Source organism: Peribacillus sp. NPDC006672 (assembly GCF_050274955.1).
Taxonomy (GTDB): Bacteria; Bacillota; Bacilli; order Bacillales; family DSM-1321; genus Peribacillus.
The window spans coordinates 1-57,671 of sequence record NZ_JBNNOR010000012.1 but is presented as its reverse complement, the minus strand read 5'-3'; the positions used below and the strand labels follow the sequence as shown (position 1 = coordinate 57,671).

Here is a 57,671-nt window from a genome sequence, read left to right as displayed (position 1 = left end):
TCACCCTTTTTATTTTGCAGCCGTGTCATATACGGCATGAAAAATCCTTAAGATATCTATAACCTGACTTCAAGGTAACTCCGCACTATTCTAACCACTCATTAGTGAAAAATTATGATTTTATGCTAATCAAATCTATAATCATCGTAAAATATTCTCTAAATGTATAAGTCTCACAGTTCAACAATTTTCACACATGATGACAGGCTGTGAAATGTCCATATCCCGGAACTCCGGAACCTTTTCGGCGCAAAGCTCTGTTGCCATCGGACTACAATTAAGAGGGGAAAGGACTTTGTGCGATGGGCTTCTGTAACAACCTTTGTAAAAAACAATTCATCTCAAAAATTTTTCTATAACCTATGTGAACGGAAAAAATTGATCACCAAGAAAATGTTTCATTTTTAGGAAATTGTGGAAAAGTACCGATATAGGAGGGATAAGAAATGTTATCTAAAAAACCAGCGGCCAGAATGGTTAGCGCAGTTATTCTAACCAGTACTCTTTTTGGGGCAGGTGCATCGTTTTCAACAGAACCTGTTGCGGCTGCAACCACAATGAGTTCCACTTCTAGCATAGCTAAAGAACACGCTCTTACCACCTTACATGAAATCTACAACAAAGCCTTTTCAGGAGAAATGCCTTATACTGCCAAGGGTTTGAAAATTAGTGAAAACAACCAAAAAGAAGTATATGAGACATTTGGTTCCCCCCCTGAACCAGGTAAAACCGATGAAAATTTTGACTATTACCATGCAGAAATGGGGCACCCAGGATTTGCATTTGCCTATAACAATGACAAGACCATCTCACAAATCCGATATTTTGGGACAAATGTAGAACGGGATCATAATCTAGGAAGCATCACACCTAAAGTGTTAGGGAAACAACTCGGCAGCGCTGACGAAATACGCCATATTTCCAGTACGAATGAAATCAACTACATTTACAAGACAGGAAATTATGAACTGCAATTCATTGTCGGTGAAGATCAAACTGTAGATCATATCAATTTACTCGAAGCTAAATAATATTTGCAGCAAAATCGTTGCAGGCTGAAGAGAAAGAATATTTTCTCTTCAGCCTTTTTTGTTTCAAGCCCCCTTCTTTCACTTTCATCTTCCAACCCACTGTTACCATCCAAAATAAAGTCTTTTGCTGTTAATCCTTCAATGGAATCGAACCAATCATTCCATTTACAAAAACCATACTCCCACCAAACGGATTCTTAATATTTTCACAATAAAATTAGCTTGTTCTACGTTATTTCAATATATGGAGGGTGTCGGTATGATGATTAATAAATTCAGGACTTTCACAGTATCGGTTCTAAGCATAGCCATCCTTTTTCAAGGTCTTTCGGTCGCCATTGCTGCAAAAGAGGCAGAAGACAATCAGACAATCCGGGAAGCAGATGGATGAAGGGGGAATATCATGCACATACCACTCAATCCGATGATGCCGAGGGATCACAGAGTCTTGAAAGCTTGCTAAATAACGCATTTGATAAGTATGGCATGGATTGGATGGGAACTTCCGACCACTACGAAGACGGAGAACGAGGATAACCAAACACGTTTCTCAGAAATCAACAAACGTAACTATAAAGACCTTTGGTTCTATTCGAACCCAATTTTCATCAGCGTAGAGGACAGAAATCATGATAAACACTAATTTAAAAAAACTCATGCAATAGTTCCTAACAGTCCAAAAAGGCCCTCTTCCATTTAGCTAATAATCAATGTGGAAGAGGGTCTTTTTGTCCCCATAGAAAGGATATGAAATCCGTTCATTTCCTTTAAGTTCCTTCCTCGAATAATTAAGCGGTAACTATACTTCTTTCTTTTAGTATTATTTCACTCCGATCCGTCAAAATCCGTATAATTCACCAAGATTCATTAACACTAATCATATAAGTTATTTTCATTGACTTTTTTCCTTTTCTTGTTTAGTATCACATTGTATCAATCCCTATCAGATTACTAGGAGGTTTACCGAAATGAAAAAAATGGTTCCGCTTTTATCGCTATTGTTAGCTTTCACTTTTGCACTTACTGCATGTGGTTCAAATACAAAAAATGAGGCGAACGATAACGGCAATAAGTCTTCTTCACAAGAAAGTCCATATGATAAAGTCAAAAAAGATGGCGTATTAACCGTCGGAACAGAAGGTACATACCCTCCTTTCACATTCCACGATGATTCAGGAAAATTAACGGGGTTTGATGTTGAAATCTCTAAAGAAGTCGCAAAACGCCTTGGAGTGAAAGCTGATTTCAAGGAGACACAATGGGACGGCATGTTTGCAGGATTGGATGCTAAACGTTTTGATATGATCGCAAACCAAGTGGGCATCGATAAAGACCGTCAAAAGAAATATGATTTCTCTGATCCATATATTCAATCTGGAGTCGTATTACTTGTACACAAAGATAATTCGGATATTAAATCATTCGATGATTTGAAAGGCAAGACCTCTGCACAATCATTAACTAGTAACTACAATGACCTAGCGAAATCACATGGTGCTGAAGTTACCGGAATTGAAGGATTTTCTCAATCCGTACAGCTTATTGGTTCTAAACGTGTAGATGCGACAATCAATGACAAATTATCGTACCTTGATTATAAAAAACAACATCCGGATGCACCTATCAAAGTCGCTGATGAGGAAGAAAGCGGAGTTGCAAGTGGTTTAATGTTCAGAAAAGACAGCGGCAAACTAGTGGAAGAAGTAAACAAAGCACTTAAAGCAATGAAAGACGACGGCACGTACGCGAAAATCTCGGATAAATGGTTTGGTGAAGATGTTTCTCCTAAGTAATATTTTCGCCGACCCCGAGCGTATGAACCAGCTTGTTTCCATCGCTCAAACCTCCCTCTATCCCATGATAGAGGGAGCTATTCAATATACGATTCCACTAACATTGATCACATTCGTTCTCGGTCTTATTCTTGCTGTACTCACAGCATTGGCTAGATTATCTTCCATTAGAATTCTTCAAATAATTGCGCGTGTATATGTGTCAATCATCCGCGGGACACCTTTACTTGTGCAATTATTTATCATTTTCTATGGACTTCCAAATTTAGGTGTAACCATCAATCCTTTCATATCGGCTATTATAGGATTCTCTTTAAATGTAGGAGCATACGCTTCGGAAATTATCCGGGCAGCCATTTTATCCATACCAAAAGGGCAATGGGAAGCAGGCTATTCAATCGGGATGACATATACCCAAGCGTTAAAGCGCATCATTTTACCGCAAGCAGCGCGGGTATCCATCCCCCCATTATCCAATACGTTCATTAGCCTTTTAAAGGATACATCGCTTGCATCACTCATTCTTGTAACGGAATTATTCCGTAAAGCTCAAGAAATCGCTGCAAAAAACTATGAATTTCTACTACTTTACATCGAAGCAGCTGTATTATATTGGATTTTGTGTACCATTTTATCATTCATTCAAGGAAGTTTAGAAGACAGACTTAATCGTTATGTAGCAAAATAAGAACCGCAGTAGTTAAAGGGGATTTTAAAATGATCAACATTAAGAATCTTCATAAATCGTTTGGAGACCTTGAAGTATTAAAGGGCATCGATTTGGAAGTGGAGCAAGGGAAAGTCATTGTATTGATCGGTCCTTCGGGTTCAGGTAAAACAACCTTTCTTCGGTGTTTGAATCTCCTTGAGGTACCCACGGACGGGACGATTGAAATCGATGAAACGGTAATGGACTTCAAAAAACCCGTTAGAAAAAATTCGATTACTTCTTTTCGCAGTTTGACAGGGATGGTTTTCCAAAGCTATAACCTCTTCCCCCACAAAACCGCTTTGGAAAATGTGATGGAAGGCCCCATCATTGTAAAAAACATAGCCAAACATCAAGCGAAGGAAACGGCTGCTGCCCTGCTTACAAAAGTGGGCTTAGGTGAAAAAATCGATTTTTATCCATTTCAATTGTCCGGCGGACAGCAGCAACGAGTCGGAATTGCAAGGGCCCTGGCCATGGAGCCTAAGGTCATGCTATTCGATGAACCCACTTCCGCTTTGGATCCCGAACTAGTTGGAGACGTCCTGCAGGTCATGAAAGACCTGGCGAAAGATGAAGGCATGACAATGATTGTGGTAACCCATGAAATGCGTTTCGCCCGCGAGGTCGCCGATGAAGTCATTTTCATGGATGAAGGAAAAATAATGGAGCGGGGAGCACCCGAGCAGATTTTCACAAACCCTAAAGAAGCGCGTACACGTAAATTCCTCAATATGATTCAATAAAAAAACGGTGCTATTCAAGCACCGCTCGCGGCCAGCCCCCATTTTTAGAAATGGGGGCTTTTTGCCCATCATCAAATTAATGAGATACTTGGAACTGTTTAGTCTGTGTCCGTGCATGGTATACCTGAAAAAGAACCAAAGCAAAAACAGAAAGGATCGCGCCCGATATAAATGGTAAATCAATCGAAATCGAAAATAACCAACCGCCTATCGGAGGACCTGCAATCCTGCCGAACGAGTCGAAGGAAGATAGCAGTCCCGTGACACTGCCATGGCCCGTCATGGAACTTTTGGTAAGCAGTGCCGAAATTGCCGGCCGGATGAACCCATTACCCACTCCGAAAATCGTCAGGAAGACCGCCGATGTCCAGAACCCGGAAGAAAACAGGATGAGAATGAAACCAACTGCCGAGACGATGATTCCCATTCGGATGACCGCGCCTTCCCCATATTTCTTTGTCATCCTTCCCACTAATCCACCTTGAACGATCGCACTCCCAAACCCCATGATCATAAAGATGTAGCCTAATTGTACAAGACTTATATCAGCCTTTTTGGCTGCAAAATAGGCGAAAGTCGTTTCAAGTCCTGCCATTGAAAGGGTGACGATCATTTGCAGAAAGAACATGGTTTTAAGAGGACCTCTAAAGGCTTTCCACATGGACTCTTTATTTTTTGACTGTTGGGCCCTCTTCTCTACTGTATGTGATTCCTTCAGTACCGCAATCACTAAGAATAAAGTAATCAAAGAGGATATTCCCGCAATGTAAAACGGCAAGTTCAAACTTGATTTGGAGAATACCCCGCCAATCGCCGGTCCAAAGATGAATCCAAGCCCTGTGGCGGCCCCGATGATTCCCATCCCTTTTCCCCGATCTTCCGGCGTCGTGATGTCAGCCACATACGCCATTGCGGTTGGCATGTTTGCCGATGACAAAATCCCGCCAATGATTCTGGCTACAAATAATACCCATAGGGAATCTGCCGAAGCCTGGATGAAAAACGAAAGGGCCAGTCCAGCAATCCCGATAATCATGACAGGCTTACGTCCTATCCGATCAGATATACGTCCCCATATCGGGGCAAAAAATAATTGCATCAGTGAATAAACAGCCATTAAAAGGCCAAGCTCAGTAGGACTGCCGCCAACCTTTTCAGCAAGGAACGGAATGACGGGAATAATGATCCCAAATCCGACCATTACTAAAAACATCACTAAAAAAAGTACGGGTAACACCTTTTTTGTTTCCATTAAATTTTTCTCCTTTTGTTCTTCCACATTCGCTAATAACTTTTATAGAATGATTTGGGTCAAAGAATTCCTGAATCATATTACTTAGCATAATCTTCCTAGCAATACTTTAAACAGTTTATCACACAACCTTTACCAAATCAGTATGAAGCACGATCTTCTTTCTCTCCAAATGAAAGGAAACCTACTAAACTAAAAAAATCAGGCATCCGAGTCCTGATCTTGACAGTACATTTTCATTTTTTTAGTGAAACTTACTTGCTCTTATCCATATCGTTTTGAAAAAATTACGATCGGTTGCCAAAGACACCTCTTATTCGAGAAATATCTATCCCTTCCCCCTTATTTTTTCCTATGGGGTACACTATACTGTAGGATATGATTGAAGTTTGGGAGGTAGAAGAATGTCTGATGATCAGTGGATTTTAATTATTGACGATGAAGAAGATTTGGCACGTCTCATGGAGACAGTTTTACATAAAGAAGGTATTCCGAATATTGTTACGGCTGGGACAGTTGCGGATGGCTGGTCAAAGTTTCAGGAGATCAATCCTGCACTTGTGCTGTTAGATATTATGCTGCCAGATGGTGAAGGCTATGATTTATGCAAGCAAATTCGTGAAGTGTCGAATGTTCCCGTTTTATTTTTATCGGCAAAGGATGAGGAAATTGATAAGCTTTTAGGGTTGGCGATAGGCGGGGATGATTATATCACCAAACCATTCAGTCCGAAAGAAGTTGCATATCGAATAAAGGCACATTTGAGGCGTGCTGGCTTTTCAGACGCAAAAGCTGTTCCGAAAAATTTGCAAGTTGGTCCTTTTGAGCTTAGTGCAAATGAAAATGAAGTGAAAAAGGATGGCAAAACGATTGAGCTCACTGCTAAAGAAATCGGTCTGATGAGCTGTTTTATGCATCACCCGAATCAGATCTTAAGCAAGGAAACTTTGTTTGAACATGTGTGGGGCGATGATTTCTTTGGCTCTGACAATACAGTGATGGTACACATTCGCCGTTTACGCGAAAAAATTGAGGCAGATCCTTCAAAACCTTCATTTTTAATAACCGTTAAAGGGCTTGGTTATAAATTACAAACCAAGGGGTGAAACAAGATGAAGTGGAAATTGACACGGCGCTTTTTAGTGTCCGTTGTGGCAATAGTTGTAATCGTAGGGATAGTAAATACAATTTTACTCTTAAGCTTACTCTTTTATCGGACCGGGACTGAAGAAGCATCTGCAGAAAACTTTAGCAGAACATTTTCACAATATGTAGAACTAAAAGATAATAAACCAATGGTAAATGAAGAAGGACTGGTAAAACTGCAGGAGAATAACGCCTGGATACAATTTTTGAATAATAAGGGTGAGCAAGTGGCAGCCTTTTATACACCTCAAAAATTGCAAACCATGTATTCACCTGTTGAAATCGTCCAAATGTATAAGTATAAAGAAGTTGATGCAGAGACGACTGTTTTTGCAGGTACGGCCCATGATTTCAGCTATTTTGTAGGCGTTAAGGATCAGAAAATAGGTCGCTATGTCCTGACCTATGATTATGAAAAGGTTTTTAAAAACTTTAATGTCTTTCTTTTACTGTTTTTAATTGTGGATATCATTATTGCAATCGTCATTGGATTCTTATTTGGTAAAAGGTTAACGAGTCCGCTTAACATATTAATAGAAGGAATTCAACAGCTCCGGGAGAGGCGCTTTAAAAGGATGAGCATACCAAAAGGTGTTTATGAAGATGTGTTTCGCAATATGAATGAACTATCGGTAAAGTTAGATCAATATGAGAAAGAACGTGATCAACTCGACCAAATGCGTGAGGAATGGATTAGCAATGTTTCTCATGACATGAAGACACCACTCGCTTCAATCCATGGTTATACAGAATTGATGAAAGACAACGCCACTGATTTAACACCACAGGAATTGCATGAGTTTACATCCATTATTAATAGACAGTCCATTTATATGAAAGATTTGTTGGATGACCTAAATTTAACAATGCGTTTGCGCAATCAACGGCTCCCTTTGCAATTTGAAGATGTAGATATCGTTGGGTTTATACGAGAAATGACGATCGAGCTTTTAAATGATTCACAATTTGGTGATCGCCAGGTTGAATTCGAGGCAAATGTGGATAAGGCAACACATCAAGTGGATAAAAAATTACTGAAACGGGCAATATTTAACTTTATCTACAATGCACTCGTGCATAACGAGGAAAATGTCGTTGTTAAAATACAAATTGATGATATTCATCTACAATCAGAACTTCATACCCAAATTACCATTGCTGATAATGGCCGCGGTATTCCCCCTAAAGATATAGAACAGGTTTTTGAAAGATACTATCGAGGTACGAATACAGCCAGTGCACATGGGACTGGTTTAGGAATGGCTATTGCAAGAGATATTATTCTGGCTCATAATGGGAAACTTAATTTGACTAGCGTTGAAAATGAAGGAACCACCATTACTATACTTTTATAATTATTTTTCTTACAGAGAAAGGGCTGTCCTTCACATACAAGACAGCCCTTCTTTCCTATTTTATTTTTTTTGTGCCTTTTTCGGGATTTCCTCAAACTTCACTTCATCATATGACGAAACTTCATCGCCATTTTTCACGTACATTTTTAAGTAGGCATCTTTCCGAAGATTTTTTTGTGCCGTGAATTCAAGTGGTATTGTTTCACCATCAACATTTGTGGCGTCCAGTTTATAAGAATAGGAGGTCATCACTGTTCCATCATCCAGTTTGGTTTCATGCTCTTCCCCATCCTCTGTAATTTGTAAATAATAATTGCTGGCATTCATACGATTGAAGTCAATATTAGTAAGCGCGAAGACCCCTACTACTCCTAGCAAAAACAAAATACCAACTACCATTAGAAATTTTTTCATCTTTATCATCCTTCTGTTTTATTATTTTGTGTGATAATACGATTGTAGGAAGCTACCGTTAAGATATAATACAGCCCGTAGATAACCGTATAAGCAATCATCCAGATCAACACAGGTTTTGCTAGGTCCATCATCAATAAGCCCGAGAAGGCTTTTAAAGCGACTGCACTGTGTAATAACCCCACTGCCAGTGGCACGAAAAAGATTACGAATACTTGTGAGGCAATGGATTTCCGCATTTCTTTTGCGTTAACGCCCATTTTATGAAGCATATTGAATTGTGATTTATCTTCCTCGGCTTCAGTTAGAACTTTAAAGTAAATGATACTGCCTGTTGCAGCTAAAAAAACCAGACCGAGAAAACTTCCGATAAAGAGCAATGAGCCTACACCTTCGATGCTTGTTTGGAAATCTTTAGGGGCGCTAGAAAATAGCGCTTCTTCAGGTATTTGTTTTGCAATTTTTTCAGATAAATCCGTGGAAGCTTGATCCATTCCAATAACACGATAATTTAGGTGTTCCCCTTCTTTTTTCAATGCTTTAAAATGATCATTTGATACAACCACCGTAATGCCTGCTGTTCCGGCATTTAAAACTGTTTGTGTTTTATAGCTTTGGAATGTGATTGCCTTGCTGTTTTTTGTCGTAATGGTCTTGTCCTTGTATTTAGGTGAGAATCTTTTGTCATATCCAATATCTAAAATGACTGCATTGTCATCATTCACAAGCAGTGCTTCCTTGCCTTGTACTTCTGCTAATTCGTTATATGTTTTTTCGTCGATAACCGTGTAAATTCTTTTATCTGTGTCATCGAATGCTGATGCGTTGATTAATTCTTTCGTATTAAATGTGACAGATAGTGCTTCGATATTTTTATCGTACATTGTATCTGGTAATACAGCGGTGACTTGTTGATCGATTTTTTCATCCGTTTGCTGATACATAAAGGTATTCGGATCAACGGTCATAACTTGGTCATTTGCGTTGTAATAAAGACCATAAACCGCACCGCCAGCCGTTACCGTTGTAGCACTTAACACCGCAATTACGGTCAATGTACGTGCATTACCCCGAATGCGATATAGCAGTTGCGAGATCGTCATTAAATGAAGGCCTTTCCATAGCCATTTTTCATTTTTCTTAATCATGGCCAACACAAAGCCTGTCACGCTATGAAACAATAAAAATGTACCGACAATAACTGTTGTCAAAATAGTGAGTGCCGTCATTAAAAAGCCGACTTTTTCCCACACTTTAGAAGTAAAAAGGTCTTGCATCGCCAACCAATAACCAATGACAATCAGGGAAACTCCCAAAATGGCTACAACCATTGATGGCTTCGGAGCCGCTTCCCCTTTTTTCGATGCATGGAAGAGATCAATTAGTTTAAATTGATATATTAAACGATAGCCCTGGAATGATGTCACCAAGAAAATAATAAGAAATACGATAGAGGTGTTTAAAGCTGCAGATCCCGAAAATGTAAATGGTGCTACGACATCATAGCCCATTAAATAAATCAAAATCGTCATGAATCCTTTTGAACAAAGGAATCCTAGTAAAATCCCCACAACTAATGAAACCAAACCTAGCAATAGGTTTTCAAAGAAGAGCATAAAACCAATTTGACGATTACGTACGCCAAGCAATGCATATAATGCCACTTCTTTTTTACGTTTCTTCATAAAGAATGAATTTGAATAGGCAATAAAAATGGCAACGAAGAAAATCAGGATGACTGCTGCACCACTCATTAATGAACCTAATTTTTGTGATGAAGCCGTTTGTTCTGCAATCGTGTCGCTATATTTTAATGTTACAAATGTGAAGTATATGATAATGCTAAAAACCATGGATGCGATATATAAAAAATATTGGGAGAGGTTTCGTGCAATATTTTTTCTCGCTAGACTAAATAACGTCATCTACCTCACCTCCAATTGTTGCAAGGACATCCAAAATCTCTTGGAAGAAAGCTTTACGTGTTTGGCCACGACGATAAATTTCTGTTGAAAGCGTACCATCCTTGATGAAAATAATCCGCCGGCAGAAGCTTGCGGCATATGCATCATGTGTAACCAACATGATGGTGGAATTATTATTTTCATTCAATTCACTTAAGCTTTCCAGCAGGCCTGTCGCCGATTTTGAGTCAAGTGCGCCTGTTGGCTCATCTGCAAGGATCAATGCAGGCTCTGTCACAAGCGCCCTGGCTGCAGCTGTTCTTTGCTTTTGACCACCGGAGATTTGGTATGGATATTTAGCTAGTAAACCTTCAATCCCAAATACTTTAGCAATCCGATTCACTAAAGTAGTAATTTCTTTCGCTGGAATTTTCGCAATCGCCAGTGGCAATAATATATTTTCCTTCACAGTCAATGAATCGAGCAAATTGTAGTCTTGGAAGATAAAACCAAGGTTATCACGCCTGAAATCCGTTAATTCGGCTCCCGTCATATCATGAATGCTCGTATTATTCATATATATTTTCCCTTCTGTTGGCGAGTCAATAGTTGCTAACATATTAAGCAAAGTCGATTTCCCCGCTCCAGAAGGTCCCATGATACCTACAAACTCTCCTTCATGAATGTCAAAAGATATATTTTCTAACGCTGTGTAGGAAGCGCTTGATTTACCATAAGTTTTTTTTATATTTTCTACTTTTAATAATGGTTCCATGTGTTTCACCTCTTCAATATTGTTGATACTTATACTTTACATGCTCATCCTTACAGCATAATTATGCCAACCTTACAGCAAGCTTAAATCTATAAAAAAAAACGCCTTCTATTGAAAAGAAGACATTTTTTAGGAATTTTCATACACTGAATAATTCGAAATTAGAACATGGTTCTTTATCATTTAACTTTGCTTCAATAGCCTGCGTTCGATTACAAAATTCCCAAATGGGATGAATGAAACGATGAAGATCATCGCCATTTTTAAAAAGGACCATTTTGATTTAATGCTCACATAAAGCAGTAATAGCCCAAACACGACAAATAAGAAACCATGAATGCTGCCTAAAATGAATGTTGCTTCCCCAATATCCAATATGTACTTAATGGGCATACCAATAGCAAGCAATAGAACATATGAGATTCCCTCAATTATTGTAATAAACCGAAACCATCCAATAGCTGTAGAAAACATTCGCTCATCCCCTTATTAATTGTACACAAACGACACACAAGCAGACTTCCAGCTTCTTGATCCCAATCCAAAATCTGTTACTCCATCATATTATATTACTGGCAGATCCACTAATAAATAGTTCCAGGATTCGTTTGAACAGCAAAAGCCCAATCCAAGGATTGGGCCTGTTAACAACGTAAGGTTCAAATTTACTTAAAGGGATCTTAAACGCTCAATTCCGAAACCAATTCGCTCCCTCATCCATATGCACGAATGGAATATCCGTATCAATTACACCTTTGATTCGTTCTAAATCAACATCTTCCCCATCGAGCCATTTTGCAAAATCTATTGAAGTCGGCTCCTGGTTCCCTCCCAATGCAATCCAAGCTTTCATCTCCTTAGGTAAATAAGCGGATGTATGAATCGTTCCCGCCCAGCTGCTATATAAATCCGAGAAGACACCTTGGTTGGTATCATTAAACAATCTATAAGCATCGTAAGCAGATGAAAGTTTCCCTTCATGATCTTGTATGATCTCCAATCGGCGTTTCGAGTCGATAAGATGGTTACGATTTTCATTTTTCATGATTTCAAAGTGATTGGTACAGGCATTTGCCCTGCGCACCTCTACATTTCTCGGAGAGGTTTCCACAATATAGGTACTGCCACTTTTATCATAGACGACGTAAGTAAAAGAATGGCGATGCGGGATTTCCTTCAACATTGCGACCGCTTCCTGTACGTTCGCACACGATTCAACAATCAGTCTGCCAATCATGCAGCAAATGAAACCATCTCCTGGGTTCTTGCGATTCATGAAGTTGTAGCCTATCACCAACCCTTTTTCGTTCATTCCATCCATCCGACCAGTCCCTCGCTGACTAGGGCCGATGCTTGAATACCCTTGATCGGTTGGCTGGAATAAGACATAGCGTCCTTCATAGGTCTTTGGGTGGTAATCATAATTGCGAATCAGATAATCATCGCCTGTCATGATGGAGCAGCCCGACCGGACATAATCCAATCGGTATCCTCCGAACTCTTGCAGCACGCGGTCAATTGGCCATTTCAGCGCGTCTTGCAACCCCAGTAATTCTTCCCAAACTCCAGGGGCGAATTGTGTAATCGCCTTCTTGACCTCTTCTTCTTCAACCGTAAACCGAGGCTGCCTAATCTTCCACTGATCTTCACGATTTTTTACCGTTAGTGAATCTTTTAACTCATCCCCTTGCATGTATCCAAACTCATAATGTGTACCCCGAAATTGTATGACATCACTATATATTTGCTTCACGTCTTATCCCTCATTTATAGTAGTTCCTATTCAATTAAGAATACTTGAAGTATTGTTAAAAATAAAGAAGATAAGCTTTAAATTTCATGAAACATCTCCTACAAGATCCACTCATATTTTGTGCCTGGTATATCTAAAAGACTAGAAATTTTATCAATTAGCGATGATAACAGCATTGAATGGCTCACGAATTAAAACTTAATATCCAGGGGGCAAAATGGGGATTAGTAGATATAAAATTAGTTGTTTTTTCGGTTCAGCTTCAAAACCATTTGCATCTGCTATTTTCAGGGGTCAATACACGGCCATGATCAAGTAATTTAATCCTCATGCTTTTAGTAGTTTCAGTGAAATTTATCATCTTAAGCCATTCCTGTACAGGTTTTAGGGATACGAACGTTCCCTTGCCATGCCTTTTTTCCAATATCCCTCCACGAACCAGGATGGAAACAGCTTCCCGTACAGTGCTCCTGCTAACAGAATACATGTCCATGAGTTCCCTTTCACTTGGGATTTTATCCTTATAATAAGCTTCTAAAATCTGATCTTCCAAAATGGTTTTTAATTGAGCGTGTAATGGGATTGGATTTTCAAAGTCTAACTCCATAAAATCCCCTCCAAACAGACGATCTTTTAGTGAACAAAAAGCTCCCTTCATCGTTTGACAAAGGAAGCTTTATTCTATTTCCTGAAAAATAGAAGTAACTGGATTGAAACATGACTTAACTACTTAACTTCAAAAGAATCAACTATGCCAATAATCGCTGCATCGATTGGAGAATTTTTTTCATTCGTCAACTTTTGTGCAGGTAAGCCTTGTGTGATTATAACCGTTTCACCGACACCTGCTCCAATTCGATCCATGGCAATAACAATATTCCCCACTGATTCTTTCAACGAATTTAACGGCTGAACAATCAATAATTTAACATGTTCCATTCCTTTTTCTTTTTGAGTTGTCCAAACACTTCCTATAACTTTTCCTAAAAGCATCTTACACATCCTTTTTAACAAACAGGACATTTAGTTTATTAGCTTTAATCAAATCCTTTGCCAAAGGAGAAATGATGGTCCCCTTTTGAAGGTAAATGGTATCATTCGGGCTATAGGACTTTGCTTCAAACCAGTCAGTCGTAAGTAACTTTTTGGTGTAGGACAAATGATTACCTTTAGAATGATTTTCTTCCAATTGCTCCTGTTTATTTTGGCCATTCACTCCTAGCTCTTTACAAAGTTTTTTAATGATTACATCAGCTAAATCCTTTTGCGGTGATAACGTTATGCCAAGCTCAGTCATTTGCTTTATATACTCATCAAACCGTTTACGATATGGAGCTGTTAAAGAGATGGCTTTTAAACAACTACGATCCGATCGTTTAATTCCTGGTACATCTTCGCCAACTAATATGAATTTTTGCAACAGGCTCGCTGAGAAAATGATTTCTGACTTAATTGATCCTTTTAAACCAGTAGCCACCCTTGCCGCATTATCCAAATCAATTTCAGGAATAATGATTCCATCATACCCCTTTGGGAGCTCCATTGCCGATGGAGCATATTCATCAGCGGCAATCACTTTCCTAGCCCCGCTCGATTCAACCTGTTGCATGCCTATCCATGATGATGTTTCACCATCTAAAAATAAAATATCAAAGTCTATATTTGCATTTTTTAATTTAATAAACTGATCTGTAAATGGCTCATGTGCTGAGCTATCACAAAAGACAAATAAAACTTTTCCGTTATTTTCTTTTTCCCTCTGCACTTTAATAGATTGTAAAACTTCACGTACAACCGATTCTACCATTGAACGAATTTCGATCCTCCTCACCTCCCCTTTCGAGATAGGAATTCCCCATTTTTCCCAACAACTTTTAAATAGTCACCTGTTTTCAAACCTGCTGCATTTCCTTCATCTAGATCAATGTGGAAATCCAGTTTGTATCTCGGAGCTACTCGAACTATAACATCTAAGAAAATTATAGAGCGCTCGCCTATTGATTGAAGAAGTAAACCATCGCCATGCTTAACATCAAAATGTTGAGCATTCTCAGGTGACATATGCACATGACTCTTTGCTATAATCACTCCTTTATGGAGAGCTATACAGCCTTTTGGACCAATTAGAGTCAAGCCTGGCGTATCATCGATTGAACCTGATAACCGTATGGGCGGATGAATTCCCAATTGAAATCCATCCGTTTTAGATATTTCTACTTGAGTATCTTCCCTTACCGGTCCAAGGATTCGGACATTTAGGATCATCCCTTTTGGCCCCAGTAACGTGACTTGTTCCTTTGCAGCAAATTGTCCTGGTTGTGACAATTCTCGTATGGGAGTTAGTTCGTAATTATTTCCAAACAGTATTTCAACATCATGTGATGATAAGTGAATATGCCTATTTGAAACACCCACAGGAATCATTAAATGCATTTCCTTTTCATTTGACGCCAAGGAATGTTTAATATGGTGCTGATTTCCAATGACAATTTTTCTGTCTCTTAAGAAATCAGCCGCCGCAGGAGTTAGTTTATCGTCCCCAATAGGATATGGATTTGGAATCCCGGTTTTCAACATCCGCCTTAATTTGGATTCCGTTATAATTGCCATAAGCTACTGTTTATCCTTCCAACTTCGGAAGAATAAGTTCAATATCTGAATGAGGACGTGGAATGACATGAACGGAAATCAGTTCTCCTATATTTTCAGCTGCTACTGCTCCTGCGTCTACAGATGCTTTAACCGCTCCAACATCCCCCCGCACCATAACTGTTACTAGGCCTCCACCTGCATGTACTTTACCAATTAGTTTTACATTTGCAGCTTTTGACATGGCATCAGCCGCCTCTATTGCACCTACTAATCCTTTTGTCTCGATCATTCCTAATGCTCCCATTTCTACGCTCATTGTTTTTGCCTCCCTATTTATAAGTTATAATTTTAGTTCTTGCAGGACACTTTTCACTATATCCATAACTTCCGATCTTGAAATTGTTTTCTCACTACCTGATTCCTCTTTTCGGGCATGAACATAGTCTGATGATTGTTCATTAGGCATTTCACGAACCCCAAAAGCAATTCGTTTTATATTCAACAAATGCTCTGGACCGATGTTGTCCGATGATACATTGTTTCCATATGTTCCACAACCTAGTGTCATTGATGGTGTAATCCCTGTTGTAGCCCCAATTCCACCAAATGTTGTTCCGGAATTGACTACAACTCGAGATACTCTTTGTTCCAACCCTATCTTTTCAATAATTTGTTTGTTTTCAGAATGAATCCCAAGCGTATGCCCAAGTCCGCCTACCTTAAGCAATTCATTACAAACATGACTAGCTTCTTGCCAATCCTCAACAGTATAATAAGCTAAAATTGGGGATAACTTTTCTACTGAAAAAGGATAAGACTTTCCGATATTCGTTTCTTCTGCAATCAATACCTTAATCCCATCTGAAACGAAAATCCCTGCCATATTGGCTAATGTTTGTGGGGATTTGCCCACTATTCCAGGATTTAACCTCCCGTTGACCATGATGATTTCCTCTATTTTTTTCTTTTCATAATCATCCAGGAAATAAGCCCCTTCATTTTCCAACTCTTTTTTCACTTTTCTTTTTATACTTTTTTCTACAATGATCGCTTGTTCAGATGCACAGATGGTTCCATAATCAAATGTTTTACTTTGCACGATTTGTTTTACGGCTTTTTCTACATTAGCACTTGAATGAATAAAAACTGGAACATTTCCAGGTCCTACCCCAAATGCAGGTTTACCTGAACTGTAAGCAACTTTTACCATATCCGTACCACCAGTAGCTAAAATAAGATCCGTTAACTTATGATTAATTAACTCATGCGCCGAAGCAAAAGTCGGATTTGTAATGCTTGAAATGATTCCTTTTGGTGCATTTGCTTCCTCTGCAGCTTCTTGCAGAATTCTCACCGTTTCATTTGTACACTTTGCTGCAGTTGGATGTGGACTAAAAACGATGGCATTTCTGGACTTTAATGAGATAAGTGCTTTAAAGATGGCTGTTGAAGTAGGGTTAGTGGACGGGACAATCCCCGCTATTACGCCCACCGGTTCAGCTACTTCCCACACTTGTTTTTCTTCATTACGAGAAATGATCCCTACTGTCTTTTTATCTTTCATTGATTCAAATATATCTCTTGCGGAAAATAGATTTTTTGTCCGCTTATCCTCTATCTTTCCATACCCCGTTTCATCAACAGCCATCGCTGCAAGCCTTCCAGCTTCCTTTGCAGCAGCTTGAGCCATACTCTGAACAATTTGATCAACTTGGTCTTGAGTCATATTTTCAATTTTTTGCTGTGCTAACTTTGCTTGTTCAAGAAGCTGTCTTGCTTCTTGAATCGATTCAAGATCTTTATCCAACATCATCATTTATCCCCACCTTTCCCATTCTGAAGTGCATTTACATATTTTATTAATTCCTCTTTTTTCGCAGTTGTAATTTCTTGGGGAGATAGAGGGAAGCCACTTAAAGAATTGGCAAGCTTTCTTAACTCTTGGGTGCTCTTTTTATGAAGTTCTTTTACATTTTCATCACTAGCTATGGTACCTGGCTGTTCAACTCGCTGGATTGCTTTTTCACTTTTGACAGCTTTTTTTTCTTCTTCAAGCTTTGGAAAGAGCATTTTGATAACATGATCATCCGGTCGCGCTATCACACGTGAATAACGGAATATTCCGACTTTTCTAGCCGCTTCTTCTCCTACAATAACAGCCGATTGTACGGAAGAAACATCACCCACTATATAAATAGTAACAATCCCTGCATCTGCACCTTGATAGGTAGTGATTTTTACATCAGCAGCTTTCGAAGCGGCATCAGCAGCAGCAATCATTGCGGGAAAGCCAATAGTTTCGACCAGACCTAATGCGTAGGCATTTTTCACCAATCATTTTCACCTCTCCGCCTCTTTGTTTCCCGATTATAGGAAAACTCCTCATTTTGGTTGAAATAATATTTTATCTTTTGTAAAATGAGCGAACCTTATCTATAGAATTTAATCGCCATTAGCCAGGCGCAAATTAATTTTTGGAATTAATTGATCTAATTCCCCAATACTATCAATAACATAATGAGCACCAGCTTTTTTAAATCTTTCTGCCACTACTTCCAGTTTTTCCGCTAAAGTTTCTGGATCTAGAGCATTCACTTCTTCTTCCTTCAACCCTAATTCACTGCTGCCTCTTAATATGCCCACACTCCAAGAACCCGAGTTAACTCCTTCTTTAATATCGCTCACTGTATCTCCTACTTTGATAAAATGCTTCATAGGATAGACTCCTAAATTCATGGCATTTTGATAAATCATCCACGGAAACGGACGTCCAGCAGGCACATCATCCGGCGTTACTAACATATCTGGAGCGTAGCCCCTTTTTTTCGCTCCTGCTGCAACAACTTCCATCATTTCAGCTGTATATCCAGTGGTAGAACCAATCTTTATTCCTTTTCTTCTCAGACGTTCAACTAATTCAATAGCACCCGGTATTGGATTACAATAGTTAGGGAGTATCGAAAACAGCATAGGTTCAAAATCTGCATATAGAGCATCGACATCTTTATCTTCAGGCAAATTACCATACTTACTTTTCCATAATTCTGCGATTCGGTCCATATCGCACATTTGTCGAATATGATCCCACTTTAAGAGGCCCATTGGTGCTCGTGCTTCCTCATCTAACACTTCTATTCCTCTTTTTCTAAATACCTCTTTGAACACCTCTAGTGGTGCAAAGCAACCATAATCAACAGTTGTTCCTGCCCAGTCAAAAATAACCGCCTCAATTTGGGGAGAATGATTATTCAAAACGCCAACCTCCTTCTTCGACAACATCGTTGGTATTTCTCCTATTTAAGTGAATGGGAGTTTTATTGTCATTATTATTAAAAGATGTGGTTCCTATATCTCCATTTTTCTATCTTTTAAAATTGGCTCTATACGGTAGTTTCTTCTACACTCACATCAACAACTTCAATTTCTTCATGAACATGAATGCCTCTTTTCTTTAGTTCATCAAAAATCATTGTCGGTTCAAATGCATCTTCTGGAATTAACACCCCTGTTTGCTTCACCAAGCCTTTAGCGATAATCTCAGTAGCTATCGCCATTGGGATTCCTACATTTCGAGTATAAGCTCTTAGCTTTTCCCATCCCTCAACGGATCCATCACTAGATGGGTGCGTATGGTATAAAACATGACGCTTTTTAACACCATCTTTTATCCCGACTACTTCAACATGGAGGGAATACCCGTATAACTCAGTTTCTTGTCCTGCCTTTGACTGAAGCAAGTAATCACCAATAATATCCATAAGGCCTATTTCTTTTTCATTCACCACCACTTTAGGGTTTGCAATGATTCCGTAGTCATATAGCGAACGAACTAACTGCATATTTTGTTTAGGCCAAGTACCCCTGACTTCGATTAGTTGTACGCCCTTATATGAAAGCGCTTTAGCTAGTGTGCGTGTTTCAGAATGAGGAATAATATATTGAACGGTTTCACCATACGGCTCAGGCAGTTTGATGTTTCTGGGCCTTGCGAATGGAGCAACTTGCACAAACTCACCTTTTTCAAAAACGATTCTTCCAGGAAGGTCTGGATCGTACTCATAAGTTGTTGTTTCTGTAATTGATTTTGAGAAGGCGATCGGCCTAAAAGACCCGTGGCTTACTCTAATAGATTCAATTTCTTCCAATTGATTGGCAGCGTGCATGGCCATCATTTGAGTTACACCTGGCGTCATCCCAAAACCTGGAACTGCAGTTCTGTTGTTGCTTTTGAAAATTTCTGAAAATTCATCTTCTGCACCAAATCCATTTAAATTGATTCCATGACATCCCGCTTCTGCAATACATGCCGTAGAAATACCATTTAATGTAATGGCAGTGCCATCCATTACTATATCGTAGCCCCTCATCTGCTCAACTGTTTCATCATGATTCATTACATTTACTTTCACGAAGTTCACACGAGGGTCGTTTAGTTCGTTAACTAATTTTTCCCCTAAAGCTTCATTGAAATCACCAATTGTAATTTCATCAAAATCGGAATACTCGACTAGATCAAGAACAGCTTCTCTACAGATTCTTCCGGCTCCACCTAAACAGAATACTTTCATTAGCAACATCCTCTTTTTTAAAAATATTCACTCAATTTGAGTTACTTAAAGTTTACCATATCAATATTGTTTTGTCCTGTTTTTGCTTGTTTTTTATTTGTTTTTATTTGTTTATTTTGTTTTCACTTTGTTCAAATTCTCCCTTTATTTATTTCTTAATGATAAAGAACTTTTCAAGCAGCTTTGTAGAACACCAAAATAAAGGGTAAATAAATAAAAGCCAAGTTCTTTAATCTCAAGAACTGGCTTTCCATTTTATATAACTATTTTAAATTATTATTTTAACCTTCTTGCACATCCGTACCACTTGGTATTCTATGCTCAATTTTTCTCTTTTCTTGTGATTTTGCTTGTCGATGTTCAATGTTGTTACTAATTTTAGTTAAAATAAAAGTAATGAAGACAGACGCACATACAAGTCCATAAAAGCCAGCACCAATTCCAATACCTACACCTCCAGCAAAAAACACCATAGCGGCAGATGTTAACCCTTGTACCCTAAGTCCGTCCTTTAAAATAAGACCAGCCCCTAAAAAACCCAGGCCAGAAACAATTTGTGCAGAAAGCCTCATAGGATCCATTCTAATATTTATATTAGAATGGCTGAAGACGTCAACACTGTAAATCGAAACAAGAGTGATTAGAGTGCAAGAGACAGAAACATAAGTAAATGTTTTTAATCCAGCTGGTTTGTTTTTTGCACTCCTATCCCAACCGATAAACATTCCTAGCAGAGCACTGATTACTAGCCTCAAATACATTTCTAAGTTTTGCAAAATATGCTCTTCGTAAAATACCATAAAATAATCCATTTGCTGATCCCCCTTCATAGGCAAAAAGTTTCCCTATATTACTGAGAGGTTATCTTCTTATTATTTTTCATCTATAGTAGTGTCTGCAACCAACCATTTTACATTGTTTTCTCTCAGTGGTGTTTCCCAATCACTTGGATGTTGTCTGTCGGATATCACCATACTTATATCTTGAAGATCCGCCATTTTATAATGGGTGCGTTTTCCTACCTTGGAATGATCAATTAATAATATAGACTTTTCTGATTGCGCGATTAGTTTCTTTGCTACCATACCTTTTGAAAAGTCATAGCTAGTTATACCACTTTTTATAGAAAGACCATCTGCCGATATAAAAAACTTGTCAATGTAGAGCCCATCCAGCATCTGTAATGTGAAAGGCCCAGATACTCTATGATGAGAAGTGTTAATCTCTCCACCTAACATGATAATTTTTCCTGAAAAAATATTTTGATGGTTTAAATCAATGAGAACAGAGAGGGAATTAATAGAAGTGGTATAAATAGTCAAGTTTTTCTTTTTCCGCAGATTTTTTGCCAATTGCAATGGTGTGCTCCCATCATCAATGGCTATTACATCGTTGTCATTAATAAGATTAACTGCTATTTCTCCGATTCTTCTTTTTTCGTCAGAATGTATGACCTCTCTTTCATCAGTGGAAGGCTCCCCATTAAAAAATGAATTTTCAATAGCCCCACCATAGACTTTTTTCAACTTTTCTTCTTGATGTAATTCATCTAAGTATTTCCGAATGGTTTCAGTCGAAACCTTTAATATGCCTGAAAGATCCTTAACCGTAACTTTTCCGCTAACCTCTAATAATTCAAGAATTTTTCTCTTTCTTTCTTCCCCAGCTAATGACAAGACTTTCACCCCAAAATTAGTATTTCCATCATTGTTTCATAAGTTTGATTAAATTACTATTCTAACCGGGTTTTCCAATAATCGTTAAAAGGTAATCCAATCTATTAAAAAAGTATAAGAAACAATGATGGAAGATACAAGTATTCTAAGGAAGAACCTAGTTATTAAATGCAGGTTTCTGCCAATAGCTGCTTTGCTCAATCGCAAGTAATAATGCTTCCATATCACTTTGATGTACGTTTCCGATGTTACCAATTCTAAACGTATTTAAATTGGTGACTTTTCCTGGATAGATTACAAATCCTTTTTCCTTTAACCTATTGTAAAATTCAGTGAATTTAAATTCCTTATCTTGTGGATAGTAGAAAGGCGTAATAAATGGTGACTGTAATTCATCGGGAAGCAACGGTTTGAAATTAAGCTTTTTCATTCCTTCTACAAGGATCCTTTGGTTATTTCTATATCTTTCTGCTCTTCTCTTTATTCCACCTTCTTCAGCTAATTCTTTTAATGCTTGTGCAAATGCTCGAACTACATGAGTAGGAGAAGTGAATCGCCACTTACCATTATTATTTTCCATAGTTTCCCATTGATCATAAAGATCCAGTGATAGAGACCTTGCGTTTGACTTGCATTTTGCAAACTCTTCAATTTTGACGATGGCAAATCCAAAACCAGGTACACCCTCGATACACTTATTTGCACTACTAATGAGAAAATCAATGTTTAGTGTATCTATATCCATTTCAATGCCACCGAAGCTGCTCATCGCGTCTACAATAAATATCTTGTTATGTTTTTTGACAATTTCACTTACTTTTTCAATAGGGTTTAGCATACCGGTTGTTGTTTCACAATGAACAATAGCAACATGAGTTATATCTTGATCATTCTCCAATGTTTTATTTAACTCATTCAGGTCTGGATGTTTAACCTCCCCACTATCTAATACAATCGTATTAATTCCAAGGATACCCGATATTTTTGCTATCCTATTTCCATATGCTCCGTTGGCTAGCACTAATAATTTTCCACTCTTCGGAATTACAGTTCCAATTACGGATTCCACACTAAAAGTCCCACTACCCTGCATCAAAACAGCTGAGTACTTATCCTTTGAATTAGTTGCTAGTTGTACAATTGACTTCCTGATATCTTGAACAATATTATTATAATCATCATCCCAAGTACACCAATCCTTCATCATTGCTAATTTAACTGTTTCTGTTGTAGTTAATGGACCAGGAGTTAGTAATAAATATGGATTGTTTGTAATATCTTTAACATTCATTGTAATTCCACCTTTTCTAAGTTTTTTACTCTTGTAAATTTCCTACTTGTTTGAATCTATGAATAATCAATTAATAAAAAACAGACTTACTTCAATTCTTAATTATTTCGTCCGCTAAATACGGTTCTATATTGTTTGTAGATGCACTATTTTCACGTTCGCTCATCGTTTTCAGTAAGACTACACAAATTAGTGATAAAACACCAAGTAACATGAGGTAGATTGCAGCAGGAAGCCACGAACCATTAAACTTTGCAATAAGCCAAGTAGCAATTAATGGTGCTGTACCTCCGAAAAGGGCGGCACCTAGTTGATAGCCTACAGAAATTCCTGTATAACGAATTTCTGCTTTAAACATTTCAGAGAATAAAGTGCCCATAACAGAAGTAATGATAGACCAAAGACCATATCCGATCATTACCGCGACGGTTAGCAAAAGTATTGATTTCTTAGAGAGTAAAAGGAAGTATGGTATTGAGAAGATAATTACTCCTAACGTCCCACCTATAAATATACTTTTCCTTCCAATCCGGTCAGATAATTTACCAATAAGAGGAATCATAAAGAGAGAAATTAGTGTTCCAATCGTCACGGCATTTAATACCGGACTTTCCGGCATCTTTAATGTATTAGTTGCGTATGAGACCCCAAAAGTCGCAAACATATAGAAAGGAGCGGTCTCAATGGCTTTTGCACCTGTAATCAAAAGTACTTCTTTCCAATGGTGTTTTAGTGTATCAGCAATCGGAAGTTTAGACACTTTGCCTTCATCTTTTGCCTTTTGGAAATCTGGTGTCTCCTCTAAACCATTCCGTATCCATAAACCGATTAGGACTAGCGCCAAGCTTCCAACGAATGGTATACGCCACCCCCACGAAAGAAAAGCGGCATCTGGCAACAATCTCACCAGGGATATGGTAGCGGTGGCAAGGATCATTCCTACAGCTGCTCCCATCATCGGGATACTTCCTGCAAAACCACGTTTTTCTTTCTCTGTATATTCCACTGCAAGTAGGACTGCTCCTCCCCATTCACCTCCCACAGCGATTCCTTGAATCAACCTTAAAGTTACAAGCAAAAATGGTGCCCAAACCCCAATAGATTGGTAACCAGGTAATAAACCAATGAGGGCCGTACTTACACCCATGATTCCAAGGGTATATACCAATGACTTTTTTCTCCCAATTTTGTCTCCAATGTGGCTAAAAATAATACCTCCAAGTGGACGAAAGAAGTAAGGGATCCCAAAAGATGCTAATGCGATCAGTAAACCTACCGCTGGACTAAAATTCGGGAAGAACAGTTTGTTGAAAACTAATGCAGCCACAGTACCATACAACAAATAATCATAATATTCTATTGAACTACCAATCAAACTTGCAACCAAGGCTTTCCTTTTGGTCTTTTTCGAGTGAACTATTACCGACATAAAAACCCCCCTTTTTTGAAATTCCAAAGATTGAAAGCGTTTTCTAATGTGTAAAATAACATATCACATTTTCTGACAATTGTGAATATTTTTTCTATATTATTTTTTATTTAATTGGCACTGAGGTTTTTTTATGTTGGTTTTTATTTGTTTTCTGAAATATATGTTAAAAACTAAAATTTATAACTTTTTACTTATGAGGGGGATAAAGGAACGTTTATAGCTAGAATACATTTTACCCCAGTTTCCTTTTTGCGGTTGTAGGCCGTGGTCTGTTAAAAGTTTATTGACTGGAACCTATGTAATCCATAGGCAGTCAAGAGCCAATGAATGTTTTTTATAACAGAAAATGAGATTTCATTTAATTTGTACTAAATTAAAAGGAATAATCTTACTTAAAAAGGCTATTTACGAGCCTCAACCCTCTTCGTTCGAGAATGGACGCATGTTAAAAGCGCTGAAGAGCATTTCAGCGCTTTTTTAAATAAATACTTTTCTGGATGAAAACATAGGTAACCATCACTGTGAACTAAAAAACAACTTTCAATTGTTCCAATTCTTTTTTCAATTCTCAAAGTATTAATTTTAGTACTTTGTAACTTTATAAATAAATTCATTATAGCAACATAATAATTAGGTACGAATAAGATTTTTGATTTTTGAGAGATTTAGTGACATTTTGGAAAAACGATAGATTTATGAAGGAGACGGATCATAGAGATGAAATTACCGGCACTCCATTGGATTTATGTTGTATTTATTGAATTGATAATCGGATTTATGGTAAAACGTCGTATAAGACAAGGAATACCCGGTTATAAAATGGATAAAATTTAAATACATAAATAATGAGAATCCAATATAGTACTGGATTCTCAAATAGATTGAATTAGGTAAAATTATTGTAAATGGTTTTGTTGTTGTCCCATTTGGCCATATTGCTGATTGCTCATTTGTTGTTGACCTTGTTGTTGACCTTGTTGCTGACCTTGCTGTTGACCTTGCTGTTGACCCTGTTGACCCTGTTGACCCAATTGGTTAAATTGCTGTTGTGCTTGACCTACTACTTGATTGATTTGGTTAAGCGCTTGATTTGTTTGTGCATATTGAAGACATTGGTTTAAAGATTGGATTGCTTGTTGAATGGACTGTTGTAATTGTTGATCAGTTTGTTGCAGTTGGTTTTGTGCTTGGCTAGCAAATTGCTGGATTTGTTCCATTAATTGATTTTGTTGTTGATTTTGCTGTTGATTTTGTTGTCCTGTTTGTTGCCCTGAATTTTGCCCGCTATTTGATAGTGAATTTTGAAGGTGATTCAATTGAGTTCTAAAATCACTTAACTCTTGAGCAATTTCAATATCCACCGTTTTTTTAACTTCTGATTCAATCTTTTTTTTAGTATTATTATCCACAAAAAATCCCTCCGTATTGAAAATTAACCCTTAAAAAAAGGCCCTTTATTAAATTGTTCAATACATGTGGTAAATATCCATAAAGATTTAAAAACCTTATCAAAGGCCATTACCAATCCAGCATTTCAGTGTAATTGCATTACAAATAAAAAGAGGCCTCTGAAGGATTACCACATTTGGGTAGTACAATAATATAAATGTCGCATTTATAATCCATCCTCTTTATTATGCAGCAAACATTTTAGTGAAAGTAGCCTTATCTGCAGTTATCTTTTTAGACCTCTGGAATTTATATCACCCCGACTAGGCAGCTATCCCGAAGACCGAATCAAATATTCCAGGTGCAACCTTAGTCTTAGCCCCATTTTCCATCCACATCAAGCTTTTTTTGGACTGCTTATTAAGTACTGTTTTAGAGCTTTAATAAGTACCGATTTTGTTTTACTACCATTAAATCCATTACGTAACAAGACCTGATTTATAACGATTTTTACGTTTTTTTGAGGTGGACCTGACTGTGTCATCTCCCCTGTTCGAAGGTTTGGTATCCTCTTTATTATCAGATTGCACAAGGAAAAATACTCTGGCCAAATAATCAGGTTGAGGTTGCTTTCTGAACTAAGTATTTACATCATAAGTGAAAATAAAAGTAGATAAGCCTTTAAATTCATGAAACAACTCACCCCGCCATACCTCCCTCATAATCTGTAACTAGGCATATTATGAGGGGTGACGGATCATGGAGATGGAATTAACGGCACTCCATTGGATTTATGTTGTATTTATTGCATTGATAATTGGGTTTATGGTAAAACGTCGTGATACTACCCTCATCTGTATAATTGGAATTTTTCTTTTGGCTTTAGTGGCAACAGGCAGTTTAGCCTCATCCATAAGCGGGATATTCAACAGCTTCATTTTTGCAATCACGGAATTAATGCCCACGATATTAATCATTTCAATCATAGTCGCCATGAGCACGGTTTTAACGAAGTCCGGCATTAACGATGTCATGATTGCACCATTTGCGAAATTCATTAAAAATCCTACACTTGCCTTTTGGATTATCGGGATCGTCATGATGTTCATATCCTGTTTTTTCTGGCCCTCACCGGCCGTTGCCTTACTTGGGGCGGTCCTGCTTCCCGTTGCATTACGTGCTGGTTTACCTGCGTTAGGCGTAGCGATGGCGATGAACCTTTTTGGCCATGGAATAGCATTATCAGGGGATTTCATCATTCAAGCTGCACCTAAACTAACGGCGGATGCCGCTTCCATACCAGTCGGTGATGTCATCGCTGCAAGCATTCCTCTTGTCATAACAATGGGGGGCGTCACCACCATCTCTGCCTTTATCCTTTTAAAGCGGGATATGAAACTTGGAAGAATCAAGGCGGCGGATAATGAAGGGATCGTCCAAGATCAAACATTCAGTGAAGATCTGCTCACACTGGCACAAAAGAAGTTTTTTGCCGTCTTCATTCCGATTGCTTTTCTGTTAGATGTTGTGGCATTGTCGATTTTGAAGCTGCAAGGCGGTGATGCCACGGCGTTGGTTGGCGGTACAGCCGTTTTCATTTTGCTGATTTTATCCCTTGTCGCTCATAAACAACAAGGACTTGAAAAATCAACGGCCTATTTGATTCAGGGTTTTCAATTTGGCTTCAAAGTATTCGGACCCGTCATTCCAATCGCTGCATTCTTCTATTTAGGTGATTCTGGCTTCAATCAGATTATCGGTGCCTATTTACCAAAAACTTCTCTCGGCATCGTTAATGATCTCGGTGCTGCCTTAGCGGCTTCCGTTCCTTTAACGAAAGAAATAGCCGCCGTCACATTAACGGGCATCGGTGCCATCACCGGCTTGGATGGATCGGGCTTCTCAGGCATTTCTTTAGCGGGATCGGTTGCCAAACTATTTGGAACGGCAATCGGAAGCGGAACCGCCACATTGACCGCCCTTGGGCAAATAACCGCGATTTGGGTTGGCGGAGGCACCCTGATTCCATGGGCATTGATCCCAGCCGCTGCAATTTGTAACGTCAGTCCTTTTGAACTTGCACGCCGGAACCTGCTGCCGGTAACCATTGGTTTAGTAGTCACTACAATAGTCGCGATGTTTATCATTTAGCTTAATGTACTCCTGTGTTCCTAAACAGGGTAGATTGATTTTAAATAATTCTAAATCGATCGACATAGCGGATTGATTTATCGATAAATTACGATATCTTACTTGAAGGGTTAGTTTATAAAATGAGGGGCTATCAATATGAAACAAAAAAATCGCATACCCCTGCTAAGCTTAAAAATGCTTGATAAGCGGAAAAGCTTATGCTCAAAATGGATATGCAACTGCATCTATCGAAGACGTATCAACCTACTCTGACAGTTGTAAAGGAAACAAATATTTTCAGTTTATAAGCAATTTTCTCCCCCTCTTTCTATTGCTGGTTATTGCTTTCACAACCTTGCTTGTTTATAAAAAACGAAATCCCCTGCATGAATGAAACAGGGGATTTCGTTTTTTAGGTGGCAAGTCTAATATTAGGATTATCGGACAATACCCCCTAAATGAATAGGGTATAATCTTGGCAAACATATTAGCCTGATAATGCTGAAATACACCGAATTGAATATCATATTAAAAAAAATCATTCACTATGTTCCTTTAAAAATTGAATGGTTTTCCCAAAAGTTTGTTCAGCATGCGGGATGGTAAAATCAAATTGGTATTCATGACCTAAGTCCGTATTTGTTCCATCAAATAGAACACTTTCTATTTCCACTCCTTGTTTTTCAAGAACGTCTATAAGTTCTGCTGATTGTGGTGCTAGTGGATCCGCATCTCCAACTGTCAAAAAGGTCGGAGGGTAATATGGTGTTATATGTTTAACTGTAGACATCTCATTCAGTCTAGAGAAAGCTTTATAATCCTTTTTCCCTGTATATGCCCAAAACACCGAGTCGATCCCCTTCTTTATCACCGGAGAAGACTGAGTACCCATTTCGTCCATGTTATAAATCCCACAATATAAAAGTGCACCTTTTAACTGTGCTTTATCAATTGAAGGTTGAATATCCATTGACTTTGCCAGTGCTTCATTCGTTATTAACGCAACGGTTTGACTAGCGATTTGCGCACCAGCTGAGTCCCCCCCGATAAATAGAGTATCCATATCACCACCGTATTTAGCGATATTCTCCTGTAAAAACTTGAGGGCTTGGTTGGCTTGCAGAATTGGACCGGGATATTTTTGTCCTGGTGCAATCGCATAGTTTATATTGGCCACGACATATCCTTCATTGGCTAATGCCATACCATATTCTTTTGTTTGTTCCTTACTGCCTGATACAAAAGCACCTCCGTGTATCCACATGATAACGGGGAGTGGTTTATTCATATTTTTGGGATAATAAATATCTAAAATACTATTATCCATTCCATGCTTATCATAAGTTAAATCTTTTTCGACATGGACCTGTCCTTTAATTATTTCCATGTTTTTAGGAGATGCAAAAGAATCTGCTTCGAAAAGCTGCTTGATCATAAAGGTATTAAGTACCGGTGTGAATTTCCCTATTATTAATACAAGGATAATTGGAATGATCATGATAGAGATGGGAATCATCCATCGTTTTTTCTTATAAAATTTGGTCGTTGTTCTCAATTGCGTCAACCCTTCTTTATTTATTAAACATGAAAATCTGGATAGAGATCCATACTTCCAAAAAAAAATTTGAAACATTTGTTTCGCTTCATGTTCTTTATTTCAAATATAAATTTTTTGTACCGTTATGAGTCAATGTGTAATCATATCCCTTAACATACTGGCTGAGACTTTAGCTGCTCCAATTTGAGCCTTACATGATAATATACATGATTTTAATAAATAGTAACCAGCTTAAATCAAAGTTCCATTATAGCTTAGGTAGAAAAAAAGGACCCAAAAGTGACTGAAATCATTTCATCTTTAAAATCTGGATATAATCCATAATTCTAAAGTCATGATCCGAACACTTTTGGGTAATCTGAGTTCCCAAACACTTGCATATACCTAAATCAGAATTTCACAACGACTTCTTAGTAAATACTCTTGAATGATTTTTAATACAATATCTTGGTTTTGCTTTAAATAGAAATTATCTCCCTTTAAAATATGCAATCCTTCAATCACTCCATGATTAGCACATTTCCTCCCAAACTTATTCGTTATTGAATTTCTTTTTTGTAATCCATATGTTCGTTACTAATATCGTTAACACCGTCAACGCAAGTGCCGCTAATGCACCCCAAATCGCCTGTGTATTAACTGTGCCTAAAATCAGTACTTCCATGGCATGTTTACTCATGCTTGCTGGATTCACATTGTCTATAACCGGACTTAAACCAACAATGATTCTGCAGCCGAGGAGAAATACTATCGAAATTAATGCAATAATACCCTGACTATTAAAAATGGTACTGATCATCGTCGTGAATGAAACGATAAATAGAATCCACAGCAGATAGAATAACAAAGCTATTATTAAATCCACAAACTCAACACTCGTAAACAAAAAAACTACATACAGATATGAAACCAAGTATCCTAATGCCACACTGCAGGCAACAAATAGATAGTTGGAAATGATTTTTCCACTTATATAAGATACAACCGTCACGGGCCTTGTAAGAATGAAAGCCAGCATACCATTTGCTTTATCAGATTGTACGACTCCCATCAAGGAAACGATGATGATCATGACCCCCAGCTGATCAAATTGGGACCCTAATGTACTTGCAAGAACTTCGCCGCCTTTTTGGGCAGCCATGCTTGGATCAATCGTGATTCCTTGGCCCCCACCCAGTGCCTCTAATATTGAAGGTAAATAATAGCTTACAACTGGTTGAGTTATTCCTAAAAATAAAAATACAAGCGGCAGCCAAAGTACTTTAAATTCACGTACCATCTGAACAAATTCCTTTTTCGCTAAAACGGTAAAATTATTCATTTTTCCACCACCAATTTTAAGAATATCTCTTCCAATGTATCGTTATCTATTTCGAACCTTACAAGATCAACATTATGCTCAAGAGCACTCGCGAGTAACATGTTTTTGTTTGACTCAATATTTTCCACTTCTATCTTCAATTTATTTCCCATTACCTCTACACTTTTTACAAAGTTCAAGCTTTTAACGTTTTCAATCCATTTTTGACTTTTAGAGGTTATATCGACATTAATTTTATTTCCGCTATTCCTGTTTAATAATTCTGACATTGTTGTATCTTCGATTTTTTTACCACTCTTTATAATGACAAACCTCTTGCATATTTCTTCTGCATCGCTTAATATATGTGTCGATATTAAAATTGTCGTATCTTTCTTTATTTCTTTTATTATATTTAACACTTCTCTCCGGCCGATTGGATCTAATGCCGAAACTGGTTCATCCATGACAATCAATGCTGGTTTATGTAACAACGCTTGTGCAATTCCAAGCCTCTGTTTCATTCCGCCTGAAAAGGTTCTTACCTTTGAATTCTCTTCCCCGCTTAACCCTACTTTCGACATGATTTCTGGAATACTCCGTGTTAATTCTTCCTTCTTTATTCCTGATAGCTCCCCCATAAAAGTAAGGGTTTCTTTAGCAGTCATCCATTGAAAAAAGTTTGGGTATTGCGGTAAGTAGCCTATTTCCTTTTTCATTTTTGAAATTTTCTTACCATCAAGCAATACTTCTCCCATACTTGGATCTATAATATCTGCAATCACTTTTATCAGTGTCGATTTACCAGCCCCATTTGGCCCTATCAATCCAACACATTCCCCTGATTGCAGTTCCATTGAAAAATTATTGACCGCTGTTTTTTCTTTGAATTTTTTTGTAACATTTCTAATTTCTAATTTCATATCCTGTCACTGTCCTTTCTGCCAATAACGAAGTACAGAATTGGACCAATAGTATTTGCAAAAATAATGATGAGTGTCCACAATAAAACATTTTTCCTAGTCTTTCGATTTCTGTATAAATCAATCAATGCTATAAGGACTAAAATCAATCCAATAGCAATCACCGGTAAAATAATCGGCAGAATAGACATAAAATCAATATCTTTCAATTCGTTCCATCCATAATGCAATTGCATACCAACCACTCCTATAATTTAAAATAACTCCAAATAAGGTGTTATCATTATCAATAATGATAACACCTTATTTGGAGTATTGCACCAATTTTTCTTTTATAAATATTGTTTTAGTTTTTATTGTTATTTATAATGATAATATTATCATTATAAATAACAATAAAAATATAATGATATTTTTTACGCTTTTTCGCGTAAATCCTCTATGCTTTATTGCATGAAAAGATTAGCTTTTCACAATTGAAAATATTTAATAATGGCTTTTTATTTACTTCGAAAAAATATTTCGGTTCCAGATGTGTCATTTTCGTAAATGAAAAATGCAATATATGACGAAATAAACTTATTATTCATGACCTATAAGAAAAGAGAAGTGCTGAAACATCAAAATTGATTAACACTATCCAGTTATTAATTAAGGAGAATACGATGATTAATAAAGCTGAAATTTTAATGCACCCTGTAAGAATAAAGATTTCCCAAGCTTTAATGAGAAACAGGGAAAATGGTTTAACACCATTAGAAATGTTAAAAATCATTAAAGATGTACCACAAGCAACGTTATATAGACATATACAGGTTTTGTTGGATTCGGGGGTCATTCGCATTGTAAAAGAGAAAAAAGTGAGATCCGTTTCCGAAAAATACTATGTTTTAAATGAAGAAGAAGCGCGACTTAGCGGGGAAGAATGGAAAAAATCTTCAAATGAGAAAAAGCTGAACTTTTTGTCTTATTATCAATTATCCCTTATGACTCAATATCAGAACTATCTTACTAAATTAGAAGAAAGAGACTGCTCAGAAGATGGGTCAACCTTTTCACTTTTAGAACTAAAGCTTGATGATGAAAGTTTTATTAACTTTCAAAATGAATTGAACGATTTAATGTTAAAATACTACAATTCTACGAATCAAAGTGCTAAACAAGACTCTCCTATACGAACCATCGGGGTTACAATCATTCCAGAATCATAAACAAATGAAAAAAGGCTGTTCCAAAACCATGGTACCATGAATCATAAATAATATAGAAAAAAACGTTAAAAACATATCTATATATTCACAAGCAATGAGGTTCCATTCTCCTTTTTGGAACAGCCCCTTCATAATGGAAGAAACTCCAATAAAAAAAGTTTATCGCCAAGTTTTTATTATCTGCTTGGAGGATTATCAAAGTGAATATACCCGATGTCAGCTGCAAGAGGATCACTCATCAACTATCAAATTTTCCCCAAAGCTTCTTTAATACTGCCGTATACTTCGTCCCAAAGTTGTTTATCTTCAGAAAAAGCCATTGTTATCTTTTTAAAAACTTCTTTTTGTTCTGCCTCAAAACGTTCATCATCCTTAGCAGGCAGGTCAGATCTCAACTCCATTACGTACTCTTGTACCTTTGGTGCACGAGGTCCCCAAACAGCTTTTTCTTCACCATTCCTATCAATGAATATAAAAATGGGTATCGAACGCGCTGTTCCATTCGTTAAGTATTGATCCATCAGTTCAAGATTTTGATCTCGTAAAACCATGCGAGTTTCAATATTTGCCGCTTCAGATATATTCAGCAATATAGGAATATTCATCATCGCGTCCCCGCACCAGTCTTCAGTAATGACAATGGCTCGAAGTTCCTTCGTCTTTAACTCATCAAAAAAACCTTGGTCCTCTGCAGAAATGGAAAAAACCTCCTGAATCGATTGTAAGTTTTCTTTATGGACTTTCATCGAAGATACAAATTCTTTAGCAGGAATCCCCTTTTCAAACCATTCATTCAGTGTCGTCATACTATTTCTCCTAACTATTTTTAATTTAAAAGTACCATAAACCACCTATTATTTCATGGTTTCCATACTGAAAATTAAAATGACAAATTGGTAAATTAAAAACCATGTTTTTCTTTCCCGTGTAAAGGGAAAACTCTAAATACAATCAATAGCTTGGTAACTACCTATTTTTATATTCATTAAAACATTGTTTTTTAGTTTAGGAGATGAAATTTTGTGGAAGGTTTTCTTTTTGCGCTACTACCTGCTTTGACATGGGGGAGCTTAGTGCTTGTTTCCGAAAAACTCGGAGGCAACTCTTATAATCAAACGCTTGGCATTACAATCGGTTCATTACTGTTCGCCATCATGATGTCTTTCATCAATCCGCCGGAATGGAGCAGTCTAGTCTGGATTGTCGGCATCATTTCCGGGATAGGTTGGGCATTCGGGCAGTTATTTCAATTCAATAGCGTCAAGGAAATCGGGGTATCGAAAACCGTTCCAATCTCAACAGGACTGCAAATTCTAGGAAATGCATTTTTTGCGGTTATCATTTTCAGGGAATGGAATGACAGGATGACAGTCATCATCGGCATTGTTGCAATAATCTGTTTAATTACAGGTGTCTTGCTGACAAGCTATGGCGACGGTGAAAACAAAAAAGAAGGAAGCTTGAAAAAAGGGATTTTTTATCTTGCCATTTCAACGGTGGGTTATGTTACATATGTCATCGTTGTCAGATGGAATGAAGTTGACGGATGGTCAGCGATCCTGCCGCAAGCAATTGGCATGTTCCTAGCAGCCCTGCTGCTTTCCATCAAGTATAAGCCGTTTAATAAGTATGCTGGAAGAAATATTCTAACCGGAATGATGTGGGCAGTTGGAAATATCGGTCTCCTGCTCGCTAATCCAAAAGTGGGCGTAGCCATCGCTTTCTCATTTTCCCAAATGGGAATCGTCATATCCACTTTAGGCGGCATCTTTCTTTTAGGAGAGAAAAAATCCAAAAAGGAAATGGCTTTCGTCATCATTGGATGTGCACTCGTAATTGCCGGCGGAATCATGATCGGCTATACAAAAGAATAATTAGAGGAGCGATAATCATGTATGAAGATTTAGAAAAAAAAGTAGTCGTGATCACTGGTGCGGCAAAAGGGATAGGTAAAGCCATGGCCGAAAGGTTCGGTAAAGAAAAAGCACATGTAGTATTGAGTTATCACACTGAAAATGGCGACCATAAGGAAATCACCAAAACGATTGAAGCAGCAGGCGGAAAAGCCGCAGCCATTCAAGGTGACATTTCTAAGGAAGCTGATGTAAAGAAATTACTTTCATTTGCTATCGACACTTTCGGTACCATCGACATCATGATCAACAATGCAGGCATTGAAAATGAAGTCCCGAGCGAAAGGCTAACGCTTGAGGATTGGCAGAAAGTCATCGATGTAAACCTTACGGGGATGTTCCTCGCAAGCAGGGAAGCTATCAGTTATATGCTCGATCATGATATCAAGGGCAATATCATTAATATGTCTTCCGTTCATGACCGGATTCCATGGCCTCACTTTGTCCATTATGCAGCAAGTAAGGGCGGAGTGAAGATGATGACAGAAACCCTTGCACTTGAATATGCTCCTAAAGGGATACGCATAAATAACATTTCCCCCGGCGCAATCGACACACCCATTAATGCCGAGAAGTTCAATGACCCAAAAGCTAAACAAGAAGTAATCGACCTGATACCGATGGGATATATCGGTAAGCCTGAACAGATTGCCGCTTGTGCTGCCTGGCTAGCCTCAGCTGAATCAAGCTACGTAACGGGCATGACCTTATATGCTGATGGCGGAATGACCAATTATCCAGGATTTCAAGCAGGAAAAGGCTGATTTTGGTGCATCCAAAGGGAATTTCGAAAAGCTTTTTCAACCCCACTTTTTTAATGGCGGTATGCTTTGAGGGAATCTAAACGTATTGTATGGATCATAGGTCGTTTTCACTTCTCGAAGCCGTTTGAAATTTTCTCCATAGTACGCAGTTGGCCAATCTTTAATGAGGGCATCCGGCCAATTCACATAGTCACCAGTAGTATACGGAGACAAGGCGTACTTAAGTTCCTTGATCCAATGAATGTTTTGCCGCTCTTCTTCTGGATTAGTCCATGTAGCCAAATACTCCTGAGCGATTAAAGCATTCCGATAATAAAATGCCGTTTCCTTTGGTTCCGTACGGCCTGCCGCTCCTCCAAGGGATTGATGCCAAATGGCTGCATTTTCATTCGGGGCGTTTTCCAGAAAATGCTTCATCGTCAAGATTGCTCTCTTAGGAAAAGTTTTTTCAATGAAAGAACCTGACTTCTTACGATGGGCCGGTTGACTTCCACTCGGATCATCAAAGAATCGTACAGCTTCAATGTACGGGACTTCCTTAATCATGACATTTGTTGGTGAACCAGTTTTCGTCAAAGGTTTTAGAATCTGCTTTAACCTATATGACGTTCCAACAAATTCACCTTGAGCGATAATTTGGTTTACTTCCTTTGCCTTGAATTCAATTTCAGAAGTTAGACATTCATCAGCTTGAGGGGCCCAATCCTGCCAGGCATTAAACACCGCTTCGAAATCTTTCCACCCCCATGTGACGGAGAAAATTGATATCCTTGATACAGGGTATACCCTGAAAGTAAGAGAAGTGACTATGCCAAAGTTTCCCCCTCCACCCCCGCGACATGCCCAAAATAAATCACTATTAATTTTCCTATTTGCTTTAATGAGTTTGGCGCCCCTCTTTCCACACGCCCTTACCATTTCTATTTCAACCAGATTGTCACAAGTAAGTCCAAAACGCCTCGTTAACATACCTATACCACCACCAAGCGTAAGACCTACAAGACCAACACCGCTTTCGGTCCCAGCCGGAATCGTCGTGCCATACTTCCATAGCTTATTATATACTTGCCCTAACTCAGCTCCGGCTTCAATTTTTGCGATCATTTTTTCACGATTGACCTTAATCTTGTACATTTCACTAATATCAATGACTAGACCGCCATTCACTAATGAAAAGTTTTCATAACTATGCCTGCCGCTCCTAACCCGGAAAGGTGTATGATTTTCCCTGGCCCATTTCAGTGAATTCAACACATCATTGGTATTTTGACAAAACACAACGACCTTTGGGAATTTAGGAAAACTTAAGTTATTATTTACCCTGGCATGCTCATACTCGGCATCATTAGGTCTAACAATACGCCCGGTAAGCTTTGTTCTCTCCAAAATATAAACCCCTTTCTCAGATGATGTAGAGAATTATATATACTATGAAAACCTTTAGGAAGAGACACATGCTATAGGTGGAAGTGATTTCAATTAATCTAATTCATATTTTCACCTCAACCTTCGCACTAAAAAGTAGAATATAGTTTTTTACTTAACTCGCAAGTTTTCATTTTTCACTTGTGACTTTTCATGTTTTACTTGTGAATTCCAGCAAAGACTAAAAAAATCCCTAAAACAAAAAACCGTTCCAATCGCCAGCACTTTTTAATAAATAAAAAACATGGTCATAAAATAACCATGTTTTCTTTATACTCATATAGCTGTGTCTACACAAAAAAATATTTATTTCTATAAATCAAGTGCTTGCCCAGGGGCGCGGCTTATACTCTAAATGCTCCCCCATGGGCCAGTTACATAAATAAGATTATTTTAAATTCCACCTTCAGTATTCTTTTGAATTTGAAAAAATTAGGTGAATCAAGGTTCAAAAAACAAACATTTGTTTTTTAGAACATATGCTAAAACATTAGCCTATATGTGCAAAATAAACCGTTCATTTTTTACAAATTATATCTCAACAACATTTACATAGAATTTATGCACCAGTTAGGAAAATCTTATTTTCTAACAAAGGAAATACTTGAAATACTCCAGGCCTTTATTGAGAATTTCCCCTGCAATAACTGTTCTTTCCTCAAAAAAAGTCATGCACAAGTTGGGAAAAATGCCTGAGGGATGAAGATTTCTCTTTATCTCTCTTTGTTTTGTCCACAATTTATGCACGACTTTAATTAGTGTCAATTATATTTAAACTTATGGGAAACACACTCGACATAGCTAGAGTGATGAATGTAGATTAAACAAGATGATCTCCCAAAATCCTTATTATAGAAAAACTCGTATTACTCTCATCTTTTTATCGAATGGCACGTGAATTCTTAACTGGAAACCTCATCATCGGATTTAACATCCAATGGTATTCGTTTATCCATTTTCAGCATGTAATAACTTACTACGACCAATGCTAGGAAAACGATCCCGACAACCAAGGAAATCCTAGTACTGGGATTGATCCACATACCCACAAGCACCATCAGTAAAAAGGCAATTGTCGCATAGTTACTGTAAGGGGCCAACGGCATTTTGAACGGATGTTTTTCCATTTCAGCAGCATTTACCTTTCTGAATTTAAGCTCACTGATAAGTATGACAAACCATGGAATCATTCCGGGTAAAACACTCGCACTGTACACATAAAGGAATAATTCCGGCGGTGCAAGGTAATTCAGGACAACCCCAATGCCCAATCCTAATAGTACAGCGATCGTACAATATGCCGGCACTCCACTTTTAGAAACTTTTGCAAAGATTTTCGGAGCTTGGCCATTCAATGCAAGTGTATAAAGCATACGCCCTGCACTGAAGATCCCACTGTTGCATCCGGACATTGCCGCAGTGATTACGACAAAGTTAATGATGCCTGCCGCTGCTGTGATACCGACTTTAGCAAAGGTTGAAACGAATGGGCTTCCGATGTCATCTAGTTTATCCCAAGGATAAACCGTCACGATGACGAATATAGCTCCAATATAGAAAATTAAAATGCGCCATATGATTGTTTGGATCGCTTTTGTTACGGTCTTCGTTGGATTTTTCGCTTCTCCGGCCGTGATGCCGATAAGCTCAACGCCTTGATAGGAAGACACGACAAGGGAAAGCGCAAAGAAGAATCCTGTCCAGCCTCCCGTAAAGAAGCCGCCATTTGCCCAAAGATTCGATAATCCAATTGCATCTCCGCCATTCCCTATTCCAAAGAAAATAAGGCCAAGGCCGGCAATAATCATCAATATGATCGTTATTATTTTTATAAGTGCAAACCAAAATTCAAATTCCCCGAAAGATTTTACGGAAATGAGGTTGGCTGCCCCCAAGATGATCATGGCGACCACACCTGGAATCCAAGCTGGTAACTCCGGGAACCAATACTTCATATACATTCCAACGGCGATGATTTCGGACATCCCTACGATTACCCATTGAAACCAATTGCTCCAAGCAGTCATATAACCTGCCAAAGGATGTATATAGCTGCTAGCAAAGGAAGCAAAAGAACCCGTTGTCGGTTCTAAATATAGCATCTCCCCCATGGAACGCATAATGAAAAATATAAATATACCTGCGATGGCATAAGCAAGCATTACAGAAGGCCCTGTCCATTTAATCGTGCTCGCCGATCCCATGAATAACCCGACACCGATGGTTCCGCCCAAAGCTATCATCTGAATGTGACGTGCCTCCAGCCCTCTCTTTAATTCCTTGTTTGACATGATTAACTCCCCTAGATGCAATATTAGCAGCAATGCTCTTCCATCCTTACCGCCAATCGACTCTCTATTAATTATTGTGGTTTGAAATGACTTATCGTAATCATATAAATAACACTTTAATTTTGTTTTCTTATCTTATAATAGTAAATACTCCTTAAAAATACAAATGTATTTTTCAAGAAAACAGTTGTTAAATATATCTTGGCGATTTTTAAAATACCTTTATAAAAAAGTGAATCAGTATTTTATAATAGTGATTACAAAAAAAAAGAATAGAAAACAATCACTTCTGCTTTGAGCCCATTCAAAGTCCTTTCAAGTGAACGTTAAAAAGATTAGAACATTTCAATGTGTTATAAACCTCATAAGACCTGGCTAACTTTTAAAAAAATTTGTTGACCTTCCGAAAAATAGATGATAGAATTCCAATATTATTTTATAAGTATAATGAATGTTTCATAAGTGGAAGATCACCACAGACAGACATTTTTACACAACCGCATACAAGCAAGCGATGAATGCTATGGATGACACTATAGCAGGAGCAGCTTCTGGAGAGACTGTACAAGATGCAGCGCCGAAGGATTCACAATCTCAGGCAAAAGGACAGAAGAGTAACGAATGATAAATTGTTATTCTGAACCCTTTAAGAGATTGGTATTATCCAATCTCTTTTTTTATTGTCCACTTTGTGATTGGACTGAAACAACACTCGTGAAAACCATTGGAAAATGCAAGCTGGGTGAAAAAATCACGTCCCTCTCCAAGACCATGCAGGTTTGAAATCATTCACTACCAAGACTATAAAAGACGGGGGCGTACGAATTGGCTAAACAGGAATTAAAAAGAGATTTAAAAAATCGTCATGTACAACTTATTGCAATAGGAGGAACCATTGGTACCGGCTTATTTTTAGGATCCGGGAAAGCCATACAATTGGCAGGTCCATCCATCATCTTCTCCTATCTAATAATTGGAATTGCCTTGTTTTTTGTGATGAGGGCCCTAGGCGAATTGCTCTTATCCAATGCAGGGTATACGTCATTCACTGAATTCGCAACCGAATATGTCGGCCCATGGGCTGGCTTTGTGACTGGTTGGACATATTGGTTCTGTTGGATCATGACCGCAATGGCCGATATTATAGCTGTCGGTGTCTATATACAATACTGGTTCGATATCCCTCAATGGATTCCGGCTCTAATATGCCTTGTCATTCTGTTAGGTTTGAACCTATTGACCGTTAAGTTATTTGGCGAATTGGAATTCTGGTTTGCCATCATTAAAGTAATCACGATCATCGCCTTGATATTCGTAGGGATCATTCTTTTGGTCATCGGCTTCAATACCAATACCGGAACGGTTTCCCTAACGAACCTATGGACTCATGGAGGCATGTTCCCCAATGGCATTTCCGGATTCCTGCTGTCTTTACAGTTGGTCGTCTTCTCCTTTGTAGGTGTCGAATTGGTCGGGGTTTCAGCTGCAGAAACGGCAAACCCAAGAAAGAACATTCCGTCTGCCATCAATAAAATCCCTGTCCGGATTTTACTTTTCTATGTTGGTGCCATATTCGTCATTCTCTGCGTCAACCCTTGGACACAACTGGATGCCACGAGCAGCCCATTTGTAGAAGTCTTTGCGCTAATCGGCATTCCTGTCGCTGCAGGTATCATCAATTTCGTCGTTTTGACATCAGCTGCTTCTGCATGCAACAGCGGTTTATTTTCAACAAGCCGAATACTCTATACGTTAAGCAGGAATGGAGAAGCCCCTGCTAAACTGGAAAAATTAAATCAACAGGCTGTTCCAAGCAATGCCTTATTAACATCAACAATCGTTGTATCACTAGGAGCATTGTTAAGCAAACTGATACCGGAACAGGCATTTACCGTTGTGACAACCATCAGTGCCATCTGTTTCATATGGGTATGGAGCATCATCTTGATCTCCCATATCAAATATTCGAAAACACGGCCGGACCTAAGAGCCGAATCAACTTTCAGGGCTCCTTTTACACCCTTTATCAATTACGCCATTTTAGGATTATTCCTGTTCATCCTTATCGTTATGCTATTCGCTGAGGCTACACGGCTATCACTGCTCATGACGCCAATCTGGTTCATGGTCTTGGTGATACTATATAATTATCAGAAAAAAAGATAACAAAGGGATAAAGCCTTGAACTCTATAAGAATTCAAGGCTTTATCTTTTATCAGTCGGCGCTGTTGCTAAAAATATATCAAGTAACTGCATTAAATTTCATATAAAATAGTGTAAGCTTATATTTATAATCGGTCCTTTATCAAAGAAGGCACATCCGTAGTATGAATTTTCCATCCCAGTTTGGTTCACCCATCCATCAGTGGCACTGAAGTAAAACCCCCATTGTTGGACGTTTCACTTTATTTAAAACGGAGGGGTTTGTTTAATGAAGATTATATATATCCTTACTCTAGTTCCTTTTATAGGCATACTAGGATTTCTACCTTTTGTTAATAGAATAGAACCTTATGTATTAGGGATGCCTTTCAATATGTTCTGGATGGCTATGTGGGTAGTCCTCACCTCTGCCATCTTGGGCATCATGTATAAGCTGGATCCCCGGAATCGGGAAGGTGACCAGGAATGAATATTTCCCTCTTAATCATTTTAGCCTTTTTACTGCTATCGATATTTTTAGGCATTCGTTCTTCAAAAGGAAAAGATATGAACTTGGAACAATGGACGGTGGGCGGACGCGGTTTTGGTGCAATATTCGTCTTTCTGCTGATGGCTGGGGAAATCTATACGACCTTCTCCTTCCTTGGTGGCAGCGGCTGGGCTTATGGCAAGGGCGCACCCGCTCTATATGTTCTTATTTACATTACTTTGTCTTACGTATTATCCTATTGGCTCCTTCCGGAAATATGGAAATATGCCAAAGAAAATAAACTGATGTCCCAATCCGATTTTTTTGTAAGCAAATATAAGAGTCCCAGGTTAGGAATTTTGGCTGCGCTCGTCGGTGTAGTGTCGATGATTCCAGTGATCGTCGTGCAGTTGAAAGGACTGGGGATCATTGTCTCAGAGGCATCTTATGGTGCAATCTCAATGTCTGCGGCGGTTTGGATGGGGGCGATCGGCCTTACCATTTATGTAATGATTTCTGGTATACACGGTTCAGTTTGGACAGCAGTCATTAAAGATATCATGATGATCGCCATTATAGGATTCTTAGGAATTTATCTGCCCATTCATTACTTTGGTGGATTTCAGCCGATGTTCGAAGCAATTGATGCGGCCAAGCCTGGCTTTCTAAAGTTCCCTGAGCAGGGACTTAGCGTATCATGGTTCATCTCCACGGTAATATTGCTCGTATTCGGTTTCTATATGTGGCCCCAAGTTTTCAGCGCTGTTTATTCAGCTCGCAGCGGGAAGGTATTTCGAAAAAATGCCATCATCAGCCCTTTATATACGCTCATGCTGTTATTCGTATTTTTTGTAGGGTTTACAGCTATATTGAAAGTGCCTGGACTCGTTGGGGCAGATGCAGACCTCTCATTGCTGCGCCTTTCGATCGAGACCTTTGACCCATGGTTTATAGGTATAATCGGCGGAGCTGGGTTGCTGACCGCATTGGTGCCGGGATCCATGCTTTTGATGAGCGTCGCTACACTGCTCGCTAAAAACGTCTATAAGGAATTTGCACCTACAGTATCAGATCGCCACGTTGTAAGATTGGCAAAAATCCTTGTCCCAATCATTGCCCTTATAGCCGTCTACTTCACCTTAAACGGCGGCGAAACGATGTCAGCATTAATTCTCATGGGATACAGTCTCATCACACAGCTGTTCCCGTCCCTTCTATTTAGTCTGAAGAAGAAGAATCCGATCAATAAATATGGCGCAATCGCCGGCATCATCGCCGGATTGGCCATCGTAATCTGCATTACACTCAGTCATTCAACAATAGGGACCCTGTTTCCATCCTTGCCACAAGCAGCGAAAGATTTGAATGTAGGAATCATCGCCTTGGCAATCAATTTCATTGTGATGATAACGGTAAGTCTTGCCCTCAAGAATCATGCGGTTCAGTTGGAACCAAAATCCGTTAACGATATATGAAGAACTCATTGATGCTGATTGTTGGATTAAGAAACATTGGAAGAACATCGAAAGGGCTCAGTCAAAAGACTGAGCCTTTCTTATAATCGACTTCCAAAGTCATAATGTCCTTTTTCTTATGAGTGATTATAGAAAGTTAATAGCGGACAAAAATTAACTAATAAATACAACGAAAAAATACTCTTTTCAGGAGGTTCGGCCTTTTACTTGGGATTTGGAGCAAATACTCGTGAATTCCACGCTTTTACTCGTGAGTTTAGAGCAAATACTCGTGAATTCCACGCTTTTACTCGTGAGCTTGGAGCAAATACTCGTGAATTCCACGCTTTTACTCGTGAGTTTGGAGCAAATACTTGTGAATTCCACGCTTTTACTCGTGAGTTTGGAGCAAATACTCGTGAATTCCATGCCCGTTAAAATTCATTCCCTTTTTTCCCGTACCTTCAGTAATCCACTAAAGCCTTCCTTCCAACATTCAATGTTTTAACCCTTTCCTTATATTCCTGCAACTCTTGTTCCAGTTTTTGTTTTCTATTTACAATCATCCTCGAAACCTCTTTCGGGCTGGGCCCGCCTTGAATGCTTCTAATTTCCACAAAGTACTCAGGAGAGATTATTCTTTTCCATTCATCTTCTGCTATATTCACTGAAACGAATTCATTGATAATCTTGTTAACGTCTTGGGTGTCCCAATCATATAGCTCTTTCCCTTCACTTATCGATCGTTTTGCAATATGACTCGCTATGGAATGGGCTTTTCTAAATGATATCTCGTAATCTCTTGATAGGGTATCAGCTAATTCAGTAACCGTTATACTGGATTTCGCGGCCATTTTCTTTGTATGTTCTTCATTTACTTTTAAAGTTGATATGACTGCATACATTAGTTTCATGACACGGCCTGCATTCGAAAAAGCCCGATATAAATGCGGCTGTAAATCATCCTCCGTATCGACGATATCACCAAATGGTGTGTTGTGGATCATATTCATTGCAGCAAGTGCATCACCATACGCACTGCTTGCAATCGAACGGGAATGTTCAACTGATACTGGGTTTCTTTTTTGCGGCATGATGCTGCTAACTTGAACATAAGGATCTGCCACATGAAATGTACCAAACTCCCTTGTCACATGCTGCAAGAAATCTTGAATCCACCTTCCGGCATTAACCATGCACGTCATAATGGCAGTTGCGGTTTCCAATAAATAATCGGCCCCGCCTATCGAATCATAAGAATTTTCAACAACCGCCTCAAACCCAAGCAGTTCAGCGGTACGGTTACGGCTGATTGGAAAACCAGTAGTGGTTAACGCAGCCGCGCCCAGAGGGGATTGGTTCACCGTTTCATAGGCTGCCCATAACCGTCCAATATCCCTTTGAAGAACATCATAAATGGCTAAAAAGTAATGGCCTAAAGTAGTCGGCTGAGCCGGTTGGGTATGCGTGTAAGCAGTAATATAGGTTTCTGTATGTTTTTCAGCCTGCACCAAAAATGCCTCGCTCAATTGGTTTGCATACCCGATCAATTGGAGAAGATGACCTCTTATAACAAGCCGATACATCGCAACTCCCATATCATTACGGCTGCGGCCGATATGAATCTTTCCTGCAAGCTCATGACCGATTTCCTCGCCAATCTTTGCCTCCATCATGAAAAATAAGTCCTCGAATTGAGGTTGATAGGTCAGGAGAGTGAGATCTGTTTGAGCCACTTTCCGAATCCCCTCCAGCATCGTTTTCGCTTCTTCTTCTTTAATGATCTTTTGTTCCGAAAGCATGATCACGTGTGCGCGATGAATATCGAACATCACATGAAATAAGTAATCTCTTTGATCATTAAAAACAGGCATTAGAAGCTCTTCTGCATATGTTTTTCCGGGAAAAACACTGCCTTCATTTTTGATAAATTCTTCAAGCTTACTCATCTTTGAACCTCCGATTTATAAAGCTTTTTCCGCTTTGATTCCAAAAAACTTGTTCGAAATAAAAAGAACGATAACAATCAGCGTGATTTGAATCATCCCATAGGCAGCTGCCTGCCCCATATTGAACATCCGAAGCTGATTCATGATTTCAATAGATATGGGTCTGTTTGAAATCGTGTACAACAGGACTGAGGTTGGGAATTCGCCTACAGACTCTATAAAGGCTAATAATGTCCCTGATAAAACACCAGGCAAAATAATCGGTAAAATGACCTTTCTGAAGGTATAAAACCACTTTGCCCCCAAGTTTCTTGCTGCTTCCTCAATTGAGTCATCAAGCTGCTCCAGAACGGCGTTAGTTGAGCGGACAACAAGTGGAATATGTCTGATGAAATAGGCAAGGGGCAAAATCCAAAATGTTCCTACTAATATTTGACCGAAAGAAAAAACACTAGGTTCATTAAATGCGAATATCAAGTTCATCCCAATAACCGTTGCAGGCAAGGCCCACGGAATCATGACTAGGATATCAATAAAGCTTTTCCCAACGAATTTCCGTTTGACAAGAACATAGGACGCGATGACCCCAAACACCAAATTTGCAAGTGTGGCAATAACAGCCATTAGTAAACTATTTCGTAAAGGTTTAAAGATATTGGGGTCTTCAAACAACAGTCGGTAATTTTCCGCATTAAATACTGTCGGATACGTTTGAAACGTCCAGGTTCCATCCGGCACAAGTGAGAGCAATAGAATCGTAAAGTGCGGTAAAAGCAGAATAAGTACGCCGATGATACCCGTTACGACCATCACCCACTTCATAAATGGATTTTTCACTTCACTCCTGTGTGCCCCAATCCCTTTCGAAGCCATGCGGTAATCTTTCCTATTCTGATACCAACGCATGAATAATAGAAATGAAATTGAAACAATGGATAGAATCACGGATTGAGTAGCAGCAATTTCCATATCACCATTAATTTTCGAAAAATAAATTTGCAAGCTCAACACCCTGTACCCACCAGCTAATAGAAACGGGGCGCTGAAAGAAGCCATTGATATCATGAAAACAAGTAAAGAAGCGGCAACAATGGCAGGTGTCAATAATGGAAATGTCACCCTCCAAAATACCTTGAATTTATTCGCTCCTAAGTTATATGCAGCTTCTTCCAGGGACGGATCAATTTTATTGATTGCAGCGGAGACGGTCATATAAAAATATACATACATCGTATAGGCATGCACGATCAGGATTCCAGATACCCCGCCAATTTTAAATGGAACTTTATCGAGACCGAACATATCCTTGATAGCATTTGGAATTAATCCCGATTCTCCATATAAAAACATAAAGGCCATAACCCCCACCAATGATGGAAGAACAATCGGCAAAATCGCTGCTGATGAAAAGAAGCTTCTGCCTGGAAAGTCGTAACGGTTAAAAATGAATGCGAGCGGAATGCCAATCAAGGCACTGACCAATACACTCAATATGGATATATAAACAGAATTCCATAGAGCCTCTAAGTTCGTTTTTGATTCCTGTACGAAGAAGTCCTGATAATTCCCCAGGGATGTCGATCCGTCTTTTTGCAAACTTTCTATAAAGGTTCTCAATGATGGGTAGAGAACATAAGCCACGAGCACTAATACAACTGGTATTAGGAGCCAAATCGTCAATCTGGTATCACGGTTTTTAATCATGGAGCTTCACCGCTTATAACAGGGATAAGACGCAGCTGTTTCCCTGGAAGTTGGACATATACTTCCTTCCCTTGATAAAAGTATCCAAATTCATGAGTATTAAATACATCCACCCTTAATAAAACGTTTTGAACATCCACCATGACATTTACTACAGATCCAAAGAATTGGACGGAATTGATTTTACCTTTAAAGATATTCATTCCCTCTTCGGCCACATCCAGAATCCTGATTGCTTCAGGACGAATCGAAACAGCAAGGTCATTATCAGTCTGCAGAATAGAAATTCCTTCCCTAACTTGATTTTGTACATTGAATTTAATCGGTTGTTCACTGTTTTTTAGGGCTACCACTATATTATCTTGTTGAACTTTTTCGACTTGAACGGGCAATAGATTAATCTCACCAATAAAACTCGCCACGAAATCATTGGCCGGCTGATTATAAATTTCTGCCGGCGTCCCGACCTGGTGGCATACACCATAATTGAACACAGCGATCCGATCACTCATGGACAATGCCTCAGTTTGATCATGTGTGACATAAATGGTGGTAATCTTATAATCACGCTGCAGCCTTAAGATTTCTACCCTCATTTCATCACGAAGCTTGGCATCCAAATTGCTTAATGGTTCATCCAGCAGCAATATTTCCGGTTCAATAACCAGTGCCCTGGCAAGGGCAACACGCTGCTGCTGTCCTCCGCTTAACTGGCTCACTTGACGATTCGAGTAGCTTTCCAGCCTGACTTTGCGAAGTGCATCCAGCACTTTCCCCTTTAAATCGCTTGTAGAAACTTTTCTCACACGCAAACCAAATGCAACATTTTCAAAAACAGTCATGTGGGGAAAGAGGGCATAGTTTTGAAAAACCATGCCTGTATTCCTTTTCTCCGGAGGTACACGCGTCATATCTTTTTTGCCGAATCGGACGACACCTTTTGTTGGATAATAAAAACCGGCAACCATCCGAAGCGTCGTCGTTTTACCGCAGCCACTTGGACCAAGAAAGGTAAAAAACTCGCCTTCTTTGATTTCTAGATTTAAATGGTCAACAGCTATCGTTTTCCCGAAGGCTTTTTGGACATTCTCTATTTTTATTGACGCCATCCAACGACACTTCCTTATTCTTTAATTTCTTTATCCCCACTTTTTATATTTTCGTCCCAATATTTCATCCACTCGTCACCTTTTTCTTGGAATGCATTCCAATCAATATCCATCGCTTTAATTTCTGTATCCGTGATCCATTCAGGTAAATCCTTCACATCACTTCTGGTCGGAATCCTGTAAAATTCTTCCGCCAAAGTCTTTGCGGCTTCTGGTGAATTCACAAACTCATAAAACGCTTCAGCCGCTTTGGGATGTTTGGCACCTTCAACGATGGCAATTCCTTCTGTCAATACTGGCGTTCCGCTTTCAGGAATGACGAACTCAAACGGATAATTTTTATTTTCTCTCAGCATGACAACATCCGGCATTGCCCAAACGGAAAGCGAGGCCTCTCCTTTTGCCACCTTGTTATACATCATTTCCGGGTTGGCTGAATATTCCTTTGTGTTTTTGTCCAGCTTCTTTAACCAGTCATATCCTTCTTGGGGATCATTTGTATCCTTATACGTACGATAGATCATCGAAGAAAAAATTGTCCTCATCGTTCCGGAGGCTAACGGATAGCGGATGATGATTTCGTCTTTCCACTTCGGATCAAGCAACTCATCCCAATCTTTCGGTACTTCGGCTTTGGATAGTTCCTTGCTGTTATACATGATGACTTCCGGTGTCTGGCTCGTTCCCGTCCAATACCATTCCGGATCGCGGAATCCTTCATCAAGACTATCGGAATAGGTAGGCTTAAAAGCAGCTAGCAGCCCCTCATCCTTTGCTTGATTGAAGTTTGTGGAAGGTGCTCCCCACCAAACGTCTGCCTGCGGATTATTTTTCTCTGAGCGAACACGGTCAAGGATTTCCTGAGACCCCATGTCAAGCCACTCAACATCAATGTCATATTTATCTTCGAACTGCTTTTCGAATTTTGATAAGATATCTTTGCCATGTGGTGAATAAACGACGATTTTATCTTCCAACTCACCTTTTTCTCCCTTGGCACCGCCAGCATCCGAATTCGTTTTCGTATCTGTACCGTTACATCCTGAAATCAATAGTGCTGCCGATAAAGTCAGTACTGAAACAAGCGACTTTTTCCTATTTTTCATTAATAATCCCCCTCATCACGAAAATTCAAAATGCCATCATGTTCCCTTAAGAATAGGGAAACCGCTCCTAATACTCCTGCGTTTTCTCCCAGTTGTGAAATTTTCATTTCTACTAAACTTGGAAGATATCGATCAACGATCTCACGAATTCTAGGAAAAATGTATTCAGATGAATTTAATACACCACCTCCTAAAATGATCACATCTGGATTTAGCAAACTAGCAGCATTGACAATTCCGCAGGCTAAATGTTCGATTGCTTCATTAATGACGGCCATAGCTGTCATGTCCCCTCTTTTCGCGGATAAAAAAGCATCTTCCCCTGTCAGCTCGGAAGACTTGGCCTGTTCAAATAAAGAATGATGAGGATCTTTGAGTACAGCTCTGGTAAAATTACCGCCAATCGATTTTCCTCCTGCGACACTTTCCAAATAACCGTATCTATGGAAAATCGGCTTGAATTCACGCTTCATATCCTCTTTATCAGTCACCATATATCCCATCTCCCCAGCTGCACTGGAAGCCCCTCTGTATAACTGGTTATTCAAGATAATGCCGCTTCCTATACCAGTTCCAACCGCAATGAACAGCAAATTCCGCTTATTTTGTGCATTACCCAGCCACTGTTCACCGAGGGCCGCCGCGTTTACATCATTGTCGAGAAAAATAGGGAAATCAAAATACCGTTTCGCTTCGGCTATAAACGGGTATTGAACCCAGCCTAAACTCGGTGCCTCTATGACTAATCCGCTTGCCGTTTGCGTTATACCAGGAATCCCAACCCCCATCCCTAATATCCTGTCTTTCACAATCTGATTCTTTGCAATTAACCGGTCCGTTTCAATCGCCATTTGTTTAAGAAGACCTGATTGCAAATATGTGTTTGTTGAAAAACTAGTTTCAGCCAGGATTTTTCCACTTAAATCACATAAAACGATTTTCACTTTCGTCCCGCCAATATCGGTCCCAATGATATAGGCAGCCTTCTCATTGAAAAAGAGCTGGATAGGCCTCCTCCCACCTTGAGAAGAGGACTCTCCTATCCCTTTCTCAAATACCCATTTCTCCTGTATAAGTTCATCCACAGCCAAAGAAACAGTCGGTTTACTCAACTGAAGCTTAACGGCGATTTCCGCTCTTGAAATGGGTGAACATTCTTGAATGCATTGAATGATTCTTTTTTTATTTACGTATTTTTGATGACTGGGTGTTCTTTTAAAACTCATCACATCACGGCCTTACATCATTTAGTTAGTAATTCTTCCTAATTAAGTAAAAATATAACTTAAAAGAATTTAGCACACAAGCTATTTTTTATAATTTTTAAAATATTCCCACTTTAATAGTTACTTCGCATCATTTACATTTATAACCATTAATGATATTTATTAGATATGTTTTTTTCGCCTGGTTGGTTAGAAAATATTACTAACCTACATTAATTTCTTCACAAGAGTTTAGGTATTTTAGTTGAAGGAGGTTAAAAGAAAAATGAAAAAAGCTCTGGTATCTTTACTTTCTCTTTTGTTAGTTCTTGCATCATTGCCGCTCGGAGGCAGCGCTGCAAATATGGAGAAAGCCAACGTTGAGTTATGGAATGCAGTCAAGCCACTCGAGACGACCGTGACATTCTTAAACAGCGGTGCACATCCAGATGATGAACGAAGTGACTTTCTCGCTTATCTATCGAGAGGATTAGGTGTGAAGACATCCAGCCTGATTGCAAATCGGGGTGAAGGGGGACAAAATGAAATTGGGGATGAGCTGGACAATGCTCTTGGAATCATCCGTTCAAGGGAAATGATAGAAGCTGCAAAAATCACTGGGGTGAAGGCGTATCATCTAAGTGAAACAACCTCTGATCCCATTTATGATTTCGGCTTCTCTAAAACACCAGGAGAAACATTAGAAAAATGGGGAGAGGAACTCACATATGAACGGCTTATCCGCTTTATTCGAACGTACCAGCCTGATATATTGATGCCTTCCTTCCAAAATGATGATACCCAGCATGGACATCATCGAACAATGACAATCTTAAGTGAACGCGCCTTTAAGGATTCCGCTGATCCAACTGTTTTTCCTCAACAATTGAAACAAGGTCTATCTGTATGGCAAGTGAAAAAGTTATATTTACCTGTTTCCTCGGCAGATCAAGCAACCACTTCGATAGAAATCGGTAAATATGATCCAATATACGGTATGACTTACCCACAGCTTGGAGAACAATCCCGCTATCTGCATAAAAGCCAAGGCATGGGTTCTGATATCCCTGCAGCACCCCGTCAGGTCCATCTAGATTTGAAACAAAGTGCCGTTGATACAAAAAAACAGTCGGACCTTTTTGCAGGTGTACCTTATAATTTTACAGAATGGGCTGAAAAACTCCCTTACTCAGCTTCAAAATTAAAGGGTGAATTGAAATATTTACAACGAAATTTGGACGCCGTTATTGCGGCTTATCCAAATGATGAACGTGTTTTTTCAACATCCCAAACAGCTCTATCCAATGTTCGTTCAATTATTGCACAAGTCAAAAAAACAAATCTAAGCCCTTCCATTAGGAACGACTTGCTCCATAAGCTCTCATTAAAAGAAGATCAATTGCAAAACGTCAGTTATGTCTCTTCAGGACTCGAGGTTCAAGCTAAAGCTGCTTCAATGATTCTTACGAAAGGCCAAAATACGAACGTAACCGTAACCATGAAGAATAATGGGAAACAAACATTGAAAAAAGTCGCGGCTGCATTGAACGTGCCTAAAGGATGGAAGGTTAAAACAAAATCTAAAGATATCAATCTAAAACCAAATGAATCAGCAAAAATAACCTACAAGGTTAAAGTCCCAGAAGATGCAGCTTATTACCATGCTTATGATGAATCAACAATTACAACCAATATTTCTTATAAATACGGCAGCACCAAAACTGCCATAAAAGAATTGGATGGAACGATAGCTGTCCTTCCTGACGTTGGCCTTACCCTATCTCCTGAAGATATTGTGGTAAATACAGCAGATGTAAAAGAAGAAATACCAGTGACCGTAACCTTGAAAAATTATACAGAGGGAAAAACATCAGCAAAGGTCGCTTTGAAAATACCTAAAAATTGGGAAGTGCATCCTAAAAAAGCCACCGTATCATTTAATGAAAAATCAGAAGAAAAACAAGTGAAGTTCACCCTCACACCACCGAAGACAATTCAAAATGGGGAATATCAGGTTAAGGCAGTTGCCACTGTCAATGGAGAAACTTTTGATTCAACCATTCAGGAAATTTCCTATGACCATATCGGAACATTCTATTACCAATACCCAGCAGCCATCAACACCGTTGCATTTGAGCTTTTGATGCCGGCTTCATTAAAAGTGGGTTACATTGAAAGTGGATTTGATAAAGTGGCAGATTACTTAAGCAATGCAGGACTTAACATTACAAAGTTAACCGCAGCTGATTTAGCGGAAGGTGATTTGAGCCAATACGACACGATCGTTACAGGCATCCGTGCCTATCTATCCAGGGAAGATTTAAAGGTAAATAACGCTCGCTTACTTGAATATGTGGAAAAAGGCGGCCATCTCGTCGTTCAATACCATAAACCTGGTGATGGATGGGATGCCCTGAAAACTGCCCCATATCCACTTACCCTCGGGAATCCTTCCATTCGCTGGCGGGTAACAGATGAAAATGCCGCGGTAAACGTGTTGAAACCAGAATCAACGCTTTTTAACTATCCAAATAAAATAACATCGGACGACTGGAACAATTGGGTTCAAGAAAGAGGATTGTACTTCCCAATGAAATGGGATGAACGATTTGAAACGTTCATTTCCATGGCTGATCCAAATGAAGCACCATTTGATGGCGGAATCCTCATGGCAAAATACGGGAAAGGCACCTACCTTTACACAAACCTTGTCCTATACAGGCAAATTCAAGGCCAGGTTCCAGGCGGATATCGAATCATGACGAACCTGATTAGTTATGGTACCCAGTAAATAGGTAAGAAACCTATGCAAGTGTTGACTGCATAGGTTTCTTTCTCATATTGATGTTTGCCCGATTGAAGCTTTACAAGCTTTCCGATTGGATACTCAACTATTAAACCATACACTCCCCAAATCCTTAAAACAAGGCCACTTATTAATCCAATAATCACTCTTACTCTTTTATTAATTTCAAAGACCTCCAACCGTAAGTCCACTAAATAATAACTACTACAACCTCCTTCAAAAAATACCAGCTTTTTAAAGTAACATGCCGTTTAGCTCCATAATATAAAGGCTCTTCTGCAACCCCTTGCGTATTTCTTGGATGTGAAAAGGCATTTTCTAAGGGGGAATCACCTCTTTGGTTCGTGTTCCACTAAAGCACTATATTACTTCAAGTAATATTATTCATTGTGGTATTTTCACTTTAAAGGATTTAAACTCGACTGACTGTAAAGAATCTCCTTTAAAATCTAACTCTTTTGATTCACCATTTTCATCAAATTCCACTCCTCCTCCATCTGTCGGAAGCGCTAAATAAGGAGTGATTGTCAATTCTTGTACTTTTGAATCAATTGGATCAAACTTCTTATTACTCTTAAACACCATGCTATCTTTTAAACGGTTCCCGGTTACTCCACCAGAATGACTTATAATTTCATTTCCATCTTGATCAACCATCAGGAATTCTATATCGCCTGCCCGACTTAGTTCAAAATCCGTTCCTTCTTCAGAACTTTCATAAGATACGCTGATACCCGTTTCACTTAAAGATAATTCTGTAACAGTAATATTAATACCATCAACATTTTCAGAATGTTGAATAGGGATTTTATTAATATCTGTAATTTGTTTTATTGGAGTTGAGAAATACCAAGTTTCTCCGTTCTTTCCATGCAAAATTAAACCTAGGTCAAAAGCATTTGGCATATCTTCGGTTACAGTTATATCTTGAATTGCAGTCCGAATTGTTGGGGATTGAATATTTTCTCCGTATCCACCTGAAGAACCATTAGGTATTTTATTATTAATTGTAAAATCCATACCAGCCCCAAAATACAATTCTTCAAGTTCTTTTTCTGATTCTATTTTAAGACCAATCGTAATTTCATTTTGATCATATAAAATTTCATCAAGCGTAACGGATATGCCATTGATTGTTTGTGTCTCACCAATTTTACTTGTTAAACCCTTTTTTTGAGCTTGTTGTAACCCAATTAGATTAGAATCACCGAAAACAGAGCCAATAATAGGTATTTGAGACAAACTACTTGCTAAAGCTGGAGAATAGTAAGATGAGCCAACCAATATTCCAAAAACGGCTGCCACACTACCTAAAGCATATAATATCTTTCGTTTTCCATTTTTAACTTTATAACTATGCGTACTATTCATCTTGTTACTAATTTGTTCTTCAGCCTGAACAATACCTGCTTGAATAGCTGAACGTACTTGTTCTTTCGGGAAATCGTTTAACTGATTATGTGACTTTTCCATTTAATTTATAACTCCTTTCTAAATCAATCTTTAGCCTTTTCTTAGCTCTGCGTAAATAAGTTTTTATCGTCCCAACTGGTTTTTCCATGATCTCTGAAATCTCCTGAATTGGAAGGTCATGATAGTAAAATAAGATGATTGATGTTTGATAAGATGAATTAAGTTTGGATAATGCCTCATTCAAATGAAAAGATTCTATCTCGTTATCTTGCTTGTGATCTAATCTCTTTAACAGTTCATTTTCCTCATAAGGGATGATTTGTTCTCGCTTTTTTAATAACTTGTAGCACTCACGTATAAGAATTCTAAATAGCCAAGTTGAAAAATACTCTGGATTTTTTAATTCACCTATTGAAAGAAACGCTTTGCATGATGTTTCTTGGATGGCATCTAAAGCATCTTCTTTTTTTCCAACATAAGAAAGAGCTTTATAATATAGCATTTTTTCTTCTAAAAATAGCAATTCTTCGAAAGCAGTAACGTCCCCATTAATAGCTCTTTTCACAGTATGTATATCATGCTTCACTGTGGAATCCCTCCCTTCATTAATTAGAGTCATAAGGACATACAGAAAGTTTCAACTTCCTCATTTTTTCTAATTTATTTTCGATTCAATTACTTATAAAGTGAAATTTATATAGTTTTACAGTCAGACAAAGATACAGTTGAATAAGAACAGCACCGTAAACGACCGTTTTTGGTTTTGACAAATGAACTTCTTTAAAAATCTGTTACTTTATGTGTTAATCTGAACTTTTTTAAGTACTATTTGCACATGAAAGATCAACTGTAGGGATTGATCAAAAGATCCTCCTGAACCCCCATATTTAACGTAAATAAAAAGAATCCACTTTGAAAAAAGATGTTCAAATGGATTCCTTTCTAGCAGTATACAGTTTTTATAAAATTGATTATTTTTAGTGACCCTAAATGAACTAAAGCACCCGTTATTGAAGAAGGGTATCTTTCTCTATTTTGAAAGTATGATTTTATAAATTATCATACATGAGAACAGAAGATAAATCGCACATTCAAATCCTATTTTTATAAACAAAAAATAAGCCGCGATTTCTCGTAGCTTATCTTCTGAGGATTATTGTTGGAATTTCAGTGAATTCTCACCGAACATTTTTTTAACGTAGTTTTCCTCTTGTAAAAAGCCTTTCTTCCCTAATTTATCGCCTTCATATTTACCGTAAGGCTCGGATAGGAAACTTACTAGGCTTTCTGCATCTTTATCAACTTGGTCAAAATTACCTTCGGCCCATTTATCTAACATTTTTTCATATCCGTCAGTTTTAGTAAGACGACTGATTTCAATAGAGTCTAATTGATTTTTTAAGTATTGGATGTTGCCTTTAGTCATTTGAGCTCTATTAATAGAATAAGGATCAACACCTCTAGGAGCATCCAATTTTCCACCGAAATTAACTTTTTGAAGTGTCATTACTATCATTCTAGCGATAACATCTTCTTCGTTGTTAACTTTACCGATTTCTTTTTTAGCTTTTTGAAGTTCTTCACTGCTAAGTTTGTAATCAACTTCTGCAGTTTGAGTATTTTCAGCATCTGCTACAATTTTGCCGTTGGGTTCATCTTGAGCTTCTGCGATAGGGCTGTTATAAGATAGAGAAGCGTAAGTTCCAAAAGCTAATAATGCTGCGCCAAGTGTTCCATACATAATTTTCTTTTTCATAATAAATTCCTCCAGATTGTACCTTGATTATTCATGCTTCATTTTAATTATTTCCTATTATGGGCAAAGTTCACATTTACTATCATAACAGATACCTTAACTATTATCCTTGAATTGTTATTGTTCCATTTCCCAAGGGTTTTGATGACTCTTCTTTAGCTCACAGTACGAATACACTACGCTTCTTATACAAACCTGCCCTTTAGTTCAATAGGAAAACACTGTTAGTTAAAGAACGTTTATTTCTTATCTCTAATTTCTTCTAAAATTCCTATTACATGATTGTTTTGTTTTTTAATCTTTTTTCAATAATACTTGAAGAAAAAAATACAATAAGTATAAGAGCTATTCCAACAAATAATTCCATATTTCTCTTCCGATGAATTCAGTTTATGTTTAAGAGTATAACTTCTACTAACCTATATTTTCCAGAGGCATTATGCAACTATCCTGCCCCGTTAGTGCCATATCGAGTAGGGGGAAAATAAGTTTATTTTCGCCCCTCTCACAACACCGTACGTACGGTTCGCGTATACGGCGTTTCAATTTATATCACAGTGTGTACTTTTAGATAATGTTCTAAAGCAGAGGGGACTCCCCTCTGCTTTAGTCTTTTGTTTGAGATTGCTCTTTGGACGACTTTGGATGCTCCTATGAATCGGTAACCTTTTCGACAGTAGGTTAATCCTTTCGCTTCTTCCTCCGGAATTCCTAGTTGAATAAGCGATTTAATTTGTTTCTTCGCTACTTTCCATTGTTTCCATATGATGACCCTAATTCTAGAGCGAAGCTTTGTGTCTATTCGTTCCGTCGTTTTTTTCATGTTTGCCACTCTGAAGTAGTTTACCCATCCAACTATTACTTGGTTCAATTTCAATATTCGGTAGTCTAGTGGAACATTCCAATTTCGCTTTGTCAGTTGTCGAAGTTTCCTTTGAAACTTCTGTACAGAACTTGGATGAGGTTTCACTTTGTAGTTGTTGTTATTAGTGTCGTAATAATACCCAAATCCTAAGAATTTTAACTCTTTTGGACGTGAGATTTTACTCTTTACTACATTGACTTTCAGGCCTAATTTCTCTTCTATAAATCTCACGATTGTGCTCATTACTCGGTTCGCTGCCTTTTCACTTTTCACAAAGATAAGGGCATCATCAGCGTACCTCACGAACCTTAGTCCTCTTTTCTCCAG

At 38.5% G+C, this 57,671-nt stretch carries 53 protein-coding genes and 1 riboswitch; of the genes, 17 read left to right on the top strand and 36 right to left on the bottom strand.

Annotated elements, in window-relative coordinates; translation table 11 throughout:
• Positions 1 to 446: 446 nt before the first annotated feature.
• From ACQKKK_RS18875 to ACQKKK_RS18850, 6 genes are all read left to right on the top strand, one after another.
• Entirely contained in the window at positions 447 to 1,031 is a 585-nt protein-coding gene (locus ACQKKK_RS18875) for a YjgB family protein (protein WP_427618160.1), read from the top strand.
• 259 nt (positions 1,032 to 1,290) lie between these two features.
• Complete coding sequence (locus tag ACQKKK_RS18870; RefSeq protein WP_427618158.1) at positions 1,291 to 1,422, top strand: hypothetical protein; 132 nt, start codon at positions 1,291 to 1,293, stop codon at positions 1,420 to 1,422.
• Positions 1,419 to 1,568, top strand: coding sequence for a hypothetical protein (locus ACQKKK_RS18865; RefSeq protein ID WP_427618156.1), 150 nt, complete (start codon positions 1,419 to 1,421; stop codon positions 1,566 to 1,568). Before ACQKKK_RS18870 ends, ACQKKK_RS18865 begins: the two co-directional genes overlap by 4 nt.
• Before the next feature lie 431 nt (positions 1,569 to 1,999).
• Positions 2,000 to 2,824 carry a transporter substrate-binding domain-containing protein gene (locus ACQKKK_RS18860; protein ID WP_427618154.1) on the top strand — a complete coding sequence of 275 codons (825 nt, stop codon included), beginning with the start codon at positions 2,000 to 2,002 and terminating at the stop codon, positions 2,822 to 2,824.
• Entirely contained in the window at positions 2,808 to 3,512 is a 705-nt protein-coding gene (locus tag ACQKKK_RS18855; protein WP_427618274.1) for an amino acid ABC transporter permease, read from the top strand. Before ACQKKK_RS18860 ends, ACQKKK_RS18855 begins: the two co-directional genes overlap by 17 nt.
• Positions 3,513 to 3,541: 29 nt before the next feature.
• Entirely contained in the window at positions 3,542 to 4,279 is a 738-nt protein-coding gene (locus ACQKKK_RS18850) for an amino acid ABC transporter ATP-binding protein (RefSeq protein WP_427618152.1), read from the top strand.
• Positions 4,280 to 4,355: 76 nt separating this feature from the next.
• Here the strand turns inward: ACQKKK_RS18850 and ACQKKK_RS18845 are convergent, their stop codons facing one another.
• On the bottom strand, positions 4,356 to 5,531 hold the full coding sequence (locus ACQKKK_RS18845; RefSeq protein WP_427618150.1) for an MFS transporter: 1,176 nt from the start codon (positions 5,529 to 5,531) through the stop codon (positions 4,356 to 4,358).
• 404 nt (positions 5,532 to 5,935) lie between these two features.
• Between ACQKKK_RS18845 and ACQKKK_RS18840 the strand changes: the two genes are divergently transcribed.
• Positions 5,936 to 6,637 (top strand): response regulator transcription factor, encoded by a 702-nt coding sequence (locus tag ACQKKK_RS18840; protein WP_427618148.1) that lies wholly within the window; start codon positions 5,936 to 5,938, stop codon positions 6,635 to 6,637.
• Positions 6,638 to 6,643: 6 nt separating this feature from the next.
• Positions 6,644 to 8,032 carry a sensor histidine kinase gene (locus ACQKKK_RS18835; protein ID WP_427618146.1) on the top strand — a complete coding sequence of 463 codons (1,389 nt, stop codon included), beginning with the start codon at positions 6,644 to 6,646 and terminating at the stop codon, positions 8,030 to 8,032.
• Between the two features lie 60 nt (positions 8,033 to 8,092).
• Here the strand turns inward: ACQKKK_RS18835 and ACQKKK_RS18830 are convergent, their stop codons facing one another.
• The 19 genes from ACQKKK_RS18830 to ACQKKK_RS18740 form a co-directional block, all read right to left on the bottom strand.
• Positions 8,093 to 8,446, bottom strand: coding sequence for a YxeA family protein (locus ACQKKK_RS18830; RefSeq protein WP_427618144.1), 354 nt, complete (start codon positions 8,444 to 8,446; stop codon positions 8,093 to 8,095).
• A 5-nt stretch (positions 8,447 to 8,451) separates the two neighbouring features.
• Entirely contained in the window at positions 8,452 to 10,371 is a 1,920-nt protein-coding gene (locus tag ACQKKK_RS18825) for an ABC transporter permease (protein WP_427618142.1), read from the bottom strand.
• Positions 10,358 to 11,125, bottom strand: coding sequence for an ABC transporter ATP-binding protein (locus ACQKKK_RS18820; protein ID WP_427618140.1), 768 nt, complete (start codon positions 11,123 to 11,125; stop codon positions 10,358 to 10,360). The genes ACQKKK_RS18825 and ACQKKK_RS18820 overlap by 14 nt, the downstream gene beginning before the upstream one ends.
• A gap of 183 nt (positions 11,126 to 11,308) precedes the next feature.
• A complete protein-coding gene (locus ACQKKK_RS18815) occupies positions 11,309 to 11,599 on the bottom strand; it encodes a DUF3817 domain-containing protein (protein WP_427618138.1) in 291 nt (96 codons plus the stop codon).
• A gap of 214 nt (positions 11,600 to 11,813) precedes the next feature.
• Positions 11,814 to 12,878 carry a C45 family autoproteolytic acyltransferase/hydolase gene (locus ACQKKK_RS18810; RefSeq protein WP_427618137.1) on the bottom strand — a complete coding sequence of 355 codons (1,065 nt, stop codon included), beginning with the start codon at positions 12,876 to 12,878 and terminating at the stop codon, positions 11,814 to 11,816.
• A gap of 262 nt (positions 12,879 to 13,140) precedes the next feature.
• On the bottom strand, positions 13,141 to 13,485 hold the full coding sequence (locus ACQKKK_RS18805) for a GntR family transcriptional regulator (RefSeq protein ID WP_427618135.1): 345 nt from the start codon (positions 13,483 to 13,485) through the stop codon (positions 13,141 to 13,143).
• A gap of 119 nt (positions 13,486 to 13,604) precedes the next feature.
• Positions 13,605 to 13,871: a EutN/CcmL family microcompartment protein gene (locus ACQKKK_RS18800; protein ID WP_260287402.1), complete on the bottom strand. Its 267-nt coding sequence runs from the start codon at positions 13,869 to 13,871 to the stop codon at positions 13,605 to 13,607.
• A gap of 1 nt (position 13,872) precedes the next feature.
• On the bottom strand, positions 13,873 to 14,709 hold the full coding sequence (locus ACQKKK_RS18795; protein WP_427618134.1) for a hypothetical protein: 837 nt from the start codon (positions 14,707 to 14,709) through the stop codon (positions 13,873 to 13,875).
• Entirely contained in the window at positions 14,706 to 15,488 is a 783-nt protein-coding gene (pduL, locus tag ACQKKK_RS18790) for a phosphate propanoyltransferase (protein WP_427618132.1), read from the bottom strand. The genes ACQKKK_RS18795 and pduL overlap by 4 nt, the downstream gene beginning before the upstream one ends.
• Before the next feature lie 10 nt (positions 15,489 to 15,498).
• On the bottom strand, positions 15,499 to 15,786 hold the full coding sequence (locus tag ACQKKK_RS18785; protein WP_427618130.1) for a BMC domain-containing protein: 288 nt from the start codon (positions 15,784 to 15,786) through the stop codon (positions 15,499 to 15,501).
• Positions 15,787 to 15,810: 24 nt separating this feature from the next.
• The gene (locus ACQKKK_RS18780; protein ID WP_427618273.1) at positions 15,811 to 17,283 is read right to left on the bottom strand and encodes an acetaldehyde dehydrogenase (acetylating); all 1,473 of its coding nucleotides are present in this window, start codon (positions 17,281 to 17,283) and stop codon (positions 15,811 to 15,813) included.
• The gene (locus ACQKKK_RS18775; protein WP_427618128.1) at positions 17,283 to 17,801 is read right to left on the bottom strand and encodes a BMC domain-containing protein; all 519 of its coding nucleotides are present in this window, start codon (positions 17,799 to 17,801) and stop codon (positions 17,283 to 17,285) included. The genes ACQKKK_RS18780 and ACQKKK_RS18775 overlap by 1 nt, the downstream gene beginning before the upstream one ends.
• A gap of 111 nt (positions 17,802 to 17,912) precedes the next feature.
• Positions 17,913 to 18,722: a phosphonoacetaldehyde hydrolase gene (gene phnX / locus ACQKKK_RS18770; RefSeq protein ID WP_427618126.1), complete on the bottom strand. Its 810-nt coding sequence runs from the start codon at positions 18,720 to 18,722 to the stop codon at positions 17,913 to 17,915.
• A gap of 128 nt (positions 18,723 to 18,850) precedes the next feature.
• A complete protein-coding gene (locus ACQKKK_RS18765; RefSeq protein ID WP_427618124.1) occupies positions 18,851 to 20,038 on the bottom strand; it encodes a saccharopine dehydrogenase family protein in 1,188 nt (395 codons plus the stop codon).
• Positions 20,039 to 20,319: 281 nt separating this feature from the next.
• Positions 20,320 to 20,850, bottom strand: a complete 531-nt coding sequence (locus ACQKKK_RS18760) for an MgtC/SapB family protein (protein WP_427618122.1) — start codon at positions 20,848 to 20,850, stop codon at positions 20,320 to 20,322.
• Between the two features lie 60 nt (positions 20,851 to 20,910).
• Positions 20,911 to 21,714, bottom strand: a complete 804-nt coding sequence (locus ACQKKK_RS18755) for a DeoR/GlpR family DNA-binding transcription regulator (protein WP_260287411.1) — start codon at positions 21,712 to 21,714, stop codon at positions 20,911 to 20,913.
• Positions 21,715 to 21,871: 157 nt separating this feature from the next.
• Positions 21,872 to 22,990: a 2-aminoethylphosphonate--pyruvate transaminase gene (gene phnW, locus ACQKKK_RS18750; protein WP_427618271.1), complete on the bottom strand. Its 1,119-nt coding sequence runs from the start codon at positions 22,988 to 22,990 to the stop codon at positions 21,872 to 21,874.
• 106 nt (positions 22,991 to 23,096) lie between these two features.
• Positions 23,097 to 24,434: an MFS transporter gene (locus ACQKKK_RS18745; protein ID WP_427618120.1), complete on the bottom strand. Its 1,338-nt coding sequence runs from the start codon at positions 24,432 to 24,434 to the stop codon at positions 23,097 to 23,099.
• Positions 24,435 to 25,333: 899 nt separating this feature from the next.
• Positions 25,334 to 25,846, bottom strand: coding sequence for a hypothetical protein (locus ACQKKK_RS18740; protein ID WP_427618119.1), 513 nt, complete (start codon positions 25,844 to 25,846; stop codon positions 25,334 to 25,336).
• Between the two features lie 739 nt (positions 25,847 to 26,585).
• Here ACQKKK_RS18740 and ACQKKK_RS18735 point away from each other — a divergent pair.
• Positions 26,586 to 27,977 (top strand): hypothetical protein, encoded by a 1,392-nt coding sequence (locus tag ACQKKK_RS18735; RefSeq protein WP_427618117.1) that lies wholly within the window; start codon positions 26,586 to 26,588, stop codon positions 27,975 to 27,977.
• Between the two features lie 520 nt (positions 27,978 to 28,497).
• Here the strand turns inward: ACQKKK_RS18735 and ACQKKK_RS18730 are convergent.
• The 4 genes from ACQKKK_RS18730 to ACQKKK_RS18715 form a co-directional block, all read right to left on the bottom strand.
• The gene (locus ACQKKK_RS18730; RefSeq protein WP_427618115.1) at positions 28,498 to 29,514 is read right to left on the bottom strand and encodes an alpha/beta hydrolase; all 1,017 of its coding nucleotides are present in this window, start codon (positions 29,512 to 29,514) and stop codon (positions 28,498 to 28,500) included.
• A gap of 535 nt (positions 29,515 to 30,049) precedes the next feature.
• The gene (locus tag ACQKKK_RS18725; RefSeq protein ID WP_427618113.1) at positions 30,050 to 30,838 is read right to left on the bottom strand and encodes an ABC transporter permease; all 789 of its coding nucleotides are present in this window, start codon (positions 30,836 to 30,838) and stop codon (positions 30,050 to 30,052) included.
• On the bottom strand, positions 30,835 to 31,740 hold the full coding sequence (locus tag ACQKKK_RS18720) for an ATP-binding cassette domain-containing protein (protein ID WP_427618111.1): 906 nt from the start codon (positions 31,738 to 31,740) through the stop codon (positions 30,835 to 30,837). The genes ACQKKK_RS18725 and ACQKKK_RS18720 overlap by 4 nt, the downstream gene beginning before the upstream one ends.
• Positions 31,737 to 31,976 (bottom strand): PLD nuclease N-terminal domain-containing protein, encoded by a 240-nt coding sequence (locus tag ACQKKK_RS18715; protein WP_427618109.1) that lies wholly within the window; start codon positions 31,974 to 31,976, stop codon positions 31,737 to 31,739. Before ACQKKK_RS18715 ends, ACQKKK_RS18720 begins: the two co-directional genes overlap by 4 nt.
• Before the next feature lie 429 nt (positions 31,977 to 32,405).
• On the opposite strand from ACQKKK_RS18715, the gene ACQKKK_RS18710 reads away from it, so the two are divergent.
• Complete coding sequence (locus ACQKKK_RS18710) at positions 32,406 to 32,951, top strand: helix-turn-helix domain-containing protein (protein ID WP_427618107.1); 546 nt, start codon at positions 32,406 to 32,408, stop codon at positions 32,949 to 32,951.
• A gap of 245 nt (positions 32,952 to 33,196) precedes the next feature.
• On the opposite strand, the gene ACQKKK_RS18705 is transcribed toward ACQKKK_RS18710, so the two are convergent.
• Positions 33,197 to 33,757 carry a thioredoxin family protein gene (locus ACQKKK_RS18705; protein ID WP_427618105.1) on the bottom strand — a complete coding sequence of 187 codons (561 nt, stop codon included), beginning with the start codon at positions 33,755 to 33,757 and terminating at the stop codon, positions 33,197 to 33,199.
• A 216-nt stretch (positions 33,758 to 33,973) separates the two neighbouring features.
• On the opposite strand from ACQKKK_RS18705, the gene ACQKKK_RS18700 reads away from it, so the two are divergent.
• Both ACQKKK_RS18700 and ACQKKK_RS18695 read left to right on the top strand, forming a co-directional pair.
• Positions 33,974 to 34,825: a GRP family sugar transporter gene (locus ACQKKK_RS18700; RefSeq protein ID WP_427618103.1), complete on the top strand. Its 852-nt coding sequence runs from the start codon at positions 33,974 to 33,976 to the stop codon at positions 34,823 to 34,825.
• Positions 34,826 to 34,842: 17 nt separating this feature from the next.
• Positions 34,843 to 35,628, top strand: coding sequence for a glucose-1-dehydrogenase (locus ACQKKK_RS18695; protein ID WP_427618101.1), 786 nt, complete (start codon positions 34,843 to 34,845; stop codon positions 35,626 to 35,628).
• Positions 35,629 to 35,664: 36 nt separating this feature from the next.
• Here ACQKKK_RS18695 and ACQKKK_RS18690 read toward each other — a convergent pair whose 3' ends face one another.
• A complete protein-coding gene (locus ACQKKK_RS18690) occupies positions 35,665 to 37,014 on the bottom strand; it encodes an FAD-binding oxidoreductase (RefSeq protein WP_427618099.1) in 1,350 nt (449 codons plus the stop codon).
• 941 nt (positions 37,015 to 37,955) lie between these two features.
• Positions 37,956 to 39,344 carry an amino acid permease gene (locus tag ACQKKK_RS18685; protein WP_427618097.1) on the bottom strand — a complete coding sequence of 463 codons (1,389 nt, stop codon included), beginning with the start codon at positions 39,342 to 39,344 and terminating at the stop codon, positions 37,956 to 37,958.
• 541 nt (positions 39,345 to 39,885) lie between these two features.
• Positions 39,886 to 39,964, top strand: a riboswitch (glycine riboswitch).
• Between the two features lie 205 nt (positions 39,965 to 40,169).
• On the opposite strand from ACQKKK_RS18685, the gene ACQKKK_RS18680 reads away from it, so the two are divergent.
• The 4 genes from ACQKKK_RS18680 to ACQKKK_RS18665 all read left to right on the top strand — a co-directional run bounded on the left by ACQKKK_RS18680 (position 40,170) and on the right by ACQKKK_RS18665 (position 43,869).
• Positions 40,170 to 41,510, top strand: coding sequence for an amino acid permease (locus ACQKKK_RS18680; protein ID WP_427618095.1), 1,341 nt, complete (start codon positions 40,170 to 40,172; stop codon positions 41,508 to 41,510).
• Between the two features lie 266 nt (positions 41,511 to 41,776).
• On the top strand, positions 41,777 to 41,977 hold the full coding sequence (locus ACQKKK_RS18675) for a DUF3311 domain-containing protein (protein WP_125161884.1): 201 nt from the start codon (positions 41,777 to 41,779) through the stop codon (positions 41,975 to 41,977).
• Complete coding sequence (locus ACQKKK_RS18670) at positions 41,974 to 43,452, top strand: sodium:solute symporter family protein (protein ID WP_427618093.1); 1,479 nt, start codon at positions 41,974 to 41,976, stop codon at positions 43,450 to 43,452. Before ACQKKK_RS18675 ends, ACQKKK_RS18670 begins: the two co-directional genes overlap by 4 nt.
• A 207-nt stretch (positions 43,453 to 43,659) precedes the next feature.
• Positions 43,660 to 43,869, top strand: a complete 210-nt coding sequence (locus ACQKKK_RS18665; RefSeq protein ID WP_427618091.1) for a hypothetical protein — start codon at positions 43,660 to 43,662, stop codon at positions 43,867 to 43,869.
• A 26-nt stretch (positions 43,870 to 43,895) separates the two neighbouring features.
• Here the strand turns inward: ACQKKK_RS18665 and argH are convergent, their stop codons facing one another.
• The 5 genes from argH to ACQKKK_RS18640 are packed head-to-tail and all read right to left on the bottom strand — an operon-like array spanning position 43,896 to position 50,525.
• Positions 43,896 to 45,380: an argininosuccinate lyase gene (gene argH / locus ACQKKK_RS18660; protein WP_427618089.1), complete on the bottom strand. Its 1,485-nt coding sequence runs from the start codon at positions 45,378 to 45,380 to the stop codon at positions 43,896 to 43,898.
• A 15-nt stretch (positions 45,381 to 45,395) separates the two neighbouring features.
• On the bottom strand, positions 45,396 to 47,084 hold the full coding sequence (locus ACQKKK_RS18655) for an ABC transporter permease (protein WP_427618087.1): 1,689 nt from the start codon (positions 47,082 to 47,084) through the stop codon (positions 45,396 to 45,398).
• A complete protein-coding gene (locus tag ACQKKK_RS18650; protein ID WP_427618085.1) occupies positions 47,081 to 48,193 on the bottom strand; it encodes an ABC transporter ATP-binding protein in 1,113 nt (370 codons plus the stop codon). Before ACQKKK_RS18650 ends, ACQKKK_RS18655 begins: the two co-directional genes overlap by 4 nt.
• Before the next feature lie 14 nt (positions 48,194 to 48,207).
• Positions 48,208 to 49,299 (bottom strand): extracellular solute-binding protein, encoded by a 1,092-nt coding sequence (locus ACQKKK_RS18645; protein WP_427618083.1) that lies wholly within the window; start codon positions 49,297 to 49,299, stop codon positions 48,208 to 48,210.
• Complete coding sequence (locus ACQKKK_RS18640; RefSeq protein WP_427618081.1) at positions 49,299 to 50,525, bottom strand: ROK family transcriptional regulator; 1,227 nt, start codon at positions 50,523 to 50,525, stop codon at positions 49,299 to 49,301. Before ACQKKK_RS18640 ends, ACQKKK_RS18645 begins: the two co-directional genes overlap by 1 nt.
• 265 nt (positions 50,526 to 50,790) lie before the next feature.
• On the opposite strand from ACQKKK_RS18640, the gene ACQKKK_RS18635 reads away from it, so the two are divergent.
• Complete coding sequence (locus ACQKKK_RS18635) at positions 50,791 to 53,295, top strand: NEW3 domain-containing protein (RefSeq protein WP_427618079.1); 2,505 nt, start codon at positions 50,791 to 50,793, stop codon at positions 53,293 to 53,295.
• Between the two features lie 399 nt (positions 53,296 to 53,694).
• Here ACQKKK_RS18635 and ACQKKK_RS18630 read toward each other — a convergent pair whose 3' ends face one another.
• From ACQKKK_RS18630 to ACQKKK_RS18615, 4 genes are all read right to left on the bottom strand, one after another.
• On the bottom strand, positions 53,695 to 54,783 hold the full coding sequence (locus tag ACQKKK_RS18630; RefSeq protein ID WP_427618077.1) for a DUF4179 domain-containing protein: 1,089 nt from the start codon (positions 54,781 to 54,783) through the stop codon (positions 53,695 to 53,697).
• Entirely contained in the window at positions 54,767 to 55,309 is a 543-nt protein-coding gene (locus ACQKKK_RS18625; protein ID WP_427618075.1) for a sigma-70 family RNA polymerase sigma factor, read from the bottom strand. The genes ACQKKK_RS18630 and ACQKKK_RS18625 overlap by 17 nt, the downstream gene beginning before the upstream one ends.
• Before the next feature lie 567 nt (positions 55,310 to 55,876).
• Positions 55,877 to 56,479: a hypothetical protein gene (locus ACQKKK_RS18620; RefSeq protein WP_427618073.1), complete on the bottom strand. Its 603-nt coding sequence runs from the start codon at positions 56,477 to 56,479 to the stop codon at positions 55,877 to 55,879.
• A 547-nt stretch (positions 56,480 to 57,026) separates the two neighbouring features.
• Positions 57,027 to 57,671 (bottom strand): group II intron maturase-specific domain-containing protein (locus ACQKKK_RS18615; RefSeq protein WP_427618071.1); only part of this gene is annotated, 645 nt, incomplete at its 5' end.

What these genes read in the sequence shown, in the direction of transcription:
- ACQKKK_RS18670 (WP_427618093.1), top strand. Translation starts at nt 41,974, where the DNA reads ATGAATATTTCCCTCTTAATCATTTTAGCCTTTTTACTGCTATCGATA.
- ACQKKK_RS18805 (WP_427618135.1), bottom strand. Translation starts at nt 13,485, where the DNA reads ATGGAGTTAGACTTTGAAAATCCAATCCCATTACACGCTCAATTAAAA.
- argH (WP_427618089.1), bottom strand. Translation starts at nt 45,380, where the DNA reads ATGAGTAAGCTTGAAGAATTTATCAAAAATGAAGGCAGTGTTTTTCCC.
- ACQKKK_RS18620 (WP_427618073.1), bottom strand. Translation starts at nt 56,479, where the DNA reads ATGAAAAAGAAAATTATGTATGGAACACTTGGCGCAGCATTATTAGCT.
- ACQKKK_RS18815 (WP_427618138.1), bottom strand. Translation starts at nt 11,599, where the DNA reads ATGTTTTCTACAGCTATTGGATGGTTTCGGTTTATTACAATAATTGAG.
- ACQKKK_RS18780 (WP_427618273.1), bottom strand. Translation starts at nt 17,283, where the DNA reads ATGATGTTGGATAAAGATCTTGAATCGATTCAAGAAGCAAGACAGCTT.
- ACQKKK_RS18845 (WP_427618150.1), bottom strand. Translation starts at nt 5,531, where the DNA reads ATGGAAACAAAAAAGGTGTTACCCGTACTTTTTTTAGTGATGTTTTTA.
- ACQKKK_RS18655 (WP_427618087.1), bottom strand. Translation starts at nt 47,084, where the DNA reads ATGATTAAAAACCGTGATACCAGATTGACGATTTGGCTCCTAATACCA.
- ACQKKK_RS18760 (WP_427618122.1), bottom strand. Translation starts at nt 20,850, where the DNA reads ATGGATTATTTTATGGTATTTTACGAAGAGCATATTTTGCAAAACTTA.
- ACQKKK_RS18830 (WP_427618144.1), bottom strand. Translation starts at nt 8,446, where the DNA reads ATGAAAAAATTTCTAATGGTAGTTGGTATTTTGTTTTTGCTAGGAGTA.
- ACQKKK_RS18825 (WP_427618142.1), bottom strand. Translation starts at nt 10,371, where the DNA reads ATGACGTTATTTAGTCTAGCGAGAAAAAATATTGCACGAAACCTCTCC.
- ACQKKK_RS18765 (WP_427618124.1), bottom strand. Translation starts at nt 20,038, where the DNA reads ATGAAAGTATTCTGTTTAGGTGGAGCCGGAAGAATCTGTAGAGAAGCT.
- ACQKKK_RS18840 (WP_427618148.1), top strand. Translation starts at nt 5,936, where the DNA reads ATGTCTGATGATCAGTGGATTTTAATTATTGACGATGAAGAAGATTTG.
- ACQKKK_RS18865 (WP_427618156.1), top strand. Translation starts at nt 1,419, where the DNA reads ATGAAGGGGGAATATCATGCACATACCACTCAATCCGATGATGCCGAG.
- ACQKKK_RS18800 (WP_260287402.1), bottom strand. Translation starts at nt 13,871, where the DNA reads ATGCTTTTAGGAAAAGTTATAGGAAGTGTTTGGACAACTCAAAAAGAA.
- ACQKKK_RS18875 (WP_427618160.1), top strand. Translation starts at nt 447, where the DNA reads ATGTTATCTAAAAAACCAGCGGCCAGAATGGTTAGCGCAGTTATTCTA.
- ACQKKK_RS18645 (WP_427618083.1), bottom strand. Translation starts at nt 49,299, where the DNA reads ATGAAAAATAGGAAAAAGTCGCTTGTTTCAGTACTGACTTTATCGGCA.
- ACQKKK_RS18835 (WP_427618146.1), top strand. Translation starts at nt 6,644, where the DNA reads ATGAAGTGGAAATTGACACGGCGCTTTTTAGTGTCCGTTGTGGCAATA.
- ACQKKK_RS18860 (WP_427618154.1), top strand. Translation starts at nt 2,000, where the DNA reads ATGAAAAAAATGGTTCCGCTTTTATCGCTATTGTTAGCTTTCACTTTT.
- ACQKKK_RS18870 (WP_427618158.1), top strand. Translation starts at nt 1,291, where the DNA reads ATGATGATTAATAAATTCAGGACTTTCACAGTATCGGTTCTAAGCATA.
- ACQKKK_RS18650 (WP_427618085.1), bottom strand. Translation starts at nt 48,193, where the DNA reads ATGGCGTCAATAAAAATAGAGAATGTCCAAAAAGCCTTCGGGAAAACG.
- ACQKKK_RS18820 (WP_427618140.1), bottom strand. Translation starts at nt 11,125, where the DNA reads ATGGAACCATTATTAAAAGTAGAAAATATAAAAAAAACTTATGGTAAA.
- ACQKKK_RS18695 (WP_427618101.1), top strand. Translation starts at nt 34,843, where the DNA reads ATGTATGAAGATTTAGAAAAAAAAGTAGTCGTGATCACTGGTGCGGCA.
- ACQKKK_RS18630 (WP_427618077.1), bottom strand. Translation starts at nt 54,783, where the DNA reads ATGGAAAAGTCACATAATCAGTTAAACGATTTCCCGAAAGAACAAGTA.
- ACQKKK_RS18720 (WP_427618111.1), bottom strand. Translation starts at nt 31,740, where the DNA reads ATGAAATTAGAAATTAGAAATGTTACAAAAAAATTCAAAGAAAAAACA.
- ACQKKK_RS18715 (WP_427618109.1), bottom strand. Translation starts at nt 31,976, where the DNA reads ATGCAATTGCATTATGGATGGAACGAATTGAAAGATATTGATTTTATG.
- ACQKKK_RS18685 (WP_427618097.1), bottom strand. Translation starts at nt 39,344, where the DNA reads ATGTCAAACAAGGAATTAAAGAGAGGGCTGGAGGCACGTCACATTCAG.
- ACQKKK_RS18675 (WP_125161884.1), top strand. Translation starts at nt 41,777, where the DNA reads ATGAAGATTATATATATCCTTACTCTAGTTCCTTTTATAGGCATACTA.
- ACQKKK_RS18710 (WP_427618107.1), top strand. Translation starts at nt 32,406, where the DNA reads ATGATTAATAAAGCTGAAATTTTAATGCACCCTGTAAGAATAAAGATT.
- ACQKKK_RS18725 (WP_427618113.1), bottom strand. Translation starts at nt 30,838, where the DNA reads ATGAATAATTTTACCGTTTTAGCGAAAAAGGAATTTGTTCAGATGGTA.
- ACQKKK_RS18640 (WP_427618081.1), bottom strand. Translation starts at nt 50,525, where the DNA reads ATGAGTTTTAAAAGAACACCCAGTCATCAAAAATACGTAAATAAAAAA.
- ACQKKK_RS18735 (WP_427618117.1), top strand. Translation starts at nt 26,586, where the DNA reads ATGGAGATGGAATTAACGGCACTCCATTGGATTTATGTTGTATTTATT.
- ACQKKK_RS18855 (WP_427618274.1), top strand. Translation starts at nt 2,808, where the DNA reads ATGTTTCTCCTAAGTAATATTTTCGCCGACCCCGAGCGTATGAACCAG.
- ACQKKK_RS18635 (WP_427618079.1), top strand. Translation starts at nt 50,791, where the DNA reads ATGAAAAAAGCTCTGGTATCTTTACTTTCTCTTTTGTTAGTTCTTGCA.
- ACQKKK_RS18785 (WP_427618130.1), bottom strand. Translation starts at nt 15,786, where the DNA reads ATGAGCGTAGAAATGGGAGCATTAGGAATGATCGAGACAAAAGGATTA.
- ACQKKK_RS18850 (WP_427618152.1), top strand. Translation starts at nt 3,542, where the DNA reads ATGATCAACATTAAGAATCTTCATAAATCGTTTGGAGACCTTGAAGTA.
- ACQKKK_RS18705 (WP_427618105.1), bottom strand. Translation starts at nt 33,757, where the DNA reads ATGACGACACTGAATGAATGGTTTGAAAAGGGGATTCCTGCTAAAGAA.
- pduL (WP_427618132.1), bottom strand. Translation starts at nt 15,488, where the DNA reads ATGGCAATTATAACGGAATCCAAATTAAGGCGGATGTTGAAAACCGGG.
- ACQKKK_RS18745 (WP_427618120.1), bottom strand. Translation starts at nt 24,434, where the DNA reads ATGTCGGTAATAGTTCACTCGAAAAAGACCAAAAGGAAAGCCTTGGTT.